Origin of the sequence: Polaromonas potterensis (assembly GCF_033446725.1) — a bacterium.
In the GTDB taxonomy this organism is placed as follows: domain Bacteria; phylum Pseudomonadota; class Gammaproteobacteria; order Burkholderiales; family Burkholderiaceae_C; genus Polaromonas.
The window spans coordinates 1-55,948 of the sequence record NZ_JAWQLX010000001.1 but is presented as its reverse complement, the minus strand read 5'-3'; the positions used below and the strand labels follow the sequence as shown (position 1 = coordinate 55,948).

General features: G+C 63.0%; 54 protein-coding genes (1 of these 54 cut by a window edge). 35 read left to right on the top strand and 19 right to left on the bottom strand.

The genetic code is table 11. The features are described 5' to 3' along the window. The 3 genes in view from gatB to gatC are tightly spaced (at most 49 nt apart) and all read right to left on the bottom strand, a layout consistent with a single transcriptional unit that may run on beyond the window. Positions 1–599 carry the beginning of an Asp-tRNA(Asn)/Glu-tRNA(Gln) amidotransferase subunit GatB gene (gene gatB, locus R6254_RS00270; RefSeq protein WP_318404325.1) on the bottom strand. The gene continues 862 nt to the left of window position 1, outside the view, so 599 of the gene's 1,461 nt are visible here — the first part of the coding sequence; its start codon is at positions 597–599; the stop codon falls past the left edge of the window. A 49-nt stretch (positions 600–648) separates the two neighbouring features. After that, positions 649–2,160, bottom strand: a complete 1,512-nt coding sequence (gene gatA, locus R6254_RS00265; RefSeq protein WP_318403597.1) for an Asp-tRNA(Asn)/Glu-tRNA(Gln) amidotransferase subunit GatA — start codon at positions 2,158–2,160, stop codon at positions 649–651. Beyond that, positions 2,160–2,459, bottom strand: coding sequence for an Asp-tRNA(Asn)/Glu-tRNA(Gln) amidotransferase subunit GatC (gene gatC, locus R6254_RS00260; protein ID WP_318403596.1), 300 nt, complete (start codon positions 2,457–2,459; stop codon positions 2,160–2,162). The genes gatA and gatC overlap by 1 nt, the downstream gene beginning before the upstream one ends. Before the next feature lie 263 nt (positions 2,460–2,722). Between gatC and R6254_RS00255 the strand changes: the two genes are divergently transcribed. The 4 genes from R6254_RS00255 (at position 2,723) to mrdA (ending at position 7,573) form a co-directional block, all read left to right on the top strand. Further along, a complete protein-coding gene (locus R6254_RS00255; protein ID WP_318403595.1) occupies positions 2,723–3,766 on the top strand; it encodes a rod shape-determining protein in 1,044 nt (347 codons plus the stop codon). Positions 3,767–3,844: 78 nt separating this feature from the next. Next, on the top strand, positions 3,845–4,765 hold the full coding sequence (mreC, locus tag R6254_RS00250; RefSeq protein WP_318403594.1) for a rod shape-determining protein MreC: 921 nt from the start codon (positions 3,845–3,847) through the stop codon (positions 4,763–4,765). Further along, positions 4,762–5,280, top strand: coding sequence for a rod shape-determining protein MreD (mreD, locus tag R6254_RS00245; RefSeq protein WP_318403593.1), 519 nt, complete (start codon positions 4,762–4,764; stop codon positions 5,278–5,280). The genes mreC and mreD overlap by 4 nt, the downstream gene beginning before the upstream one ends. Positions 5,281–5,464: 184 nt before the next feature. Next, on the top strand, positions 5,465–7,573 hold the full coding sequence (mrdA, locus tag R6254_RS00240; RefSeq protein ID WP_318403592.1) for a penicillin-binding protein 2: 2,109 nt from the start codon (positions 5,465–5,467) through the stop codon (positions 7,571–7,573). 42 nt (positions 7,574–7,615) lie between these two features. Here the strand turns inward: mrdA and R6254_RS00235 are convergent, their stop codons facing one another. Next, a complete protein-coding gene (locus R6254_RS00235) occupies positions 7,616–8,374 on the bottom strand; it encodes a sulfite exporter TauE/SafE family protein (protein WP_318403591.1) in 759 nt (252 codons plus the stop codon). A 460-nt stretch (positions 8,375–8,834) separates the two neighbouring features. On the opposite strand from R6254_RS00235, the gene R6254_RS00230 reads away from it, so the two are divergent. From R6254_RS00230 to R6254_RS00220, 3 genes are all read left to right on the top strand, one after another. Further along, the gene (locus R6254_RS00230; protein WP_489685523.1) at positions 8,835–10,169 is read left to right on the top strand and encodes an ammonium transporter; all 1,335 of its coding nucleotides are present in this window, start codon (positions 8,835–8,837) and stop codon (positions 10,167–10,169) included. 14 nt (positions 10,170–10,183) lie between these two features. Next, positions 10,184–10,642: a hypothetical protein gene (locus R6254_RS00225; protein WP_318404365.1), complete on the top strand. Its 459-nt coding sequence runs from the start codon at positions 10,184–10,186 to the stop codon at positions 10,640–10,642. Positions 10,643–10,849: 207 nt separating this feature from the next. Beyond that, positions 10,850–11,671: a phosphate/phosphite/phosphonate ABC transporter substrate-binding protein gene (locus tag R6254_RS00220; RefSeq protein WP_318403590.1), complete on the top strand. Its 822-nt coding sequence runs from the start codon at positions 10,850–10,852 to the stop codon at positions 11,669–11,671. Positions 11,672–11,701: 30 nt separating this feature from the next. Here R6254_RS00220 and R6254_RS00215 read toward each other — a convergent pair whose 3' ends face one another. The 7 genes from R6254_RS00215 to R6254_RS00185 form a co-directional block, all read right to left on the bottom strand. Then, complete coding sequence (locus R6254_RS00215) at positions 11,702–13,441, bottom strand: GMC family oxidoreductase (RefSeq protein ID WP_318403589.1); 1,740 nt, start codon at positions 13,439–13,441, stop codon at positions 11,702–11,704. A gap of 234 nt (positions 13,442–13,675) precedes the next feature. After that, entirely contained in the window at positions 13,676–15,208 is a 1,533-nt protein-coding gene (locus tag R6254_RS00210) for a CoA-acylating methylmalonate-semialdehyde dehydrogenase (protein WP_318403588.1), read from the bottom strand. Positions 15,209–15,505: 297 nt separating this feature from the next. Continuing rightward, positions 15,506–16,357 (bottom strand): class I fructose-bisphosphate aldolase, encoded by an 852-nt coding sequence (locus tag R6254_RS00205; protein WP_318403587.1) that lies wholly within the window; start codon positions 16,355–16,357, stop codon positions 15,506–15,508. Positions 16,358–16,395: 38 nt separating this feature from the next. Then, positions 16,396–17,376 (bottom strand): aldo/keto reductase, encoded by a 981-nt coding sequence (locus tag R6254_RS00200; protein ID WP_318403586.1) that lies wholly within the window; start codon positions 17,374–17,376, stop codon positions 16,396–16,398. Further along, positions 17,373–18,398, bottom strand: a complete 1,026-nt coding sequence (locus R6254_RS00195) for an ABC transporter permease (protein ID WP_318403585.1) — start codon at positions 18,396–18,398, stop codon at positions 17,373–17,375. Before R6254_RS00195 ends, R6254_RS00200 begins: the two co-directional genes overlap by 4 nt. Further along, positions 18,395–19,906 carry a sugar ABC transporter ATP-binding protein gene (locus R6254_RS00190; protein WP_318404322.1) on the bottom strand — a complete coding sequence of 504 codons (1,512 nt, stop codon included), beginning with the start codon at positions 19,904–19,906 and terminating at the stop codon, positions 18,395–18,397. The genes R6254_RS00195 and R6254_RS00190 overlap by 4 nt, the downstream gene beginning before the upstream one ends. A 5-nt stretch (positions 19,907–19,911) precedes the next feature. Next, positions 19,912–20,967: a substrate-binding domain-containing protein gene (locus R6254_RS00185; protein WP_318403584.1), complete on the bottom strand. Its 1,056-nt coding sequence runs from the start codon at positions 20,965–20,967 to the stop codon at positions 19,912–19,914. A gap of 180 nt (positions 20,968–21,147) precedes the next feature. On the opposite strand from R6254_RS00185, the gene R6254_RS00180 reads away from it, so the two are divergent. The 8 genes from R6254_RS00180 (at position 21,148) to R6254_RS00145 (ending at position 29,685) form a co-directional block, all read left to right on the top strand. Further along, positions 21,148–22,635 carry an FGGY family carbohydrate kinase gene (locus tag R6254_RS00180; protein ID WP_318403583.1) on the top strand — a complete coding sequence of 496 codons (1,488 nt, stop codon included), beginning with the start codon at positions 21,148–21,150 and terminating at the stop codon, positions 22,633–22,635. Further along, positions 22,632–24,416 carry a glycerol-3-phosphate dehydrogenase/oxidase gene (locus R6254_RS00175; RefSeq protein WP_318403582.1) on the top strand — a complete coding sequence of 595 codons (1,785 nt, stop codon included), beginning with the start codon at positions 22,632–22,634 and terminating at the stop codon, positions 24,414–24,416. Before R6254_RS00180 ends, R6254_RS00175 begins: the two co-directional genes overlap by 4 nt. Next, positions 24,400–25,155 carry a GntR family transcriptional regulator gene (locus R6254_RS00170; protein WP_318403581.1) on the top strand — a complete coding sequence of 252 codons (756 nt, stop codon included), beginning with the start codon at positions 24,400–24,402 and terminating at the stop codon, positions 25,153–25,155. Before R6254_RS00175 ends, R6254_RS00170 begins: the two co-directional genes overlap by 17 nt. Before the next feature lie 285 nt (positions 25,156–25,440). Further along, positions 25,441–26,595, top strand: coding sequence for an MlaE family ABC transporter permease (locus tag R6254_RS00165; RefSeq protein WP_318403580.1), 1,155 nt, complete (start codon positions 25,441–25,443; stop codon positions 26,593–26,595). Beyond that, on the top strand, positions 26,592–27,395 hold the full coding sequence (locus R6254_RS00160; protein ID WP_318403579.1) for an ABC transporter ATP-binding protein: 804 nt from the start codon (positions 26,592–26,594) through the stop codon (positions 27,393–27,395). Before R6254_RS00165 ends, R6254_RS00160 begins: the two co-directional genes overlap by 4 nt. An 18-nt stretch (positions 27,396–27,413) precedes the next feature. After that, positions 27,414–28,370, top strand: a complete 957-nt coding sequence (locus tag R6254_RS00155) for an MlaD family protein (RefSeq protein ID WP_318403578.1) — start codon at positions 27,414–27,416, stop codon at positions 28,368–28,370. Then, positions 28,367–29,062 carry an ABC-type transport auxiliary lipoprotein family protein gene (locus R6254_RS00150; RefSeq protein ID WP_318403577.1) on the top strand — a complete coding sequence of 232 codons (696 nt, stop codon included), beginning with the start codon at positions 28,367–28,369 and terminating at the stop codon, positions 29,060–29,062. Before R6254_RS00155 ends, R6254_RS00150 begins: the two co-directional genes overlap by 4 nt. Further along, a complete protein-coding gene (locus R6254_RS00145) occupies positions 29,041–29,685 on the top strand; it encodes a Crp/Fnr family transcriptional regulator (protein ID WP_318403576.1) in 645 nt (214 codons plus the stop codon). The genes R6254_RS00150 and R6254_RS00145 overlap by 22 nt, the downstream gene beginning before the upstream one ends. Before the next feature lie 39 nt (positions 29,686–29,724). Here the strand turns inward: R6254_RS00145 and R6254_RS00140 are convergent, their stop codons facing one another. Both R6254_RS00140 and R6254_RS00135 read right to left on the bottom strand, forming a co-directional pair. Further along, a complete protein-coding gene (locus R6254_RS00140) occupies positions 29,725–30,435 on the bottom strand; it encodes a GntR family transcriptional regulator (protein ID WP_318403575.1) in 711 nt (236 codons plus the stop codon). 128 nt (positions 30,436–30,563) lie between these two features. Then, the gene (locus R6254_RS00135) at positions 30,564–31,289 is read right to left on the bottom strand and encodes a maleate cis-trans isomerase family protein (protein ID WP_318403574.1); all 726 of its coding nucleotides are present in this window, start codon (positions 31,287–31,289) and stop codon (positions 30,564–30,566) included. 300 nt (positions 31,290–31,589) lie between these two features. Here R6254_RS00135 and hydA point away from each other — a divergent pair, with 300 nt between their 5' ends. From hydA to R6254_RS00100, 7 genes are all read left to right on the top strand, one after another. After that, positions 31,590–33,023 carry a dihydropyrimidinase gene (gene hydA, locus R6254_RS00130; protein WP_318403573.1) on the top strand — a complete coding sequence of 478 codons (1,434 nt, stop codon included), beginning with the start codon at positions 31,590–31,592 and terminating at the stop codon, positions 33,021–33,023. Then, complete coding sequence (locus tag R6254_RS00125; protein WP_318403572.1) at positions 33,020–33,766, top strand: aspartate/glutamate racemase family protein; 747 nt, start codon at positions 33,020–33,022, stop codon at positions 33,764–33,766. The genes hydA and R6254_RS00125 overlap by 4 nt, the downstream gene beginning before the upstream one ends. A gap of 84 nt (positions 33,767–33,850) precedes the next feature. Further along, positions 33,851–34,906: a TRAP transporter substrate-binding protein gene (locus R6254_RS00120; RefSeq protein ID WP_318403571.1), complete on the top strand. Its 1,056-nt coding sequence runs from the start codon at positions 33,851–33,853 to the stop codon at positions 34,904–34,906. Then, positions 34,903–35,568: a TRAP transporter small permease subunit gene (locus R6254_RS00115; RefSeq protein ID WP_318403570.1), complete on the top strand. Its 666-nt coding sequence runs from the start codon at positions 34,903–34,905 to the stop codon at positions 35,566–35,568. The genes R6254_RS00120 and R6254_RS00115 overlap by 4 nt, the downstream gene beginning before the upstream one ends. Beyond that, positions 35,565–36,857 carry a TRAP transporter large permease gene (locus tag R6254_RS00110; RefSeq protein WP_318403569.1) on the top strand — a complete coding sequence of 431 codons (1,293 nt, stop codon included), beginning with the start codon at positions 35,565–35,567 and terminating at the stop codon, positions 36,855–36,857. Before R6254_RS00115 ends, R6254_RS00110 begins: the two co-directional genes overlap by 4 nt. A gap of 10 nt (positions 36,858–36,867) precedes the next feature. Next, positions 36,868–38,298 carry an amidase gene (locus R6254_RS00105; RefSeq protein ID WP_318403568.1) on the top strand — a complete coding sequence of 477 codons (1,431 nt, stop codon included), beginning with the start codon at positions 36,868–36,870 and terminating at the stop codon, positions 38,296–38,298. Between the two features lie 24 nt (positions 38,299–38,322). After that, the gene (locus tag R6254_RS00100; protein WP_318403567.1) at positions 38,323–39,300 is read left to right on the top strand and encodes a Bug family tripartite tricarboxylate transporter substrate binding protein; all 978 of its coding nucleotides are present in this window, start codon (positions 38,323–38,325) and stop codon (positions 39,298–39,300) included. Positions 39,301–39,341: 41 nt separating this feature from the next. On the opposite strand, the gene R6254_RS00095 is transcribed toward R6254_RS00100, so the two are convergent. The 3 genes from R6254_RS00095 to R6254_RS00085 form a co-directional block, all read right to left on the bottom strand. After that, the gene (locus R6254_RS00095) at positions 39,342–40,118 is read right to left on the bottom strand and encodes a 2-keto-4-pentenoate hydratase (RefSeq protein ID WP_318403566.1); all 777 of its coding nucleotides are present in this window, start codon (positions 40,116–40,118) and stop codon (positions 39,342–39,344) included. Positions 40,119–40,278: 160 nt separating this feature from the next. Then, positions 40,279–40,911, bottom strand: coding sequence for a MarC family protein (locus R6254_RS00090; protein WP_318403565.1), 633 nt, complete (start codon positions 40,909–40,911; stop codon positions 40,279–40,281). A gap of 165 nt (positions 40,912–41,076) precedes the next feature. Then, on the bottom strand, positions 41,077–41,823 hold the full coding sequence (locus R6254_RS00085) for an SDR family oxidoreductase (protein WP_318403564.1): 747 nt from the start codon (positions 41,821–41,823) through the stop codon (positions 41,077–41,079). 137 nt (positions 41,824–41,960) lie between these two features. On the opposite strand from R6254_RS00085, the gene R6254_RS00080 reads away from it, so the two are divergent. The 4 genes from R6254_RS00080 to R6254_RS00065 all read left to right on the top strand — a co-directional run bounded on the left by R6254_RS00080 (position 41,961) and on the right by R6254_RS00065 (position 44,973). After that, positions 41,961–42,566, top strand: coding sequence for a 2-hydroxychromene-2-carboxylate isomerase (locus tag R6254_RS00080; protein WP_318403563.1), 606 nt, complete (start codon positions 41,961–41,963; stop codon positions 42,564–42,566). Positions 42,567–42,612: 46 nt separating this feature from the next. Beyond that, positions 42,613–43,302: a dienelactone hydrolase family protein gene (locus R6254_RS00075; protein ID WP_318403562.1), complete on the top strand. Its 690-nt coding sequence runs from the start codon at positions 42,613–42,615 to the stop codon at positions 43,300–43,302. Positions 43,303–43,304: 2 nt separating this feature from the next. Beyond that, positions 43,305–44,222 carry an amidohydrolase family protein gene (locus R6254_RS00070; protein WP_318403561.1) on the top strand — a complete coding sequence of 306 codons (918 nt, stop codon included), beginning with the start codon at positions 43,305–43,307 and terminating at the stop codon, positions 44,220–44,222. Between the two features lie 100 nt (positions 44,223–44,322). Beyond that, complete coding sequence (locus R6254_RS00065; RefSeq protein ID WP_318403560.1) at positions 44,323–44,973, top strand: glutathione S-transferase family protein; 651 nt, start codon at positions 44,323–44,325, stop codon at positions 44,971–44,973. A gap of 22 nt (positions 44,974–44,995) precedes the next feature. Here R6254_RS00065 and R6254_RS00060 read toward each other — a convergent pair whose 3' ends face one another. The 3 genes from R6254_RS00060 to hemB all read right to left on the bottom strand — a co-directional run bounded on the left by R6254_RS00060 (position 44,996) and on the right by hemB (position 47,818). After that, complete coding sequence (locus R6254_RS00060; RefSeq protein ID WP_318404320.1) at positions 44,996–45,562, bottom strand: DUF2799 domain-containing protein; 567 nt, start codon at positions 45,560–45,562, stop codon at positions 44,996–44,998. A gap of 26 nt (positions 45,563–45,588) precedes the next feature. Next, complete coding sequence (locus R6254_RS00055; RefSeq protein WP_318403559.1) at positions 45,589–46,704, bottom strand: magnesium transporter CorA family protein; 1,116 nt, start codon at positions 46,702–46,704, stop codon at positions 45,589–45,591. Between the two features lie 106 nt (positions 46,705–46,810). Further along, the gene (hemB, locus tag R6254_RS00050; protein WP_318403558.1) at positions 46,811–47,818 is read right to left on the bottom strand and encodes a porphobilinogen synthase; all 1,008 of its coding nucleotides are present in this window, start codon (positions 47,816–47,818) and stop codon (positions 46,811–46,813) included. 279 nt (positions 47,819–48,097) lie between these two features. Here hemB and R6254_RS00045 point away from each other — a divergent pair, with 279 nt between their 5' ends. The 9 genes from R6254_RS00045 to R6254_RS00005 all read left to right on the top strand — a co-directional run. Further along, positions 48,098–48,526: a CopD family protein gene (locus R6254_RS00045; RefSeq protein ID WP_318403557.1), complete on the top strand. Its 429-nt coding sequence runs from the start codon at positions 48,098–48,100 to the stop codon at positions 48,524–48,526. Between the two features lie 171 nt (positions 48,527–48,697). Continuing rightward, positions 48,698–49,765: a VanZ family protein gene (locus tag R6254_RS00040; protein WP_318404319.1), complete on the top strand. Its 1,068-nt coding sequence runs from the start codon at positions 48,698–48,700 to the stop codon at positions 49,763–49,765. 9 nt (positions 49,766–49,774) lie between these two features. Further along, on the top strand, positions 49,775–50,137 hold the full coding sequence (locus tag R6254_RS00035) for a (2Fe-2S) ferredoxin domain-containing protein (protein ID WP_318403556.1): 363 nt from the start codon (positions 49,775–49,777) through the stop codon (positions 50,135–50,137). Between the two features lie 118 nt (positions 50,138–50,255). Next, entirely contained in the window at positions 50,256–50,876 is a 621-nt protein-coding gene (locus R6254_RS00030) for an alpha/beta hydrolase (protein ID WP_318403555.1), read from the top strand. A 61-nt stretch (positions 50,877–50,937) separates the two neighbouring features. Then, on the top strand, positions 50,938–52,137 hold the full coding sequence (locus R6254_RS00025) for a D-alanyl-D-alanine carboxypeptidase family protein (RefSeq protein WP_318403554.1): 1,200 nt from the start codon (positions 50,938–50,940) through the stop codon (positions 52,135–52,137). A gap of 191 nt (positions 52,138–52,328) precedes the next feature. Then, positions 52,329–52,706 (top strand): 30S ribosomal protein S12, encoded by a 378-nt coding sequence (gene rpsL / locus R6254_RS00020; RefSeq protein ID WP_293595927.1) that lies wholly within the window; start codon positions 52,329–52,331, stop codon positions 52,704–52,706. Positions 52,707–52,906: 200 nt separating this feature from the next. After that, the gene (gene rpsG / locus R6254_RS00015) at positions 52,907–53,380 is read left to right on the top strand and encodes a 30S ribosomal protein S7 (protein ID WP_188710046.1); all 474 of its coding nucleotides are present in this window, start codon (positions 52,907–52,909) and stop codon (positions 53,378–53,380) included. Between the two features lie 200 nt (positions 53,381–53,580). After that, on the top strand, positions 53,581–55,683 hold the full coding sequence (gene fusA, locus R6254_RS00010) for an elongation factor G (protein ID WP_318403553.1): 2,103 nt from the start codon (positions 53,581–53,583) through the stop codon (positions 55,681–55,683). 146 nt (positions 55,684–55,829) lie between these two features. Continuing rightward, a partial coding sequence (locus R6254_RS00005) for a GTP-binding protein (protein WP_318404318.1) occupies positions 55,830–55,948 on the top strand: 119 nt, incomplete at its 3' end.

Sequence of the window (55,948 nt, the reverse complement as noted above, 5' to 3'; positions counted from 1 at the left end):
CCTTCCTGCATGTTGCCGTCGCAGATGCCCACCCAGGTGACGATTTTGTGCAGTTCCCTGGCATAGGCCACGGCCTCGGCCGAGGAACGCATGTCGGGTTCGGTGACGATCTCCAGCAGCGGTGTGCCGGCGCGATTCAGGTCAATGCCGCTCATGCCGATGAAATCTTCATGCAGCGATTTGCCGGCGTCTTCTTCGAGGTGGGCACGCACCAATCGCACCGATTTTTTTTCATCACCAAGGAAAAATTCCACCGTGCCGCCCTGCACAACCGGAATCTCGAACTGGCTGATCTGGTAACCCTTGGGCAGATCAGGATAGAAATAATTCTTGCGCGCAAACACACTGCTTTCGGCAATGTGGGCGTTGACCGCCAGGCCGAACTCGATGGCGCGTTGCACGGCGCCCTTGTTCATCACCGGCAGCGCGCCGGGCAAGGCAAAGTCCACCGCCGAGGCCTGCGTGTTGGGCTCGGCGCCAAAGGCCGTGGAGGCGCGGCTGAAAATTTTCGATTGCGTGGTGAGTTGCGTGTGGGTCTCGAAGCCGATGATGACTTCATAACCCTGCACGAGTGGCCCGGTGGGCCGGCCGACCTGCATTTCTGCAAAGGAGTTCACGGGAGTTTGTGTCTGGCTCATTTCAAATCACTCAAATGCCTTGGGGTTTGCGCTGATGCCAGTCTGTCGCCAGCTGGAACTGGTGTGCGGTGCCCAGCAGCTGCGCTTCCTTGAAGTAATTGCCTATCAGTTGCAGGCCGACCGGCATGCCGTGCGCGCCGAAGCCTGCCGGCACGCTCATGCCGGGCAGGCCGGCCAGGCTGCTGGACAGCGTGTAGATGTCGGCCAGGTAGTTGGCCACCGGGTCATCGGATTTTTCACCGATCTTCCAGGCCACGGTGGGCGACACGGGGCCGGCAATGATGTCGCACTGGGCAAAGGCTTTCTGGAAATCCTCGGCGATCAGGCGGCGGATTTTTTGCGCTTTCAGGTAATACGCGTCGTAATAACCGTGCGACAACACATAGGTGCCGATCATGATGCGGCGTGTGACCTCGTCGCCGAAACCTTCGGAGCGCGACTTTTTGTACATGTCGTTGAGGTCGCTGTAATTCGCTGCGCGGTGGCCATAACGCACACCGTCAAAACGACTCAGGTTGCTGCTGGCCTCGGCCGGCGCAATCACGTAATACACCGGGATCGACAGCTCGGTCAGCGGCAGGGTCACGTCCACCAGCGTGGCGCCGAGTTTTTCAAACTCGGCCAGCGCGCCGCGCACGGCCTTGAGCACGTCGGCGGAGCAGCCGGCGCCAAAAAACTGGGCGGGCAGCCCAATTCTCAAGCCTTTTAGGGGTGCAGCCCCCGTCCCCTGGGCGCTGGCAGCTATTAAATCCGTAGCGTAGTCGGTGACGGGCAGGTCCAGCGAGGTGGAGTCGCGGTCCAGGTCCGGGCCGGCCATGCTGGACAGCAGCAGGGCGCAGTCGAGGGCGCTGCGTGCCATCGGGCCGGCCTGGTCCAGGCTGGAGGCAAAAGCCACCATGCCGTAACGCGAGCAGCGGCCATAGGTCGGCTTGATGCCGGTGATGCCGGTTAGCGAGGCGGGCTGGCGGATCGAGCCACCGGTGTCGGTGCCGGTCGCGGCAGGCACCAGGCGCGCCGCCACGGCCGCAGCCGAACCACCCGACGAGCCGCCGGGAATGCGGCTTAAGTCCCAGGGGTTGTGTACCGGCTTGTAGGCGCTGTTGTCGTTGCCCGAACCCATGGCGAACTCGTCGCAATTGAGTTTGCCCAGGGTCACCATGCCGGCGCCGCCTGTCGCCACGCCGAGTTTGCTGACCACGGTGGCGTCAAACGGGCTGCGGTAGTTTTCCAGCATTTTCGAGCCGGCGGTGGTCACGAAATCGCGCGTGACAAACACGTCCTTGTGCGCCAGCGGCACACCCAGCAAGGGCGTGCGTTCGCCGGCGGCCAGGCGGATATCGGCGGCTTTGGCCTGCGCCAGCGAGACCTCCGGGCTGGTCGCCAGGAACGCGCCCAGGCTGTCCTGTTGCGCGATACGTGTGAGGAAATGTTGCGCCACTTCGACGCTGGAAACGTCGCGGGCGGCCAGTTTGGCGGCCAGTTGCGCGACGCCGAGGTCGTGCAGATCGGTGTCGTTGCTCATTATTCGATCACCTTGGGCACGAGGAACAGGCCGCGTTCGACGGCGGGCGCGCTGACCTGGCTGATGTCGCGCTGGTTCGGCGCGCTCACGATGTCGTCGCGCAGGCGCAGGGCGACCTGGCCGAGCACGGCCGCGGGGTGGGCCAGGGGCTCCACGCCGTCGGTGTTGACCGCGTCCATTTGTGCCACCAGGGCGAAAAATCCGTTGAGCTGACCAAGCGTGTGCTCGGTTTCGTCGGGACGCAGCTCAAGCCTCGCCAGGTTGGCGACGCGTGTGATGTCTTGAGATGTCAATGCCATAGGGGGTAAAACTGCAGCTGAAACCAGGTGTAAAGGTGAAATAATGAGCCAGATGCCAGCCTGTGATTCACAGGGGATGCGTTATTATCCCGCCTTTGGTGTGAAATCAGGGTTGGATGCACGCTTTAGGCGTTATTTACGCTCTGGAATCAAGGTGTTAGCCCATTTTCTCATCCCATTTGTGACCTTTCGCTGATCAATCATAAAAGGCGATGGAGCAACGAAGTTTGTTCCATGCCCAAAACCAGAACCGGATTCCAACCATGTTTGAAACATTTCGTCGGTATTTTTCCACCGACCTGGCCATCGACCTCGGTACCGCCAACACTCTGATTTTTGTCCGCGACCGCGGCATTGTGCTGGACGAACCCTCGGTCGTCGCCATTCGCCACGAAGGCGGCCCGCAAGGCAAAAAAAGCATACAGGCCGTGGGCAGTGAAGCCAAGGCCATGTTGGGCAAGGTGCCCGGCAACATAGAAGCCATCCGTCCGATGAAAGACGGTGTGATCGCCGACTTCACTGTCACCGAGCAAATGCTCAAGCAGTTCATCAAAATGGTGCATCCGCGCAGCTTCTTCAAGCCCAGCCCGCGCATCATCATTTGTGTGCCCTGCGGCTCGACCCAGGTCGAGCGCCGCGCCATCCGTGAAAGCGCCCTGGGCGCCGGCGCCAGCGACGTTTACCTGATCGAAGAACCGATGGCCGCAGCCATCGGTGCCGGCTTGCCGGTGTCTGAGGCCAGCGGCTCCATGGTGGTCGACATCGGCGGCGGCACCACCGAGGTCGGTGTGATCTCGCTGGGCGGCATGGTTTACAAAGGCAGCGTGCGTGTAGGCGGCGACCGTTTTGACGAAGCCATCATCAGCTACATCCGCCGCAACTACGGCATGTTGATCGGCGAGCCGACGGCCGAGGCCATCAAGAAAAACATCGGTTCGGCCTTTCCCGGCTCCGAGGTCAAGGAGATGGAAGTCAAGGGCCGCAACCTGTCCGAAGGTGTGCCGCGCAGCTTCACGATTTCCAGCAACGAAATCCTGGAAGCCCTGACCGACCCGCTGAACAACATCGTCAGCGCCGTGAAAACCGCGCTCGAACACACGCCGCCTGAACTGGGTGCCGACATTGCCGACCGCGGCATGATGTTGACCGGTGGCGGCGCGCTGCTGCGCGATCTGGACCGCCTGCTGGCCGAAGAAACCGGCCTGCCGGTGCTGGTGGCGGAAGACCCGCTGACCTGTGTGGTGCGCGGCTGCGGTATCGCGCTGGAGCGCATGGACCGTCTGGGCTCGATTTTCACCTCGGAATAAGACACGCCGGGCGCGCATGACGGCAGGCACTGTTGTTCATCACAGTGCTGGCGCCGACGGCAAGTTTGACAGCACACCATGCCCTTAGGAACCCTAGACAGAACGCCGCCCCCCTTTTTCAAGCAGGGGCCGTCGGCCTTGTCCAAGCTGATGTTTTTCAGCGCATTGGCGCTGTTTTTGATGGTGGCCGACATGCGTTTTCGCGTCGTCCAGCCGATACGCGCCGCCATGGCGATGGTGCTGTATCCGGTGCAGTGGCTGGCTTTGCAGCCGGTGCGTGCGGTGCAAAACAGCAGCGACTATTTCACTGCGCTCAGCCAGGCCAAAACCAGCGAAGAAGAGGTCCGGAAAAAGCTCGCCCTGCAGTCGCTGCGGGCCGGCCAGGTCGAACAGCTGGCGCTGGAAAACACACGCCTGCGCAAGCTGCTGGACCTGCGTGAACAAAAGGCCATCGACGGCCTGGCGGCCGAGGTCTTGTACGACGCGCCCGATCCCTACACCCGCAAAATCATCGTCGACAAAGGCCTGGCGCATGGCGTCGAGCTGGCGTCGCCGGTGGTGGACGAGTCCGGCGTGTTGGGCCAGGTCACGCGGGTGCATGCGCTGGTCAGTGAAGTGACGCTGGTGATTGACCGCGAGCTGGCCATTCCGGTGCTCAATACCCGCACCGGTGCGCGCAGCGTGGCGTATGGCGAGCCGACGGTGTCCGGTGGCAGCTTGGAGTTGCGTTTCATGGGCAGCAATTCGGACGTGCAGCAGGGCGACCTGTTGACCACCAGCGGCGTGGACGGCGTCTACCCGCCTGGCCTGCCGGTCGCTAAAATTGAGCGCATCGAACGCCGCGCCGAATCGGCTTTTGCCAGGATTTATTGCACGCCGCAAGCGCTGGTCGCCAGCGCTCTCCACGTCATGGTGATCAAACCGGGCGCGGCCCACATTCCGCAGCGGCCAACCGACGGCCCCGCTCCCGGTCCGCTCAAAAAAGGAGGCAGCAAGTGATCATGCGCACGGGCCAGCAGCTGCTGCTGCCGGCCAACCCGGTGTTTATCTGGACCAGCCTGATCGTGGCCTTGCTGCTGGACATGTTGCCCCTGGGACGTGTGCCCTGGATGCCGGATTTTCTGGCGCTGGTGCTGGTGTTCTGGAATGTGCACCAGCCGCAGCGTGTGGGTATTGGCCTGGCCTTCATGTTCGGCCTGGGCATGGATGTGCACCAGTCGGCCTTGCTGGGGCAACACGCGCTGTCATATACCGCTTTGAGTTTTTGCGCGACCATGATTCACCGTCGGCTGTTGTGGTTCACCGTGCCTTCGCAGGCGCTGCAGGTGCTGCCGCTGTTTGCGGCGGCGCACGGTGTGGAAATCATCATTCGGATGATAGGCGGCGGTATTTTTCCGGGCTGGACCTTGTTGCTGGCACCGGTGGGCGAAGCCCTGTTGTGGCCGATGGTCAGCGTGATGTTGCTGGCACCGCAGCGCCGGGCGCCGAATCCGGATCAAAACAGGCCACTCTAGATGGCCCCCACGCTTTTCACTTCGTGTAATGCGCTGCCCCCCGAGGGGGCCGCTGCGCCTGCGGTCTGGCAAAGCCAGTCCCGCGGCCCTGGCTGGTCTGTATGGCTCGCTTCGCATCGCCTCTGTCTCCTTGGGAAACGTTCGGCTTGCGGGCACTTTGCCTCGGCTGTAGAGTCGGACAGCCATGACTGAACTGCGCAACGTCGAAGCCGATCTTTCGCGCTTTCGCATGCGTGTGCTGGCCGCCAGCCTGGTGGTGCTGTTCGCCTTCCTTCTGGTGGCCTCCCGGCTGGTTTACCTGCAGGTGGTCCGTCATGAGGACCTCAATGGGCAGGCTGAAAGCAACCGCACCGCGGTGGTTCCCATCGTCCCCAACCGCGGCCTGATCCTGGACCGCAACGGGGTGGTGCTGGCGACCAACTATTCGGCCTACACGCTGGAAATCACACCGTCCAAGGTGCGCGACCTGGAGGAAACCATTGAAGCGCTGGGTCACTTGGTGGATATCCAGCCGCGCGACAAACGTCGCTTCAAAAAGCTGCGCGAAGAGTCCAAAAGTTTTGAGTCGTTGCCCATACGTACCCGTCTGAGCGATGAAGAGGTAGCCCGTTTCGCCGCGCAACGTTTTCGTTTTCCCGGGGTGGACATCAAGGCGCGCCTATTTCGCAACTACCCGTATGGCGAGCTGGCCAGCCACGTGGTGGGTTACATCGGGCGTATCAACCAAGCCGAAAAAGAGCGCATAGAAGACAACAACGAAGAGGGCAACTACCGCGGCACCGACTACATCGGCAAGCTCGGGGTGGAGCAGGCTTTCGAGCGGCAGCTGCACGGCACCACCGGCGTCGAGCAGATGGAAACCTCGGCGGGCGGGCGTGCCGTGCGCAGGCTGGCCAGCAACCCGGCCACACCTGGCAATACCGTCAGGCTGTCGCTGGACATAGGCCTGCAAAAGCTGGTGGAAGACATGTTTGGCACACGGCGCGGCGCGCTGGTGGCGATGGACCCGCAAACCGGCGAGGTGCTGGCTTTTGTCAGCAAGCCGACTTTTGACCCCAACCTGTTCGTCGACGGCATCGACCAAGAGAGCTGGCAGGCCCTGAATGAATCCATAGACAAGCCGCTGCTGAACCGGGCGCTGCGCGGCACCTATCCGCCGGGCTCAACCTACAAGCCCTTCATGGCCATGGCCGCCCTGCAGACCGGCACCCGTTCGGCCACCACGCTGATCAATGACCCTCTCTTCTATATGTTCGGTGGCCGCCGCTTTGGCAGCCCGGCGGGCGAGCGCGGCGGCGTCATGGACATGAACCGCGCCATCGTCGAGTCCAGCAATGTGTACTTCTATTCGCTGGCCAACGAAATGGGCGTGGAAACCATGCACGACTTCATGGCGCCGCTGGGTTTTGGACAGATCACCGGCATCGACATCAACGGCGAGGTACGCGGTGTGCTGCCCAACCAGGCCTGGAAACGCAGCTATTTCAAACGCCCCGAACAGCAGAAATGGTTTGCCGGGGAAACCATCTCGCTGGGCATTGGCCAGGGTTACAACAGCTTCACCATGCTGCAGCTGGCGCAGGCGACCGCCGCGCTGGCCAACAACGGCATCAAGCACAAGCCCAGGCTGGTGATGGCGACGCAGGACACCGTGACCGGCCAGCTGCATCCGCTGCCCGCCGATCAGCCGGTCGATCTGGGCTACAAACCCGAGAACGTGGCCATTGTGCGCAAGGCCCTGGTGAGCGTGACGCAAGGGGGCACGGCGACCCGGGTGTTTGCCGGCGCAGGTTATGCCAGCGGCGGTAAAACCGGCACGGCGCAGGCGGTGAGCATGGGCCAGAAAGACAAATACAACAAAGCCAAGATGGAAGAGCACCAGCGCGACCACGCGGTCTACATGGCGTTCGCACCCGCGGACAAGCCCAGGATTGCGCTGGCGGTGATCGTGGAAAACGCCGGCTGGGGCGCCGGGGCGGCCGCACCAATCGCGCGGCGGGCGTTTGATTACGTGCTGATGGGCCAGTACCCCAGCGAGGATGATCTGGCAGCGGTGCAACAAGGGCTGGCCGCAGCCCCCATAGGCAAGCCGCGCCAGGTGGCCGACATGATGGCGCAGCTGGTGGCGGGCAGCGGCGGCGCAACGGCACAGGCCAAGGCCGATGCGGCGAGCGCAGTTCCGCCGGCCAAGGCGGAAAAACCGCTGAAACCCGTCCAACCAGCCCAGGCCCTGGTCAGCGACCAAGCCGTCAGCAAGCCGCTGGCAGCCCCGCTCAACGCCGGCCCCAACTAAGGCGCGTTCCGGGCGCTCCCTGGCGGCCTTTTCCGTTTCCCGCTATTTCAAAAACGCATCAAAGCCGGTTTTCAGGATCAGCAGGCTGACCACACCGATAAACACGATGCGTACAAAACCCGCGCCGTGTTTCAGTGCCAGGCGTGTGCCCAGCAGGCTGCCGACCACATTGGCAACAGCCATGGTCAGCGCGAAATGCCACCAGACATGGCCCTTGTAGGCAAACAGGCCCAGCGCGGCCAGGTTGGTGGCGGTGTTGAGCAGTTTGGCCGAGGCCGAGGCATTCAAAAAGTCGTAGCCCAGCCAGCGCACAAACAGGAAGACAAAAAAACTGCCGGTGCCAGGGCCAAAAAATCCGTCGTAAAACCCCAGTACCAGACCGATGCAACAGGCCGCGGCGGTTTCGGCGTGGCCGCTAAAACGTGGTGTGTGCTGGCGGCCCAGTTCCTTTTTCACCAGGGTGTAGAGCAAGACTGCCAGCAGGATAAACGGCAGGGCCTTGCGCAAAAAGCCAGGATCGATGAGGGTCACCAGCCAGGCTCCGCCCAGCGAACCGACAAAGCCTGCGGCCGCTGCCGGCAGCAGGGCCGACCAGCGCATGTCCACCCGGCGGGCGTACTGGGCGGTCGCGACCGCTGTGCCCCAGATTGACGCGCCCTTGTTGACGCCGAATAAGGTGGCTGGATGGGTGGTGGGAAAAACCGCAAACAAGGCCGGCACCAAAATCAGCCCGCCGCCCCCCACGATGGCGTCCACAAAACCCGCCAGCAGCGAGGCAACCGTCACGATCAGCAATTCCATGGGGGCGATTGTCGCATCGGGCTTGCCCGGAACCGGCGACACTGCTTGGGCGCACGCCGCAGGGCGCTATTCGGGATGCAGAGGCGAAAAAAAAGCGCCGGGCATGCCGGCGCTTTATAAAAAAACATCTCGTAGGATGCCGATATTGTTCTAGTTGCTTGTGTTTGTCTCCTCGGCCCTCTGCGAGCCCGGGGGCTCGTCTGCAGGTCCACCAATGTAGACCGTGCACCCGGTTTGTGCATCGGGATTTTCCCTCGTTCTGGCAAATACATGGTCGGCCTCACCGGCTCACGCCGGAACGGGCTGGCATGACTTATGCCTGTTGTGAGTCCTTGTTGAGTCAGGCCGCACAAAAACGGGAATCACTATGCAAACCAGGCGTGTTGTCACATGGGGTGTGGGTCTTTGGCTGTGTTTTGCCGCCTGTCAGGCCGGTGCACAGCCACAGGCTGGGCCTGGGGTGGCCGATGAGGCTCCTGTCACGGTGCCCGCCGGGGTGGTCGCGTTACCGGCCGTGCCTGCAACGCCTGCACCGCCCTTGACCCGGCCCGGCCTGGTCGGGGCCGACACCCTCAGTGCGGCAGACACGGCCTGGATGATGACCTCGACCGCCTTGGTGCTTTTGATGACCTTGCCGGGGATTGCCCTGTTTTACGGCGGCATGGTGCGCAAGAAAAACGTGCTCAACAGCATGGCCTGCGTGGTGGCGATTTGTGCGGTGGTCAGCTTGTTGTGGTTTGCCGTGGCTTATTCCCTGGCCTTCACGCCTGGCAGCGGTGCGTGGGGTCACTACATAGGCGGTAGCGAGCGGCTCTGGTTCGCCGGGCTGGACTACATCAAGGACACGCAAAAGGTGGCGGTCAGCCATATTGCGCCGAATATTCCCGAGTCGGTGTATGCCATGTTTCAGCTCACGTTTGCCATCATCACGGCCGCCCTGGTGGTCGGCGCCTTTGTCGAGCGCATGCGTTTTTCCGCGATGTTGTGTTTCATCAGCCTGTGGACGCTGTTGGTGTATGCCCCGATCGCCCATTGGGTCTGGGAGCCCAGCGGCTGGCTGGCCCAGTTGGGTGCGCTGGATTTTGCCGGCGGTGCTGTGGTGCATATCAATGCCGGCGTGGCCGGGCTGGTGTGTGCGTATGCGCTCGGGCCGCGCACCGGTTATGGCCGTGAGGCCTTCACCCCTTTCAACCTCGGTTTGACTATGGCTGGCGCCGGCCTGTTGTGGGTGGGCTGGTTTGGGTTCAACGCGGGTTCGGCGGTGGCTGCGGATGGGCGTGCCGGCCTGGCGATGGCGGTCACACATATTGCCGCCGCGGCCGGTGCCTTGTCGTGGATGGTCGCCGAGTGGCTGGTGCGCGGCCGTCCGACCCTGCTCGGCCTGTGTTCCGGCCTGGTCGCCGGTCTGGTGGCCATCACACCGGCGGCGGGTTTTGTCTCGCCCCGCGCGGCGCTGGCCATCGGGCTGGTGGCCGGCATGGCCTGTTATTGGGGCGCCACCGGGCTCAAGCGCCTGTTACATGCCGACGATTCCCTGGATGTGTTCGGCGTGCACGGGGTGGGCGGCATTGTGGGGTCCTTGCTGACCGGTGTGTTCGCCAGCAAAACCATTTCAGGCGTGGAGGGCAGCGTGTGGACCCAGGCCCTGGCGGTCGGGGCGGTGTTGTTTTACAGCCTGCTCATGACGGCACTGGTGTTGTGGCTCACCTCGCTGTTTTTCAGCCTGCGTGTCAGTGAAAGCGCGGAGTCCGATGGCCTGGACATCGCCCAGCATGCCGAGCGCATGGGCACCTGATGGACGGGGGCGCCATGTCTTCCACTGAAAAAATTGCCATTGCCGCTCACCTGCATGTGCTGCTGCGCCGCAAAACAGGGCGTGTGACCGACACCGAATGGATGGCCGGCAACGCGGCCTATGCCGCCGAGATTGTTCGTTTCGCACGTGAAAAAGCCGACCAAGACGGGCATGTCGACCTTGGTGTCTGGGCCGACAGGCTGGAAGAAATCATGGCGCTCACCGACACGAAACACCGGGTACCACTGGCGAAGGTGGTGGCTGATGCCGTCAAGGCGCGTACCTCTGCCGCATCGGCGCCGCCGGTGGTGGACTCGCAGCGTGCACGATCAGTCGATACCGAGGAAGAGATTTATCCTGCATCGGGGTTTATCGAATCCAGCTTTGGCGCCCTCTTTGGCGACAACGAAGCCCAGCGCCCACGTGAGCGCCGCGACCCCGACGCGCCACGTTATGTGAAAGGCCTGCGCTGACCGTGGGTGCGCTTTCCCCGTGGCTCGTACATTTCGTTACCTGCATACTCCAGGCGCCCGCCCGAGCTTCAGCCCAACATTCCCCAGTCTTTCCTTGTCGCCGCCAAGGATGAGTTGTTCGCCGTTGTAGCAGGAGGTAACAAATTGTTGGCAGTTGGGGGCTGTGCGGGCGCTAGCATAGCGCCCTTGGAACATGGAAGAGGACTTATGAAACGGATGTTGATCACATTGACGCTGGCCCTGGCAGGTATTTGGGCCGGCCCGCTACACGCCCAGGCGCGGCAACTGGTGCTGGGCATCAGCGAAGGCACGTCGGGCGGACTGGACCACGCGCAGGTGATGACCAAATACCAGGGGCTGGCTGAAATTATTGGCCGGGCCGCGAAGGCCAAGGTCAGCGTGGTTTTCGCGCGTGAATTCAAGCAACTGGAAGACGGCATGCAGACCGGCCGTTTTGACTTCGTGATGGCCAGGCCCAGCGACTACCCCGCACGCGGGATGCGCGACTATGGCTACAGCTATATCGCGAGCACCCAACCCGACGGGCAATGCCTGATCATTGTGCCCAAGGGTTCTACCTTGAAGTCCCTCGACGACATCAAGGGCAAACGCATCGCACTGCCCGAAAAGATCGCCTACATGTCGCGTTTTTGCGCGGCCGAGCTCCGGGACAAGGGCATTCTCATCGAGAAGGAAAACGTGCAGTTTGTGCGTGAGCAGGCCGCCGTCGGCTTTTATCTCAGCAACAAGTTTGCGGATGTAGGCGGCGTGGCCTCGTATTCAGGCGTCGCCAAAAAATGGGAAAAAGAGGGCAACCGCATCTTGCACAAAAGTGTGGCCCAACCCTACTTTCCGCTGGTCGCGCACAAACGGATCAAGCCAGAGCAGATCAAGGCCATCCAGGCCGAACTGCTGGCCATGTCCAACAACGAGGTCGGCAAAGAAGTGTTGCAACGCATTGGTGTCGAGCAGTTCGACACCAGTTCCGAGTCACGCATGCGCGACTTGCTGACGTGGCTCAAGGTCTAGCCTGAAACGGCCTGGCCACACGACCGGTGGCTAAACGCCGTCGCGTATCCACTCTGCGGCTTTTTCTGCAATCATCAGGGTCGGTGAGTTGGTGTTGCCGCTGGTGATCAGCGGCATCACGCCGGCATCCACCACACGCAGACCCGCGATACCCCGCACCCGCAGGTGTGAATCCACCACCGCCATCGGGTCGTGGGCCTGGCCCATTTTGGTGGTGCCCACCGGGTGGAAGATGGTGGTGGCGATATCGCCGGCCAGCCGCGCCAGTTCCTCGTCGCTTTGAAACTGCACACCCGGCCGGAATTCTTCGGGCTGGTAGCCGGCCAGTGCGCTCTGGCTGACGATGCGGCGCGTCACGCGCAGCGAGTCGGCGGCGACCTGCCGGTCTTGCTGTGTGCTCAGGTAGTTGGGCGCAATCGCCGGTGCGTCTGCAAACCGGCCGGACTTGATCTGGACCGAGCCCCGGCTGGTCGGGTTGAGGTTGCAGACGCTGGCCGTGAAGGCGTTGAAGCTGTGCAACGGCTGGCCAAACGCATCGAGTGACAGCGGCTGCACGTGGTACTCGATGTTGGGGTAGGGCTGGTCGGGTGAGCTGCGCGTGAAGGCCCCCAGTTGCGACGGCGCCATGCTCATGGGACCGGTTTGTTTGAACGCATATTCCAGGCCTATCTTTGCCTTGCCCCAGAGCGACGCGCCCAGGGTGTTCAGCGTGAAGTTTTTCGCCGCGTCCTGCTGGACCTTGTAGACCGAACGAATCTGCAGGTGGTCCTGCAGGTTGGCGCCCACGCCAGGCAGGTCCTGAATCACTGCAATGCCGTGTTGCTGCAGCAGTGTCGCCGGGCCTATGCCCGAGAGCTGCAGAATTTGCGGTGAACCTATGCTGCCGGCGCTGAGAATGACTTCGCCGATGAAGCCGGCCTCGTTGGTTACCGTGGCCTGGACCTTCTCGTCACCGGTCCAGACCTCGACACCGGTGCAGCGCTGGCTGCCGTCGTCCTGGCGCTCGATGATGAGTTTGCTGACCTGTGCGCTGGTCCACATCTCGAAGTTGGGACGGCCAAAACAGGTGGGCCGTAAAAAGGCCTTGGCCGTGTTCCAGCGCCAGCCGGCTTTCTGGTTCACCTCGAAATAACCGACACCCTCGTTGTCACCACCGTTGAAATCTTCGGTGGCCGGAATGCCGGCTTGTTGCGCCGCCGCGGAAAATGCATCGAGGATGTCCCAGCGCAGGCGCTGTTTTTCAATGCGCCATTCGCCGCCCATCTTGCGCGCCATGCCCTGGGCGCCCGCATGCTGGCTTTTGTGGCCGTGCAGGCGCCGGAAGTTTTCGTTGACCTTGGCTTCGGTCTGGCCTTTGGGGATGTCGAGTTTGTAGTGGTCTTCGTGTTTGCGAAACGCCGGCAAGACCTGGTCCCAGCGCCAGCTGTCGTCGCCGGTGAGTTGCGCCCACTGGTCGTAGTCGCGGGCCTGGCCGCGCATGTAAATCATGCCGTTGATGCTGGAGCAGCCGCCCAGCGTTTTGCCGCGCGGATACAGCAGGCTGCGGCCATTCAGGCCGGCATCGGGCTCGGTGCTGTAAAGCCAGTCGGTGCGCGGGTTGCCTATGCAATACAGGTAACCAACCGGGATGTGAATCCAGTGGTAGTCGTCCTTGCGGCCGGCTTCAATCAGCAAGATACGTTTGGAGGCGTCAGCACTCAGGCGGTTGGCCAGCAGGCAACCGGCCGTGCCACCCCCGACGATGATGTAGTCAAAGACGTTGTCGTTCATGCTTCGTTGTCTCGTATTTTTCTTGTGCTGTTTTCAAAGATGGCTTCTACCGCGATTCAACCCGAGTGCGCGCAGTGCCATCGCGGAACCGGCTCCGCCGGGCCGCAGGTGGCGCCCCCTGGGCTGGGGGCTGAGGGCCGCGGCTCCAAGCCTGCCTGCGCAGGCTTGGACGGCTCCGAAGAGGCATCGCTTCTGGCGGCGACACCGGGCAGTCGAAGGCCGCTTCGGGGGGGATCATTTCGCTGTCGGCATCACAAACTCGGCGCCCTTGCCAATGCTTTCCGGCCAGCGCTGCATGATGGATTTTTGCTTGGTGTAAAAACGCACACCTTCTTCGCCATAAGCATGCATGTCGCCGAACAGGCTTTTCTTCCAGCCACCAAAGCCGTGCCAGGCCATGGGCACCGGAATTGGCACGTTGATGCCGACCATGCCGACCTGGATGCGGCGTGAAAATTCGCGCGCCACATGGCCGTCACGCGTGAAGCAACTCACGCCGTTGCCGAACTCGTGGGCGTTGATCAGTTCCACCGCTTCGGCAAAATCCTTGACCCGCACACAGCCCAGCACCGGGCCGAAAATTTCTTCCTTGTAGATACGCATCTCGGGCGTCACATGGTCAAACAAGGTGCCGCCCATCCAGAAGCCCTTGTCGCAGCCGGCACCGGCCTGGGCGCCTGTGAAGTTGCGGCCATCAACCAGCAGCTTGGCGCCTTCGGTCACGCCGGTGTCGATGTAGCCGGTGATACGACTGTGCGCTGCGGCCGTCACAATCGGGCCCATTTCGGCATCGAGTTCGACACCGTTTTTGATGACCAGGGTTTGGGCGCGGGCTTGCAACATGGGAATCAATTTTTCCGCCACGTTGCCGACCAGCACCGCGACCGAAATCGCCATGCAGCGTTCGCCGGCCGAGCCATAACCCGCGCCTATCAAGGCATCCACCGCCTGCTCCAAGTCGGCATCGGGCATGACCACCATGTGGTTTTTCGCGCCGCCCAGGGCCTGCACACGTTTGCCGTGGTGCGCGCCGGTTTCGTAGATGTAGTTGGCAATCGGCGTGGAGCCGACAAAAGAAATCGCCTTCACGTCGGGGTGCACCAGCAAGGCATCGACGGCGTCCTTGTCGCCCTGCACCACATTGAAGACGCCGTCGGGCAGGCCGGCTTGCTGAAGCAGCTCGGCGATCAGCAGGCTGGGGCTGGGGTCGATCGGGCTGGGCTTGAGGATGAAACAGTTGCCGGCGGCAATCGCCACCGGGAACATCCACATCGGCACCATCACCGGGAAGTTGAAGGGGGTGATGCCGGCCACCACGCCCAAGGGCTGGCGCAAGGTCCAGTTGTCGATGCCGGTGCTGACCTGGTCGGTGAAGTCGCCCTTGAGCAGTTGTGGAATGCCACAGGCAAATTCCACGATATCTATGCCGCGTGAAACCTCGCCCTGGGCGTCGGTGAACACCTTGCCGTGTTCGGCGGTGATCAGATGGGCGAGTTTGTCCTTGTGCAGATTGAGCAGCTCGAGGAACTTGAACATGACGCGCGCGCGGCGCAGTGGCGGCGTGTCGGCCCAGGCCGGGAAGGCGGCTTGGGCGGCAGCCACGGCGGTCGCCACCTCGGTCGCGTTGGCCAGTGCCACGCGGCCGGTGATGGCGCCACTGGCCGGGTTGAAGACGTCTTGCGCGCGGCCGGAGTTGCCGGCCACGCTACGTCCGTTGATGGCATGGCCAATCGCCTGCACGGCGGATGTCAGGGGGGGGCGGCTCATATCATTCATTGTCAGACTCCAAGGGTGAGTGCCGAGATTATCGGATGGCGGCAGTGGCTGGCCGGCGGGTTTCCCCGGACACGCCGCAGCATGGGCTCAGTCTGCCGATTAAAGACCTGCAAGCTGCCATGGGGCTGACAAGCGGTCACAGGCTGCAACACCTGTTTTTTTGCATAAAATTGGCCTCTAGCCCATATGGGACGGGCGCAAGATGCTATTGATTTGATAGAGAAAACTTCTTCCTCATGTCTCTGAATCGATTCGCAAAGCTCGCGCGCAGGCATTCCGGCCGCCGCCTCAGGTTGTGCCGCCCGATTCGTAGATACCCCAGGCCGCTTCGGCGCTGGCGCTGTGGTGGATCATGGCCATCAGCGCACTGACCACCGCCGACGGATTCGCGTGCTGGTACACATTGCGGCCGTAGACCATGCCGACGGCCCCTTGGTCCAGCAACACGCGCGAGCGCGCGAACACCTGCTGCAGGTCTTCACGTCCGCCGCCGCGTACCAGCACGGGACAGCGTGCGGCCTGCACCACGTGGTGAAAATCAGCCGGGTCGCTGGTCGGGTCGGCCTTGACAATGTCGGCGCCCATCTCGCGCGCCAGGCGCACCAGCGTGACTATCTTCTCGGTGTCGCCGTCGACCATGTAGCGGCTGCCCGGCGTGGGCGACTGCATCACCAGCGGCTCAATCATCAGCGGCATGCCGTAGCGGTCGCAGTCGGCGCGTACACGTGCGATGTTGCTCACACATTGACGGAACAGCTCGGGCTCGTTGGGCAACATGAACAGATTGACGACCACACAGGCTGCGTCGCGCTGCACGGCCGGCAGCACCGGGTCGTGTTCGTTTTGCAACACGGCCCACATCACGCGGTGTGCGGTGGCGTTGTAGGGGTTGCCCATGTCCAGGCGCATCACCAGCGCGGGTTTGTTGCGGCCCGGGCGGTCCTGCAGCAGGTCGGCCTGGCCGTAGTTGAGCTGGATGGCATCGGGTGCGGCGGCCACAAGTTTGTCCATCACCTGCGGCATGTCTTCCAGCCCACTCAGGAACGAGGGTTCGTTGCACACGCCGTGGTCGAGTGCGATGTCCAGGCAGCGGCCCTGGTTCAGCAGTCGGTTCAGGCGCGCGTCTTTGTTCATAGCCATGGGAAATAACTCTTTCTTGCAAAAATGGGAATGAAACTTCAGGCCAGTGCGCTCAGGTGTTGCGTGGCCGCGGCATCGATCAGGTCCAGCTCGTCGCTTTGCAGGTCAATGGCGCCGGCGCCGGCGTTGTCGATGGCCTGCTGCGACGTGCGTGCGCCGCACAAGGCCACCGACACCGTGCCGCGGTCTATGGTCCAGGCGATCATCAGCTGGCCGAACGAACAGCCCCGGCGCTCGCGCAAGGGTTCCAGTTCCTGGAAAAATGCCTTGAGCTTGGCCCGATTGGGCGCGCTGAAACGAGGGTCTGTCGCGCGCTGGTCGTCACCTGGAAACTGGCGTTCGGGCGCGATAGGGCCGGCGAGCAAGCCCTGGCCCAGCGATGAATAACCCAGCACCGCGACGTGGTTGGCGATGCTCAGTGGGCCCAGCGCCGCCTCGATCTCGCGGTCGAGCAGGCTGTAACGCTCCTGGATCGCGTCGACTGGTCCGTAACGCAAATACTCCGCAAGTGTCTCGGGGCTGGCGTTGCTGATGCCAATGGCGCGAATTTTTCCCTGCGACTTGAGGTCGAGCAAGGTGCCCATGGTTTCCGCCACCGGTGTCGTCTCGTCCTGCCAGTGGGTGATGTAGAGATCGATGTAGTCGGTCTGCAGTCTTTGCAGGCTTTGCTCGACCTCGTGGAGGATGGATTCGCGGCCTAGGTGGCGGTACACGGGATGGCCGTCTTCCTCGAAGAAATGTGTGCCCTGCTGCGTGTGCCAGACCAGCCCGCACTTGGTCGCAATGACCGCTTCGTGCCGCCGCCCCTTGAGCGCAGTTCCTACCAGTTCTTCGGCACGGCCCAAACCATAGGCGGGTGCCGTGTCGATCAGGTTGACGCCCGAATCCAGCGAAGCCTGGATGGCCGAGACCGCGGCCGCGTCGTCGCCACCGCCCCACATCCAGCCGCCCATGGCCCAGGTGCCCAGGCCGATGGCCGAGCATGGGATATTTGATGCGCCCAGTGTTGTTGTTTTCATCGTGTTTTCTTTCTCGTGTTCAATAAATGGTCGATGGTCACGGCCGCGAGCAAGATCAGGCCTTTGATCACATCCTGCCAGTAAGGCGACACGTCAAGCAGGATCAGCGAGCTGGTCACCACCGACAGCAAGGCCAGGCCCAGCACCGCGCCCAGCACCGTGCCGGAGCCGCCCTTGAGGCTGGCGCCGCCTATCACCGCGGCGGCGATGACGTTGAGCTCCATGCCCATGCCGAAGGTTGGCGTGGCGGCACCGAAACGCGCCGTGTAGATCACGCCGGCCAGACCGGCCGAAGCCGAGCACAACACGGTGACCCAGAACTTCACGCGGCCCACACGAATGCCCGAATACAAGGCGGCCTTCTCGTTGCTGCCGGTGTAGAACACGCGGCGCAGCAGCGTAGCGCGGCGCAGCACGAAGTCGCTGACCACCACAATTGCCAGAAAAATCAGGATCACCGCCGGAATGCCGAACAGCGTGCCCTGGCCGATGAACTTGAACTCGGCCGGCAGCGAGAACAGCGACTGCGGCGTGCCCTGGGTCAGCGCCAGGCACAGCCCGCGCACAATCACCATGAAGGCCAGCGAGGCGATGAAGTGGTTCAGCCCGATGCGTGTGACGCAGCCACCAATCATGGCTCCTATCAAGGCGCACGCGGCGATGGCGATCAGCCCGGCGGTCCACGGGTCCAGGCCCATGAGGAAAAGTTTGCCCGTGACGACCATCGCGAAACACACGACCGAGCCCACCGACAGGTCGATGCCGCCGACGATCAGCAGGATGGTCATGCCGACCACCACGATGCCTTCGATGGAGAAGGACAGCAGCATGGCGCGCACGTTGTCCCAGGTCAGGAAGTAGGGCGAGGCGAAACTCATGGCCACGCACAGCACCGCGATGATGAGCAAGAGGCCCATTTCGCGCATGCTGGTCAGTTGGTTGCTGGGCTTCATGGGGCCGCTTGGCTGCCGTGGCGACATGCCCGCAGTGGCGCCCGCGTCGAGTTGTGCCGGGTAGTTCATGCTGTTTCCTGTTCGCAAAGTCCCGAGGCCAGCCGCAGCAGCGCCTCTTCCGTCATGTCGTCGTTTTGCACTTCGCCGGCGAGCCGGCCGTCGCGGATCACCAGCGCGCGGTCGCATAGCCCGATGATTTCGGGCAGTTCCGAGGAGATCACCACCACGCCCACGCCCTGGTTCGCGAGTTCGCGCAGGATGTGGTGAATCTCCGACTTGGCGCCCACATCGACCCCGCGCGTGGGTTCGTCCATCAGCAGCACCGAGGGGTTGGTGGCCAGCAGCTTGGCGATGGCCACCTTTTGCTGGTTACCGCCCGAGAGGCTGGACACCTCGATATCGACGCCATCGGATTTCAGTTTCAACTGGGCGCCGAGTTCTGTGGCCAGCCGGTGTTCGGCCGAACGCTGCAGCAGGCCGAAGCGTGAGCTGACACGCTTGAGCGCCATGGCTGCGATGTTCTGCGCGATCGGCAAGTCCAGAAAAACGCCGGCCTCCTTGCGATCTTCGCTGAGGTAGGCGATGCCTTCGCGCAACGCGTCGCTGTACTTGTGTATCGTGAGCGCCTTGCCGCGCAGGCGCACCGTGCCGCGTGTGGCGGGGCGCAGGCCACACACGGTCTCGGCGAGTTCGCTGCGTCCGGCCCCCATGAGTCCGGCAATGCCGAGGATCTCACCACGCTTGAGCGTGAAGGAGATGCCGTGCACACGTTCGCCATCGGCGATGTCGCTGACTTCGAGCACCGGCTCGGAAGATGGGGGCGCGGCCTGCTTGGGCGGGTAGTAGTTGCCCAGGTCGCGTCCGACCATGCGGCGCACCAGCTCGTCGGCGTTGATGTCGGCGAGCGGGCCGCAATGCACGTTGCGACCGTCGCGCAGCACGGTGACACGGTCGCCATGCGCAAAAATTTCAGCCATGCGGTGGCTGATGTAGATGATGCCTATGCCCTGCGCCTTGAGGTCGTGCAGCACCTTGAAAAGCGCCACCGATTCCTTGTCGGTCAGCGCAGCCGTCGGCTCGTCGAGGATCAACACCTTGCAGTCCAGCGTGAGTGCCTTGGCAATCTCGATGAGCTGCTGGCTGGAGATGCTCAGATCGCTCACACGCGCCGCGGGGTCTATGTCCTGCCCCAACCGCTGCAGCACTTTTGCGGCGCGCTGGTTGAGGCTGGCGTAGTTCATCCACAGATGTTTGCCGGCGTTGATCTCCGGCATGAAGATGTTCTCGGCCACGCTGGCGTCGCCGCACAGGGCGATCTCCTGGTGCACGAGGCCTATGCCCAGGCGCATCGCGCGCGCCGGGCCGTCGATGAGCACCTGGCGGCCGTTGAGCCAAATTTCGCCCTCGTCCGGCTGGTGGATGCCATCGATGATGTTCATCAGCGTGGACTTGCCCGCGCCGTTCTCGCCGCACAAGGCGTGGATTTCGCCGGCGTGCAGCGAGAAGTCCACGCCCGAGAGCGCACGGGAAGCGCCGAAGCGCTTGCTGATGCCACGCAGTTCGAGCCATGGACGCACAACACTCACTCCCGGATTCCCTTGGTGCCGCGGCGCGTGAGGTACTTGTCCCAGTAGAAGTCGTCGGCGTTGGCTTTGCTGACCACGGCCAGGCCATTGTCCAGGAAGGGCACGGCCATCGGGTTGGTGCCGTTGCGTTTGGCGTCGTTCATCGGGTCGATGAGGCCGGGGTTCTTGGCCAGGAACAACATCATCATGCCCATGTAGCCTTGCATGCCCTGGTTCGGGTTGATCGCGCCGAACACGTCGCCCGACTTGATCATGTCGAGGATTTTGGCGTTGACGTCGCAGCACATCACCTTGATGTTTTTCTTGGTTTCCACCTTGGCCTGCGCCGCGCCCAGCGCCGAGTTGGCTTCAGGCATGAACAGCGCGCCCAGGTTGGGGTTGGCCTGCGCCATGCTCAGCACCGCCTGGTAAGCCTTGTTCGCATCCTGATTGCTGGCGGCGCGGCCGACCAGCTTCATGCCCGGGTGTTTGGTTTTCATGCGGTTCACAAAGGCCGCGATGCGGCGATCGTGGTTGTCCTGGCCGGGGTTTTCCAGCACGGCGTATTCGCCCTTGCCGCCCAGCGAGGCGGCGATGGCGTCGGCCGCCTGTGTGCCTTCGCGGTCGTTGTCCGAGGTGATGAAAGACGTGCGCTTGGAGTTCGGTGAGTCGGCCGCGAAGGTGACGACCGGGATGCCCATCGCCGCCGCGCGGGCGATCGGTTCGATGAAGGGATCGGGGTTCATCGGGTGCAACAAAATGCCGGCCGGCTTGCGTGCCAGTTCCTGCTCGAACGAGGCCAGTTGTTTGTTGACGTCGTACTCCGGTGTGCCGGTGTAGCGCGTCTTCACGCCCAGCGTGCGGCCTAGCTGCTTCATCATTTCGTAGACCGGAAACCAGTACTCCACGCCCGAGACCATCACGTTCATCACGTAGACGTCGCTGGTATTGCCGCGCAGGCCAGCCCCTGCGCCGGTGGCCGCAGGGGCTGCGGCTTGCTGTTGCGCGAACGCGCTGGCACCGGCCAGGCCGATACCGGCGGCGGCTGCGGACTTCAGGAAATTACGCCTCATTATTTGTCTCCTAGTTTTTCGCGGACTGAGTACGCGATGCTGTTGGTCGAAGCAGAGCTGAGAACTTTTTTGCCATCACAGTTGTCATGACAAGTAGAATGTAATTGAAGACCATTTTTCGAGGTAATTAGGATAAACACTAGTGGTGATGAAAATTTTCTTCGCCGAAGATGTCATAACATGATCTCCAAACTATTGATAGGTATAGACATGGGGTCCAGCAGCCTGAAGGCGCTGGCCCTAGACGCCGGAAGTGGCCGCACGGTCGCCTTGTCCCGCATGGCCTTGCCGCACAAGCGGCTGCCCGCGGGCGGGTGCGAGGTGGACGCCTCGGCGATCCGTGCCGCGCTGAGCCACGTGTTGCGCGACGTCGCTCACCAGCTCGGCCCGCGCACGGCCGAGGTTCGTGCCATGGCCTGTACCGGTCACGGCGCCGGCCTCTACGCGCTCGATGCCCAAAACCAACTTGTAGGCGGCCGCGCTGTTGCATCCACCGACCAGCGCGCCGACGCCCGTGCGCGCGCCCTGGCGGCGAGCCACGGCGCGCGCCTGTTCGAGGAGGTGGGTTGCAGCCCTTGGCCCGGGCAGCCGACCGTGATCGCGGCCGAGTTGCTGCAGGCCGGTGTGTTGCAGCGCGGCGAGTTGTGCCGTCTGCTGTTTGCCAAGGACTACCTCGGCTTTCTGCTGACTGGCGAGATCGCCACCGATGCCAGCGATGCCAGCACCGCCGGCCTGTTGTCGCTGGCCACCGGTCGTTGGTCGCAGACAGGCTTCGAGGTGTCAGGCATCGCGGATCTCGGTCCGCAGGTTTTCGGTCCCATCGTGCCAAGCGGCACCGTGATCGGCAAGCTGCAGCCCACAGAAGCGGCGCTGTGCGGTTTGCCTGCGGGCATTCCCGTCGCGATGGGCGCCATTGACCTGCTGGCGTCCATGACGGCCATTGGCGCCGAAGGGCGCGGACGCGCGGTGTCGGTGTTCGGCACCTGGTGTGTGAATGCGGTGATCGGGCCGGTGATCACACCCAAGCCGGCGGTTGCCGCCATCGTGAATTTTGGCCTTGCGAACAAGCGGCTCTACATGGAGAACAGCCCCTCCTCGATGGCCAACATCGCCTGGCTGGCCGGCGTGTTGGGACTGCCCGATGCACGTGCCGTGGTCGACCTGGCGATGTCGGTGCCGCTGGGCGCCGGCGGCCTGCGCTTTCTGCCTTTTGTCAACGGTGGCGGCGGTGTGACGGCTGGCTTCGTCGGCCTCAAGAGCCATCACACACGCGGCGACATGGCGCGCGCCGTGGTGGATGCCACGGCGGCGCTGCACGCGCGGCACACCGCGCGGCTTGCGGCCTGCGGCCTGCCGGTTGCGGCATCGACCGTGCTGGGCGGCGGTGCCAGCGATATGCGGCTGGTGAGACTGCTCGCGGCCTTTCTTGGTCATCCGGTCGAACGTTGCGCCGATGACGAGACCGGCGCGCGTGGCGCCGCGATCTACGCGGCCATGTCGCAGGACCTCGACCACGCAGCAGAGGGCAGCGCCTTGCTCGCGCCCTGCGACACCGTGGAGCCCGATGCGCGCGACGCACAGGTCCATACCGATTTCAAGGCCGGTTTCAACGAACTGATAGACACGATGTGCCCGGTGTTTTCTCATTTGGCGGGGCGCGCGGCATGAGTGCCTGGCAACGACCTTTTGTGCGTCCCGCGTCATTGGCGGGCCGTCATTTTTCGACCGTGATCGTCGGTGCCGGTATCAACGGCGTCGGCGTGTTTCGCGACCTGTCGCTGCAAGGTGTGGACTGCCTGATCGTCGACAAGGGCGACTTCGGTGCCGGCGCCAGCAGCGCGCCCTCGCGCATGATCCACGGCGGCCTGCGTTACCTGGAGAGCGGCAGCTTTTCGCTCGTGGCGGAAGCCACGCGTGAGCGCAATCTGCTGCTGCGTAATGCGCCGCACCTGGTACGACCGCTCAAGACCGTGGTGCCGCTGTCGAGTTTTTTTGGCGGACTGCTGAGCAGCGCCCTCAAATTTTTCGGTAAAACACCGCCCCAACGCAGCAGGGGGCTGCTTGCGGTCGCCCTCGGTTTGCGACTCTACGATGTGCTGGGACGCCGCCAGCGCGTGATGCCCGGGCATCGGATCGAACGTGTGCCAGCCAGGGACCGCCAGTTGTTCCGCCCGGCGGTACGCTGGACCGCCACCTTCTTCGATGCCTGGATCAGCCATCCGGAGTGGCTCATGCTCGAGCTGATGGATGACGCTTGCCGCGACCAGCCGCGCTCCACGGCGGCCAACTACTGCAAGGTCATGGGCTGCGCGGGAAAAACGCTCACGCTGCGCGACGAGATCACCGGCGAACTGGTGTGCGTCACCGCCGACACCGTGGTCAACGCCACCGGCGCCTGGCTAGACCTCAGCGCGGCCCTGCTGGGCGGCTCGGGCGCACGTATCATGGGCACCAAGGGCTCACACCTGGTGCTGGACCACCCGGCCCTGCGCGATGCGCTCGAAGGCCGCATGGCTTATTTCGAAGCGCTGGATGGCCGGGTGTGTATCGTTTATCCCTTCCTGGGCCGCGTGCTGGTGGGTTCTACCGACATCCCGGTTGACGACCCGGATCAGATCGTGACCGATCCCGCTGAGGTCGACTACCTGCTGGACGTGTTACGCGAGGTCTTTCCGGCCATGGTTTTCGGTCGCGACAACGTGGTCTACACCTATGTCGGCGTGCGTCCGCTCGCGCGTTCGGAGGCCGACAAGCCGGGACAGATTTCGCGCGACCATTCGGTGGTGATTGATCCGCCGAATGCGACGCGCGACATTTCCATCGTCGGCCTGGTCGGCGGCAAGTGGACAACTTTCCGTTCGCTGGCGGAAGAGGCCAGCACCGAGGTGTTGCAGCAGCTAGGGCGCGCCCGCAAGGCTTCGACCGAATTGTTGCCCATAGGCGGCGGTGCAGGCTTGCCGGGCGATGCGCCGGCAAGCGAGCGTTTCATCGCGCAGATGATGGCGGCCTCCGGCGTGGGCCACGCGCGTGCGCAGCGTCTGCTGGGGCGTTATGGCGCCAAGGCCTTGCCGCTGGTGCAGCGCTTGATGGCTGCGGGCGACGTACCACTGCAGCACGCGCCCGATTATTCGGCCGCTGAACTGTCCTACCTGTGCCTGGAAACCGGCGTGATTCATCTCGCCGACCTCGTCATCCGCAGGACATTGCTCGCGATTCGCGGCCAGGTCACCGATGCCGCCCTCGCCGAGATCGTCGAGATCGCCGCCGCGGCCCTGGGCTGGGACGCGGCGCGGCAGCGCCAGGAACTGCATACCTGCGCAACGACCCTGCGCGAGCGGCATGGCGTTCGCCTCAGCCCTGTGCCGGCGTCAGTGGCTGAATCTCCTTTCGATGCATCATCGATGATCCGTTCGGCCCTTGGCCAGTCCTCATATGAACCATCCAACTGATACTTTGTCTCTTCTCGACCGCAACTCCTCCTTGCCCCTGTGGGCCCAGTTTCGGGATGCGATTCGACTCCAGATCCTGCAGGGCGCCTTGCCGGTTGGTGCCAAGCTGCCCTCCGAAGCCGAGCTTGGCGAGCAGTTCGGCATTTCACGTATCGTCGTGCGGGAGGCGTTGGCCGATCTGGTTCGTAATGGCCTGATCTACAAGATCAAGGGGCGCGGCGCTTTCGTATCGGCGCGCGAGCGCGACGAGGATTTTGTCTCGACCGTGCTGGGTTTTTCCGATGAAATGGAACGCAAGGGGCGCTCGGTTCGCACGCAGATCCTGACCCAGGAATTACGCGCGCCCAACGAACTTGAAGCCCGTTCGCTGGGCCTGACGGATGGCGCGTTGGTCGTGTCGCTCAAGCGGTTGCGCAGCGTCGATGGCGAGCTGCGGCTGCTCGTCGAAACGGCCGTGCCGGCCGACCTTGCGCCTGGCCTGCACCGCACGCGGCTGGAAGATCGATCGCTGTATGACGTCTTGCGGCGGCAGTACGGGCTTCGTCTGGTGCGCGCCGAGCGCTGGATTGATGCGGTTTTGTCCGACGGACCCACCAGCGAGCTGCTCAAGCTGGCACAGCCGACACCGCTGCTGCGCATCGAATCGATTGCTTATGGTGCCAACGGTAGGCCGGTGGAGTACTACCGCGCCTTGCACCGCTGCGAATCAAGCCGCCTGCACGTGCAGACGACCATCTGAAGAGACCCCGCCGCCCCGGCGTAGGCGGGTCCTTGGTCACAAGCGGTGTCAAGGCGCCATGCGCGCGTGCCGCTGGCGTCCCGAGTTATTTTGATGTTCTGCCGCATTCGCCAGCGAACATCCCTCCTTTGTAGGACGGGGCGAGGGCGCTTTACAGCCAAATGACGGTAGCCGTGATGGCGCCGGCTGTATTACCATGCATTCAGACCGGCGTTCCGTGCGCATCTGCATGTGGGCTGCTGCCCCTGTCGCCGAATCATCCCAAGTCCTTGCACGATTAAACACATGCCATCACCGGAGGAAGCCGTTGCCAACGAATCGGCGCCGCATATCGACCAGCACGATACACCGGAGGGTGCGTGTTATGTGGTGTTGGGTCTGTGGACCGCGGCCGAACTGACAGCCAGGCCGGTGTGGGCGGCTTTGACCGCGCGGCTGCAGGCCCTGCATTCCACCGGCTCGGGCGCGGTGTCATGGGATTTGCGCGGCATCACCCTGCTGGACCACTTGGGCGCACAGGTCTTGTGGAACCACTGGGGCCGGCAATGGCCTGAAAAAATAGAGATCCTGCCAGCGCAACGTGCCGTGTTGGAGCGGGTCGCGCAGTTCAGTGTGGAGCGGCCGGCGGTCCCGGCCGTGGGCTTTAAACAGGCTTTCCTGAAGCTGGGCGAAGGTGTGTTGGAGCTGCTCGGTCATGGGGCGGACCTGCTCGCGCTGATAGGTCGCCTGCTGCTGAACCTGATCAAACTTGCGAAAAATCCACGCGAAGGGCCTTGGCGTGACCTGTCAGGCCATCTGTACCACATAGGCGCCACCGCCTTGCCGATCACCGCCCTGGTCGGTTTTTTGATTGGTGTGGTGCTGGCCTACCTGATCTCGCAACAACTCAAGCAGTTTGGCGCCGACGCCTTCATTGTCAACATCCTGGGCATTTCGCTGATCCGCGAACTCGGGCCGGTGCTGGCTGCCATCCTGATTGCCGGGCGTTCCGGCTCGGCCATCACCGCGCAGATCGGCGTGATGCGGGTGACCGAAGAACTCGATGCGATGCGTGTCATGGGCATTGCCCACAGCTACCGGCTGGTCATGCCGCGCGCGCTGGCGCTGGCGATTGTGATGCCGCTGATCAGCGTCTGGACCACGTTGGCCGCGCTGGTGGGCGGCATGTTGGCCGCCGACCTGGCGATGGGTGTCACGCCGTCTTTTTTCATCAATAGCTTGCCCGCCGCAGTGGATGCCGCCAACCTCACGCTGGCCACCGCCAAGTCGGTGGTTTTTGGTGTGCTGATTGCGCTGATCGGTTGCCATTTCGGTCTGCGTGTCAAACCCAACACCGAAAGCCTGGGCCAGGGCACCACGGCCTCGGTGGTCACCTCGATCACCGTTGTGATTTTGGTGGATGCGCTGTTCGCGGTGCTGTTCAAGGGCATTGGTATATGAACGAGCCGCTTCCTGATGCCGCCATCGTTGACATCCGCGGACTCTCCACGGTGTTCACCAACGGCGACAAACAAGCCGTCATCCACAAGGACCTGGACCTGCGCATCCAGGCCGGCGAATTCTTGTCGCTGGTCGGCGGCTCGGGCACCGGCAAAACCGTGTTGCTGCGGCAAATCCTGGGACTCGAACATCCGGCGCAGGGCGAGATCACAGTGCTGGGCAAACCGGCGGCCGAACTCGGCAAAAAAGGTGCGGCCAGCCGGGTCGGCATGTTGTTCCAGCAGGGGGCTTTGTTCTCGGCCTTCACGGTGCTGGAAAACATTGCCTTCCCCTTGCGTGAACTCAAGACCTTGCCCAGCGCGCTGATTTATGAAGCCGCGATGGTCAAACTGCAGATGGTCGGGCTGGCCCCCGAACATGCGGGCAAGATGCCCAGCGATTTATCCGGCGGCATGGTCAAACGGGTGTCGCTGGCGCGCGCCCTGATCATGGACCCGCCGCTGCTGCTGCTGGACGAACCGACCGCCGGGCTGGACCCGGACAGCTCCGACAGTTTTTGCGCCTTGCTGCGCTCGTTGCACCGCGACATGGCGCTCACGGTGGTGATGGTCACGCACGACCTGGACACCTTGTTCGAGCTGAGCACACGGATTGCCGTGCTGGCCGAGCAGAAAGTCATTGTCAGCGGCCCGCCCAAAGACGTGATCGCTTTTTCGCATCCTTTTATTCGCAATTTTTTCCTGGGTGAACGCGGCCAGCGGGCGATGCAGCTGCTGCGTGAATATCCTTTTACGGTCTAGATTTTCAGGAGTCCCGAGATGGAAAACAAAGCCCATGCCATGGCCGCCGGCGCTTTTGTGCTGGCGGTGGCTGCCCTGCTGGCGGTGCTGGCCGTCTGGCTGACCCGCGACAGCGGCACACGCCACCTGTTTGAAATGTCCACCCGCGAAACCCTCTCCGGCCTGCAGCCGCAGGCGCAGGTGCGTTTTCGCGGCGTGCCGGTCGGCAAGGTCGAGTTCATTGGGTTTGACCACAAGATCAAGGGCAATGTGCTGGTGCGTATCTCGGTCGATAAAGGCACGCCGCTGACCAAAACCACGGTGGCCAGCGTCAGCTCGCAAGGTGTCACTGGGCTGGGTTTTATCCAGCTCGAAGACGATGGCCCCGCGACCACAGCGCTGCTGGTGCCCAATGACGACGACCCGCCGCGGATACCCCTCAAGCCCGGCCAGCTGGACCAGATGCTGGACAAAGCCGAGGTGATCCTGGGTCAGGTCGCAGCGGCCGGCACCCAGCTCAACAAGCTGCTGGCCAACGACAACCAGCAGGCCTTGATGACCACGGTCCAGCAGTTTGGCCAGGCCGCCGACAGCCTCAACAAGCTGGCCCTGCAGCTGGAGCCGGTCGTGGCCTCCATGCCCCAGCTCAGCCAGGAAGCCAGCACCACCATGAAGTCGCTGAAAACCGCCGCCAACGATGTGTCCAAAACCGCCACCGCAGTGACCGCCACGGCGGATCGCCTCAACGCCAAGGGCGGTCCCCTCGACAAGGTCAGCGAAGGCGGCGCGGCCCTGGCGGCCACGGTGGAAACCTTTAGCGCGGCGACCTTGCCGCGCCTGGGCGAGGTAGCAGAGGAAACCGCCCGCGCCATGCGCCAGCTCAGGCGCACCGTCAACGCGGTGGACGACAACCCGCAGTCGCTGATTTTTGGCAACGGCCCGCCCACGCCCGGCCCGGGCGAGGCCGGCTTCACCGCTCCCGGAGGAAAACCATGAGCCCCCTATTTGCTATAAATAGCGTAGCTGCTTGCGACCGTCCCTTAAGGGCTGGAGGCCGATTTGGCTTGGTGGTGTTGGTTGCGCTGCTGCTGGGCGCCTGTTCCGCCTTGCCCGACAAGCCGGTGCGCGCGGCCTTGTATGACTTTGGCCCCGGCCCCTTGACCACGCCGCTCATGACGCGGCAGGCCCCGCTGCCACCGCTGGCGCTGGCCGACGTGGGGACGCCAGGCGGGGCGCTGGACAACCAGGCGGTGTTGTACCGGCTGGCCTATGCCGATGCGCAGCAGTTGCGGCCTTATTCGCAGGCGCGCTGGAGCATGCCGCCAGCGCAGCTGCTGCGCCAGCGGCTGCGCGAGGCACTCAGCCGCCAGCGCGCCGTGCTCACCGCCGGTGAGGGGCCGGCCCTGAACCGCCGCGCCCACCCGGACGTCTTGCCCCGGGTGCTGCAACTGGAGCTGGAAGAGTTCAGCCAGCTGTTCGACACGCCTACCAGCAGCGTCGGTCTGGTCCGGCTGCGTGCCACGCTGGTGGAATACACCCCGGCCGGCGAAAAACTGCTGGCCCAGCGCAACATCACGGTGCAGCGCCCGGCGCCCAGCAGCGACGCGGCTGGCGGCGTGCGTGCGTTGACTGCCGCAAGTGACGCCGCAATTGAGGAGATAGCCACATGGCTGCAGCAAGTGCCCTGAACCCCGGCGCCGCGCCGTCCCAGGGCGGGCATGCGCCGCTGGGCGATGCCCGGGACCAGGCCGCACACGCTGCGGCCATGCAACTGGAAGAAGAGCTGCGCCAGGCCGGGCTGGAGTTGTTGGGTTGCTGCCAGCACATGTCCGGGCGTGGGCCGGGCGTGCTGCAACATTCACCCCTGCTGGAAGACTTCACGCCGGAAGAGCTCGACACCCTGGGCGAGGCCATGTTGCTGATCCGGGCCCAGCCCGGCCAGGTCTTGATCCGCGAGGGCGACAAAAGCGACTGGATGTTGTTGCTGCTCAGCGGCACCGTCGATGTGAGCAAGGCCACACCGCCGCGCGCGCATGATCCCGTGACGCAGGACCACAGTTCGCGGCTGGGCGTGGTGATCGAAGGCACCTCCCTGGGCGAGATGTCCATGTTCGACAGTGATGTGCGTTACGCCAGCTGCACGGCGATTGACACGGTGGAAGCCGCGGTGTTGGGCCGCGCCGCGATCGGACAACTGATACGCCGCCACCCCGGCGTGGGCGCCAAGCTGGTGGTGAAGATCACCCAGCTGCTGGCCCAGCGCCTGCGCAACACCAGCAACCAGCTGGTCAGGTTGCTGCAACAGCCCTGAAGCGCCGCGCGCCGTCCTGGCCGCGCTGCGTGTTCGGCCTCAGGACCCGAACACGGCTTCCAGGTCCACCTCTTCGGTCGAGCTGTCGAGCTTGAGGCTGCTTTCGATGTGGTTCAGATGTTCCAGGATCAACTGTTCGGCGCGTGCGCTGTCGCGTTTTGCAATCGCATCAATGATGTTGCAGTGCTCGTCCGCGCGGCAGCTGGAAGCGGTGGGTGCGTCGTACAGAATGATGATCAGGCAGGTCAGCGTCGACAACTCGCGGATGCTGCGTGCCAGGGCCGCGTTGCCGGCCAGCACGCCCAGCAACTGGTGAAACTCGCCGGAAAGACGCACCACCGCACGTTTGTCATCGCGCCGCCGAGCGTCCAGTTCGAGCTCCTGGTGTTGACGCAGGCGTGCGACTTTTTCGGAGGTCAAGGTGTGGATCAGGCGGCGCAGCAGCGCCGGCTCGATCAGCCGGCGCGCCTCAAACACATCGATGGCTTGTTCGGGCGAGGGTTTGGCGACAAAGGCGCCGCGCTGCGGGTACAGGTCGACGATCTGCTCATGCGCCAGGCGTGCCAACACTTCGCGTACCCGTGCCCGGCTCACGCCGAAGATTGTGGCCAGGCGGTCTTCGCCGAGCTTGGTGCCCGGGTGCAGCCGGTGTTCGACGATGGCGCCGTAAATGCGTTCGTAGATGTCGTCGTTCGCTGTTTCACGTTCAAGACGAACCTCAGGGGGAGTTTTTCGCGCGCTGCGGGTCATGGTGGACGGGTGAAGGTGGGGCGATGGGTCGACACAAGCCGGCACAACTGCCAGAGGTTCGGCACGCGTGTCCCTGGCCACGCGGGGCAGCGCCATCTTACCAAGGGGTTTATTGGGCATGGCGTGTTTCAGCGCCAGCCGTACAACTGGCCCCAGCCGCGAACCGCTGCCGGATCCACCCCGGCGGCGCGCAACATGCCCCACACCGTGGTGCTCACGGTATCCAGCAGCGGGATGCCCAGGTCGGCCTCCACGGCCTCGCTCAGTCCCGCCGCGTGCAGGTTGGTGCAGAACGTGGTGATGGCCTGCGGGCGCGCTGTGGCGACCTCGCTCATCAGGGTGCGCAAGGTGTCAGGCGGGACCAGCGCAAAGTCATGGTTGACGCAGATGCCCAGGTGGCGCTCGGCCACGATCTCAATGCCCAGGGTGCGGTAGTTGTCGACGATGCGCTGCTGCACGTCCGTGGTGTAAGGCGTGACCAGGGCCAGCCGGGTGATGCCGCGCAGCGCCAGCAACTCGTTGAGCGCCAGCACGGCCGTGGTGGCCGGGATGCCGGTGCGTTCACGGATACGTTCACACAGGCGCTGGTCGGCCTCGAAGCCCAGCCAGCCGGAGGAGGTTCCGCTCCAGCCAATCACGTCGACCTTGGCATCGGCCAGCAGGTCGGCGGCCGCCAGGATTTTGCTGTCGTCAAACTGCCCCAGGGCCTGGGCCTGCAGGGAAATCTCCGTCACCTTGAACCGCGAGAAGTGCGCGCTCACGCCGGGCAGGCCGGCGGCGATGGCGCTGGTCAGCGGCTCCAGGGCGGTATTGGAAGAAGGTGTCAACACACCCAGGCGGACGGGCTGGATCATGGCGGGCTCCTGATAGAGGGTGGCTCACAAGAATAAGGCATGGACGCACTTTTCGGCGCGGACTTTTAAATATTTGTCGGCATAAGTGTAAACACTATTGTTGACATTTTGTCGCTGGCAGATATTAAGCACCACACCGGAGGCTGGCGTCACACGCAGGCCCGGAATTTGCAAAGAGCTTCCTATTCTTGAGATGACTATGACGACGCACCAAAACAAAATCGTAAATGAATTGTTGACAACAATGTTTGCACTAAAGATGACACTGATTCGCCAAGATGGTGCGCACGAGGCCGCTGTATGAGCCCGGCAGTATTTGATCTTGTCATCAGAAATGCACGTGTTGCCACCGCCAGCGACAGCTACGACGCCGACATCGGTGTGACCGACGGGCGAATTGTCCAACTGGGGACGGCGCTGGGCCGCGGTGCAAGGGAAATCGACGCCGCCGGCCGCGTGGTCACGCCCGGCGGTGTGGACGCCCATTGCCACCTGGACCAGCCCATGCCGCCGCCCCTACGCATGGCCGATGATTTTGACACCGGCACACGTGCGGCGGCTTGCGGCGGCACCACCACCGTGATCCCGTTCGCCGCACAAGAGAAGGGCCAGTCGCTGCGCGCCGCGGTGGCCGACTACCACCAGCGGGCCCAGGGCCGCGCGCATGTCGACTACGCCTTTCACCTGATCGTCAGTGACCCGACGCCGGAAGTCCTGAACGTGGAGCTGCCGGCGCTGATCGCCGAGGGTTACACCTCGTTCAAGATTTACATGACCTACGACGACTTGAAACTGGATGACGGCCAGATTCTCGACGTGCTGGATGTGGCGCGCCAGCATGGTGCCATGGCCATGGTGCATGCGGAAAATGCCGATTGCATCGAATGGTTGACCAAACGGCTGGAAGCCGCAGGCCGCACCGCGCCGCGTTATCACGCCCATGCGCGGCCCATGCTGGTGGAGCGGGAAGCGACACACCGTGTCATCGCCTTGTCGCAACTGGTGGATGTGCCCATCCTGATCGTGCATGTTTCCGGCCGTGAAGCGGTGGAGCAGATCCGCCAGGCGCGTGGCATGGGGCTGCAGGTGTTTGCCGAAACCTGCCCGCAATACCTGTTCCTGACCGCCGAGGATTTGGGGCTGGACGACAGCTACCACGGTGCACGTTGTATTTGCAGCCCACCGCCGCGCGACAAGGCCAACCAGGAGGTGATCTGGAATGGCCTCAATGACGGCTTGTTCACCTTGTTCTCCTCCGACCACGCCCCGTTCAACTACGACGGCACCGAGGGCAAGCAACCCGGTGGCGAAGAGGTCTCCTTCCGCCATATTCCAAACGGCCTGGCCGGCATTGAGACACGGATGGCGCTGCTGTATTCGGAAGGGGTGCTGGGTGGGCGCATCACGCTCGAAAAATTCGTGGAGCTGACCGCGACCAACCCGGCCAAAGCCTACGGCCTGCATCCGCGCAAGGGCAGCATCTCCATCGGGGCCGATGCCGACCTGGTGATCTGGGACGAACGCGAGTTTGTCTTGCACAACACGCAGCTGCACCATGCGGTGGACCACACGCCCTACGAAGGCATGCGCTTGAAGGCCTGGCCCGGCCTCACCTTGTCACGCGGCGAGGTGGTCTGGGACGGCCGCGAATTCCTCGGCCGCGCCGGGCGAGGTCTGTTCCTGGCCTGTGGTGCTCCCTCGCTGCTGCCGCGTCGATCCGAAAGGCCAGCATGAAACTCTTGCTCATCAATCCGAATATCTCGGACAGCGTGTCCGAATTAATCCGCAGCGAAGCGCAACGCAGCGCCTCGGCTGGCACGGAGATCGAAGTGTTGACAGCCCCTTTTGGTGTGGCTTATATCGAAACACGTTTCGAGGCCTTGATAGGCGCTTACGCGGCGGCCCAACTGGCCGCGGAACACCATCAGCGTTTTGACGCGGTAGTGGTGGCGGCCTTTGGCGACCCCGGGCTCACCGGCCTGCGCGAAGCCTTGCCGCTGCCGGTGACCGGGCTGACCGAGGCCGCGCTGGCCAGTGCCTGCCTGCTGGGCAACCGCATTTCCATCATCGCGATTTCGCAACGCATCCAGGCCTGGTACCGCGAGGTGGTCGAGTCTTATGGCCTGGGCTCGCGCCTGGCCAGCATTCGTGCGCTGGACCGGCCCCTGGCCAGCATCGGCCAGGTGCAGGACGAGCACGCCCAGGCCTTGAAGGCGCTGGCCGAACGTGCGGTCGACGAAGACGGTGCCGACGTCATCGTGCTGGCCGGCGCGCCGCTGGCTGGCCTGGCGCGTTCGCTCCGGGGCCAGTTGCCGGTGCCCGTGGTGGACGGCGTCTCCAGCGCCGTGCGCCATGCCGAGACCCTGGCCGCGCTGCAGCCGGGCATGGCGCTGCGCGGCAGTTTTGCCCCGCCACCAATCAAGCCGAATCGCGGTTTGCCGCCCGCCATCGCTCGGCTGCTGGACCGCAGCGCTTAAACCTGATGCGTCCCGTCAACGCCACGAACTTATTCCCGCCGCCCTTTCCATCCACCTGCACTTTTCAATCGACTGGAGTTTGTCATGTCATACCCTCCCTGCTTCAAGACTTTTGCCGTCGTGGCCGGCCTTGCCGCGACCCTGGCCTTGCCCGCTTATGCCCAGGACAGACTCAAGTTCAAGGCCATCGGCCAGCCGCTGGCCACCGGCCTGATCCAGAAGAACAAGGAGCAACCCTTCTTCGAGAACTTCGCGGCGCGCACCGGGCTGCCGATCGACGTGGACTACAAGCCGATCGACACGCTGGGCATCAAGGACACCGAGCAGTTGCGGGTGATGAAGACCGGCCTGTTCGACCTGGTGTCGCTGCGGGTTTCGCAGAACTCGCGCGACGAGCCGACGCTGCTGGGTCTCGATTTGGTGGGCGCCAGCCCCGACTACGCCACCAGCCGCAAGGTGGGCAAGGCTTATTTCCAGACCGTCGACGAGCGGCTGCAAAAGCAGTTCGGCGTCAAGCTGCTGGGCGTTTGGCCCTTCGGCCCGCAAATTCTCATGTGCTCCAAGCCCATCGAAAAACTGGCCGATGTGAAAGGACTGAAGGTCCGGGTCTATGACCAGAACCTGGCCAAGTTCATTGAAATGCTGGGTGGCACGCCCGTGCCGCTGTCCTTCCCGGAAACCCACCAGTCCTTGTCGCTGGGTGTGGTCGACTGCGCCATCACCGGCCCGAGTTCGGCCAACTCGGCCGGCTGGCCCGAAGTGACGACGCACCAGCTGGCCATCGGCTTCCAGATGGCGCTGAATGGCTACGCCATCACGCTCAAGGCCTGGAAGCAGCTCAAGCCAGACCAGCAGGTCAAGCTGCAGGCCGCCTTTGACACCCTGGGCGACGATATCTGGACGTATTCGGAAGAACTGTTCCAGGATGCGCTGAACTGCAATGCCGGCAAGGACCCCTGCACCACCGGCAAGAAGTTCAAGCTGAAAAGTGTGGCGGTCTCTCAGAGCGATCGCGACCTGATCCGCGGTGCAGTCGGCAAGGTTTCGCTGCCGCTCTGGGCTGAGGTGTGCGACAAGACCAACCCGACCTGCTCGCAGAAATGGAAGGCCACCGTCGGCCCGATTGTGGGGATCAAATGAGCCCGGCCGCGCCTTTTGATCCGTCCGTGCCGCTAACGCCGGCGGCAGCCGGGGCGGCGCCCGCGAGCGCGGCGACCTCGCTGAAAGATCGCATCGAAACCGTGCTGGCCATGGTGTTTGGCGGCATCTTCATCGCGTTTGCCTTTGTTGTCTCCACCGAGACCATCTGTCGCAAGCTGTTCAACTTCTCGCTGCAAGGGGCGGATGAGCTGGGCGGCTATGCGCTGGCGGTGGGCTCGACCATCGCCTTCAGCCTGGCGCTGATGGGCCGCTGCCACATCCGCGTTGACGTCTTCCACGAGCGCTTTTCGCGGCGCTGGCAGGCGCTGCTGAACTGGCTGTCCATTGCCTCGCTGGCCTTGTTCGGCCTGTTCATCGTCTACGTGGCCTTCAAGGTGCTGGCCGACACGCTGTCCTACGGCAGCACGGCGCAAACGCCCTGGGCGACCCCGCTGATCTGGCCGCAGTCGGTCTGGTACGTGGGCCTGGTCACCTTTGCGCTGGTTGCCAGCGGCTACGCGATTCGCGCCAGCCGCCTGCTGCTGGGCGGGCAGATCGACAGCCTGCTAAAGGACTTCGGCCCCAAGAGCGCCAAGGAAGAGTTGAAAGAAGAACTGGACGATTTAACGCAGCGCCAGGCCACACCGGGAGCACCCTCATGAACGTGATGATCATTTCCCTCGCCTTTATGGCCATGCTGGCCTTGATGCTGGTCGGCCTGCCCATCGCCGTGTCCATGGCACTGGTGGGTATCGTGGGCGGCATGGCCGCCTATGGCATCCCTTTCATGGACACCATCGCGCCGGTGGTCTGGGGCGTGCAGAACGAGAACCTCCTGACCTGCATTCCGCTGTTCATCCTGCTGGGCGAGTTGCTGCTGCGCTCGGGCATTGCCGACCGCATGTACATCGCGCTGTCGGCCTGGCTGGGCCGGTTGCCGGGCGGGTTGCTGCACACCAACATCGGCAGCTGCGCGCTGTTTGCAGCGACCTCGGGCTCCTCGGTGGCCACCGCCGCCACCGTGGGCACGGTGGCCCTGCCGTCGCTGCAAAAGCGCGGCTACCCCATGCGCGCTTCACTCGGCTCGCTGGCGGCCGGCGGCACCCTGGGCATCCTGATCCCGCCCAGCGTCAACATGATCGTCTACGGCTCCTTGACCAACACCTCCATCGGCAAGCTGTTCATCGCCGGTATCATCCCCGGCATTCTGCTGACGCTGTGTTTCATGGCGTGGATCGCCCTGTCGTCGGTGTTCAGCGGAAAGGTCATGCGCGAGGAAAAAGTGCCGCTGGCCGAGCGCATCCGTGTGTTGCGCTACCTGGTGCCGCCGGCCGTGGTCTTCGGCATCGTCATGGGCAGCCTGTACTTCGGCATCGCCACCACCACCGAAAGCGCCGCGCTGGGCGTGCTCGCCGCGCTGTTTTTCGTCTGGCAGTCGGGCAAGCTGAACATGGAATTGCTGCGCACCTGCTTTATCTCTTCGGCGCGGGTCAGCGGCATGATTCTGCTGATCATGGTGGCGGCCTTCATCCTGAACCTGACCATCAGCCTGACCGGCGTGGCGGAAAGCATGACCAAATGGGTGGCCGGGCTGGGTCTGTCGGCCACCGGGCTGATCCTGGCGCTGATCGTGTTTTACCTGATCCTGGGCATGTTCATGGATGTGTTGTCGATGCAGGTGGCGACCATCCCGATCACCTTCCCCATCGCCACGGCGCTGGGCGTGGACCCGATCTGGTTTGGCATTTTCATCGTGCTGATGTGTGAACTGGGGCTGATCACGCCACCTGTGGGCATGAACCTGTTCGTGGTGCATGGCATCCGGCCCGACAAGGGCGGCATTGAAGACGCGATCTGGGGCGCGCTGCCTTATGCCGCCATCATGATTTTGTTCACCTTGTTGATCATGCTGGTGCCGCAAATCGTGACCTGGCTGCCGGGTCACATGTGAGGTCCATGCCATGACGGAATCTACTGAACTCTGGCGCCTGTCGGCCGTGGAACTGCAGCGCCGCTATCGCGAGTGCTCGCTGACACCCCTGACGGTGGCGCAGGCCTGCCTGGCGCGGCTGGAGGCCGTGAACCCGCAACTGAACGCGGTGGTGGCGCGGCGCGACGCCTGTTTCCTGGCGGAAGCCCAGGCCGCCACGGCTCGGTATGCCAGCGGCCAGCCTCTATCGGCGCTCGACGGCATCCCGCTGACGGTCAAGGACAGCCTGTTCACCGCCGACCTGCCCACGACCTGGGGCACGCCGGGCTTGCGGTCTTACCAGAGTCAGCACGACGAGTTGGCGGTGGCGCGTGCGCGTGCGGCCGGGGCCCTCATCATCGGCAAGACCAACGTGCCCGAGTTTGCGCTGGAGGGTTACACGGCCAACCCCTTGTTTGGGGTCACCCGCAATCCCTGGGATGTGCGGCTCACCCCGGGTGGTTCCAGTGGTGGCGCCGTGGCCGCAGTAGCCAGCGGCATCGCACCGCTGGCAATTGGCCAGGACGGCGGTGGGTCGATACGCCGGCCGGCCGCACATGCCGGGCTGGTGGGCCTCAAACCCACACTGAGTGCCGTGCCACGCGAACATGTGTTGCCCAGCCTCTTGCTGGACTTTGAAGTGATAGGTCCACTGGCACGCAACGTGGCCGATGCCCGGCTGCTGTTTGAGGTTATGCGTGGTCCTTCGCCCGTGGACCGTTCTTCCCTCGCGGCGGCGCACGCTGCGGCGCAGCCACAAGGGACGGGCCCGCTGCGTATTCTTTACGTGGAGCGATTGGGCAAGGCCCCGCTGGACCCGCAAGTGGCGGTCAGTGTGGGCCGCGCGGTGGGCCAGATGGCTGCGCTGGGTCACCAGGTTGACGTGGGTGCGCTGCCGCTGGACCTGGACTTTTTCAGCGAGGCCTGGCCCCAGGTCGGCCAGATCGGCCTGGCGCGGATGTTCGAAGCCAACCCGGCCTGGGAAGCGCAGGCGTCGCAGAAATACCGCGATATGGCCGAGAGCGGCCGGCGCCTGCCCGCGGCCAGACTCTGGCAAATCCTGACCCATGTCGCACAACTGCGGCGCGACGTTGCGGCCTTGTTCGCCGGGGTGGATGTCATTGTGATGCCGGCCGTGGCCGCCTTGCCCTGGGCGGCGGAACAGGCTTACCCCACCCACATCGACGGTCAGGAGGTGGGCCCGCGCGGTCACGCCATCTACACCGGCTGGGTCAACGCCGCCGGCTTGCCCGGCTTGGCGCTGCCTTGCCAGCCCTCGCGTGAAGGATTGCCGATCGGCATGCAACTCATAGGCGCCTACGGGGCGGACGAGTTGCTGCTGGACCTCGGCGCCGCCTACGAAGCGGTTGCCCCCTGGGCCGGGCGCTGGCCCGCGCTCGCCAACTCTCCATCATCAAATTAAACTTAATTCCGAAAAATCATCATCATGCAAAGACGTCATTTCATCCAGACCGCGGGCGCCAGTGCGGCCGTGTTGGGCGCACCCAGCTTGTTCGCGCAGAGCTGGCCCAGCGGCCCGATCCGCCTTGTGGTCGGTTTCCCGCCGGGCGGCGGCGCCGATGCGCTGGCCCGTGTGGTTGCGCAAAAACTCGGTGTGTTGTGGAACCAGCCGGTGGTCATCGAAAACAAGGCCGGGGCCTCCAGCACACTGGCTGCCGAATACGTGGCGCAGCAGCCCAGCGACGGCAGCACCTTGCTGCTGAGCACCATCAACAGCCACGCGCTGGCACCGGCCGTGATGCCCAAGCTGCGTTACAACGCCGTGAGCGACTTCGTGCCCGTGGCCTTGCTGGGCCTGACGCCCAATCTGCTGATTGCCGCGCCCACGCAAAGTGCCAAAACCGTGAAGGACATCGTGGCCCTGTGCAAGGCGCAGCCAGGCAAGATCACCTTCGGTTCTGCCGGCCCGGGCACGGCCCAGCATTTCGCGCTGGAGCTGTTCAAGCTGCGCGCCAAGATCGATGCCCTGCACGTGCCTTACAAAGGCAGCGCACCTTTGCTGACCGACCTGATTGGCGGGCAGATCCATTACAGCTTCGAGACCATGGCGGCCGCCACGCCGCATGTGACGAGTGGCCGGGTGATTGCTATTGCGCAAACACGCGGCAAACGTGTCAAGGCTTACCCCAACGTACCGACCATGCAGGAGCAGGGTTTCGACAAGTTCGAAACCATGAACTGGTACGGCATCTCCGGCCCGGGCAAACTGCTGCCGGCCATCGCCCGCAAGATGAACCAGGATATCAACACCGTGCTGGCCATGGCCGATGTGCAGGAGAAGTTCGACACCTTTGGCGTCGAAGATGGCGGCGGCTCGATGGAGAAGTACGCGCAGCTGGTGCAGTCCGAGCTGAGCAAATGGGCCAAGGTGGCCAAGGAAGCCAACGTCACGGTTAACGGGTAACGGTTAAAGGCTGAGCGCGACGCCGGTGCGGCGCGCGTGTCTCAGGCCGCGAAGGTCACGCGCGTTTCACCGATACCGTCGAAGCTGGCCACCACCGTGTCACCCGCTTGCGCATGCAGGATGCCGCACCAGGTGCCGGTGGTCACCACGCTGCCGGCCGGCAGCACCTGGCCACCACGTGTGGCGTGGCGCAGCCAGGCGGACAACACATAGGCCGGGTCACCCATGGAATGCGCGCCGCGAAAGACCTGGGTCGGCGCATCGGCGATTGTTACCCGGCACACCTGGGTCGACCAGTCATGCGCCGCCTCAAACGGCACCCAGTCGCCCAGGACCAGCGCGCCATGCGATTGCAGGTCGGCCAGCTTGAGCAGCGCCGGGGCTCCCAGGCCCTGTACCCAGCGCGAATCCACAATCTCGATGGACACCGTCATGGCGTCCATCAGGCGGCAGGCGCTGTCACGGTCCAGTCCTGCGGCGCGTTCCGTATCCACGTCCACCGCCAGGCGCAAGGCAATCTCGGCCTCGATGCCGCGCATCGCAAACGGCCAGCTACTGATCGCCGGGCTGCGCCAGATGCCGTCGGGCGGCAGCGGCGCATGGGTGGCCACGGCCTCACGCGAAGGCCCGCCGGACTTCCAGTGGCGCGGTGTGTGTTGTTTGAACCACTGCAGGCGATCCGCCACACCTTGCTGCACCGCATAAGCCTGACCCTCGCTGCTCACGGGCTGGAGGGCAGGGGTGTGATCGACGGGACGCTGCTGAAGACGTGCCTGAACCAGTGCCTCGATGGTCGACTGGAGAGCGGTTGCGGTCATGACGGGGTGTCCTTTGGTTGGCGTTGGGTAGGCTTCGATTTTCGATGCCGGCCTGGGCGCGAACAAGCCTTCTTTGCGTCAGGGTTGTCGTGACCCGGACCTACACAATGGTGTTGAGGCGCCCCGGTGCGGGTCTTGCGCATCACCACGCTGATGCCGATCAGCGGCCCAAAATGGGGAACAGCTTGAGCAGCCCGCCGGTCATCACCTCGATCGCCAGCGCCGCCAGGATCAGGCCCATCAGCCGGGTCATGACGTTGATGCCGGTTTTGCCCAGCACACGCGCAATCGGGTCGGCCAGTGCAAAACACAGCGCCGTCGCCAGGCCGATCACCACACCGTAACCGACCAGCAGGCCGAGCTGGAAAATACTCTGGGCTTTTTCGGCGTAAATCACCACGGTGGACATGGTGGCCGGGCCGGTGAGCAAGGGGATGGTCAGCGGTACCACTGCGATGCTGGCACCCATCGCCGCTTTCTCCGCGCCGTCCTCCAGTTCATTGGTCTGGATTTTGGCTTCGGCGGGCTGGGCGTTGAGCATGTTCATGGAACTGATCAGCAGCAACATGCCGCCGCCCACCTGGAAGCTGGCCAGCGAAATATTGAAAAATTCCAGAATGCGCAGGCCGAGCAGGGCGCTGGTGGCGATCACAACAAAGGCGCTGAAGGAGGCGGTGATGATGGTGCGCCGCCGCTGCTCCAGCGAAAAACCGCGCGTGTAATGAATGAAAAACGGCACGATGGCCAGTGGGTTGACGATGGCCAGCAGGGTGACCAGAGGTTTGAAATCCATCACGGCCTTTTTTTATATGAGTCAGCAATTTCCCGTTCGAGCCACATTCCGGTTGAGCTGCCGCACCTGCCAGCCGGGGCTGCGGAACCGGCTTTGCCGGGCCGCAGGCGCAGCGCCCCCTCGGGGGGCAGCGACGTACACGCAGTGACGAGCGTGGGGGCCACGTTACCTGCCCCCCGTGATGTCGAGTAGGGCGCCGGTCGTGTAGCTAGATTCCGGCCCCAGCAGCCAGACAATGCTTTGCGCCACTTCTTCGGCCGTGCCGGGGCGCAACATCGGGATCTGTGGCGCCAGCTCGTGGGCGCGGTCGGGCAGGCCGCCCGAGGCGTGGATCTCGGTGTCTATGATGCCGGGGCGCACGGCGTTGACGCGTATGCCTTCGCCCGCCACCTCCTTGGCCAAGCCCACGGTGAACACATCCACCGCACCTTTGGCCGCCGCGTAGTCCACATACTGGGCGGGTGCGCCCAGCCTGGCGGCCACGCTGGAGACATTGACAATCGCGCCGCCTGTACCGCCGTAACGCGTGCTCATGCGTTTGACCGCTTCGCGCGCGCAGACCATGGTGCCTATCACATTGATGTCGAACATGCGTTTGAGGCGCGCCACACTCATGCCATCGACACGTTGGGTCCGGTCCACCACACCGGCGTTGTTGACCAGCGCAGTCAGGCGGCCGAATTTGGCATCGACTTTTTCAAACATCGCCAACACCTGGGCTTCGACGGCCACGTCGGCCTGCACGGTGATGGCGTTGCCGCCGCTCTGACGAATCTGGCGCACAACTTCGTCGGCGGCCAGGGAGTTGGCGCTGTAGTTGACGGCAACCGCATAACCCTGGCGCGCCGCCAGCAAGGCCGTGGCCGCGCCTATGCCGCGTGAACCCCCGGTGATCAAAACAACCTTGGACAAAACCAGTCTCCAGCAAAAAAAGGCCATCCCGGTTACAACCGGGTGGATAGACGCAGCCGGATGCCGCAACAGGCTTCCGGATTAAAGTAGCAAATCAATGTACATCAATCGGCCCCTGCGCCGAACAGGAGACACCCTTGAGCGCGACCATCAGCTATTACTTCACCCCGCAAAGCCCATGGACCTACCTGGGCCACCAACGTTTGCTCGAGATCGCCCAGGCCGCCGGCGCGACTGTGCGGGTGCTGCCCATTGACCTGGGCGGCCAGGTGTTCCCGATCTCCGGCGGTTTGCCGCTGGCCAAACGTGCACCGCAACGCCAGGCCTACCGCCTGGTGGAATTGCGGCGTTATAGCGAATACCTGAACGCCCCGCTCAACATCAAACCCACGTATTTTCCTGTGGCTGGCGACGATGCCTCGCGCCTGATCATTGCGGTTGACATGCACGACGGCGCTGCTGCCGCCCTGCGTGTCGCCGGTGCGGTGTTTGCGGCGGTCTGGGCGCAACAGCGCAACATCGCCGACGACAAAGTGCTGGCAGCGCTGCTGGATGAATGTGGCCTGAACGCCGCGCGGCTGGAGCAGTCGCACAGCCCGGTCGTGCAGCAGCGTTACGAGGCCAACACCCAGGAGGCAATCGACGCCGGGGTGTTTGGTGCGCCCAGTTATGTGATCGACGGGGAGATTTTCTGGGGCCAGGACAGGCTCGATTTTGTGGAACGAAAACTCGGGACGGCGTAAATTCAACACCGGCTTTATTTCAAACGGAACAAGGAGATCAAACATCATGGGTAAATTCATGGACCTCACCGCGGCAGACGGCGTTGTTTTCCCAGCCTACGTGGCCGAACCGGCCGGCAAGGCCCGAGGCGCCGTGGTGGTGGTACAGGAGATCTTCGGCGTCAATTCACACATACGCGCGGTGGCCGACGGTTATGCGGCCGCCGGTTACCTGGCGGTGGCGCCGGCCACGTTTCATCGCGTGCAGGTCGGGGTGGACATGGGTTACACCGAGGCCGACATGAACGCCGGTTTTGCGCTGAAAACCAAGGTCGAAGCCCTGCCGCCGCCGGGTGTGATGCAGGATATCCAGGCCGCCATCAACCATGCGGCGCAAAGCAGCGGCGGCAAGGTTGGCATCGTCGGTTATTGCTGGGGCGGCCTGCTGACTTGGCGTGCCGCCTGCACCTTGTCTGGTTTGTCCGCAGCCGCGCCGTATTACGGTGGCGGCATGACGGTGGGTGACGAACCCGCCAGGCAGCCCGCCTGCCCGGTGATGGTTCACTTCGGCGACCAGGACCACTGGATTCCGCTGGACACCATCGAAGCTTTCAAGAAAGCCCAGCCGGGTGTGCAGGTGTTTGTCTACGCGGCGAACCATGGCTTTAACTGCGACCAGCGCGGCGCCTACAACGAAGCCGCCGCCCAACTGGCCAAAGAACGCACGCTGGCGTTTTTCGCTCAACATCTGGGCTGACCATGGTGCGCAGCCAGGGATGCAAGCCTTTTAGGCCTCTAGCCCATATCTGGCGGGCGCAAGCAGCTATTGTTTTGGTAGCGACTTCGGCTTGGGCGCAGGCCGCCGACTACAGCGGCCCCTTGTTCGATGCACATCTGCATTACAACGTTGAGGCCTGGAACGGCAGTGCCGGCCCCCATTCGCCGGCTGACGTGCTGGCGCGTATGCAGCGCAACGGCGTCAAGGCCATTGTTGCCAACTCGCGGCCCAACGACGGCACCCAGGCGCTGGCGGCGAGTCCGCTGACACGTCAGGCGGGGGTGACGGTGGTGCCGTTTATCCGGCTCTACCGCAATCGCGCCGATTACGACAACTGGTTTCGCGACGAAACGATTTACGACATGGTGCAGGCCGAGTTTGCGCGCGGCGTGACCGGCGCACAGGCCGGACCGTACAAAGGCATTGGTGAATTCCATCTGTACGACAGCGCCAATGCCAACGGGGCTGTCGCCAAAAAGCTGATGCAGTTTGCCGAGAAAAACAAGCTGGCCATCCTCGCGCATGTGGACGACGTGGCCATCGACCTGCTGATGGCGCATGCGCCCCAGGCCAGGCTGATCTGGGCCCACACCGGCATCAGCGGTGTGCCGGTGACACGTGTCGACCAGCTGTTGGCCCGTTACCCAACCCTGATGGGTGAGTTGTCTTACCGGCCTGGGCTGACCTGTGACACGGGCAAGTTATGTGGGGAGTGGCGCACGCTGCTGCTCAAGTACCCGGAGCGTTTCATGATTGGCTCCGACACCTGGGTCAACCAGCGCTGGTTGTATTACGACGAACTCATGCAGGGCTACCGCGCCTGGCTGGGCGACTTGCCGCCCGCGGTGGCGCGCAAGATTGCCTGGGACAATGCGGCCTTGCAGTTTGGTGTGCCATGAAGATGAAGATAAAGACGGCAATTTTCCGCCGGGCCGCCCCAAGGAAAATTAGCCCCCCCGGGGGGCAGGGAGCTACACGCAGTGAGCGAGCGTGGGGGCCATGATGCAGCTGCATTACTACCCCAGTACCGCCTCGATGGCGCCGCACATCCTGCTTGAAGAACTCGGCATCACGTATCGCCGCGTGTTGGTGGACCGCACACAGGACGCGCACAAAACGCCGGCCTATTTGCGGCTCAACCCCAACGGCCTGATCCCGGTGCTGACCGATGGCGAGCTGGTGTTGTATGAAACCGCCGCGATCTGCCTGCATTTGTGCGATACCCACGCCGATGCGGCACTGGCACCGCCGCTGGGTACGGCCGAACGTGCGCATTTCTACAAATGGCTGATGTGGTTGACCAACACCTTGCAGGCCTCGCTGATCACCTACTTTTATCCCGAGCGCTGGGTGGCGCCTGGCAACAGCGCCGGTGCGGCCGAAGTCAAGGCACAAGCCGAAGCCCGAATTGGCGGCCTGCTGGACCAACTGGATGCCGAACTGGCGCGCCACGGCGGCCCCTGGTTCATGGGCCAGACCTACAGCGCGCTGGATGCCTATGTGTTGATGTTGTGTCGCTGGACGCGTCACTTCCCCTCACCCGCGGCGCGCACCCGGCCGCAGCTCGGGCCGTACCTGCAGCGCGTCTTGGCGCGGCCCGCCGTGTTGCGGGTGTTGGCGGCCGAGGAGCTGGTGCCGCCTTTTGTCTAGACGCGGCCGGGCAGGCGCGCTTTCAATAAGGGTTTTGCCGGCGTAAATCGCGGGTCAAACGGTCCAGCCTGTTGTCGGCGGAACGCATGTCGTCGCGGGCCTCGTCCATGCGTCTGTCCGAACGCGAAAGTTGTTCGCGCAGGCTTCTGCGGCGCTCGTCGCTGGTTTTGGCATCGCGCAACTCGGACTGCATGTTTTCCTGCTCGCGTTGCAAACGCACCAGGGTTTTGCGGGTGTCCTGCTGGCGGTAGGCGGCGTCATGGAACAGCCGGAAGTTGGCGTCGACAGGCGCCGGGCATACATGGCCGTAGCTGCGGCCGGCGAGGCCTTCGGTGATGGCGTTGTCCAGGCGGCAATAACTCTGCAGGCCCTGGTCGCGGCCAGCGCGGTAGGTGGCGACATCGACCCGCAGGCCGGCTTTGCTGCAGGATTCGTAATAGTCGGCGCTGCGATCGGCCCGGCCCCGGCTGCCGTCTTGCAGACCCAACTGGCGCCAGTCCGCGGTGGCGCATTCGGCGGGGCTCAAACTTTCGCAACCAGCCAGCAGGGCGGGGAGCAGCAACAACAGATAACGCGGGGACCAGCTCATCAAGGCGCTTTCAGAAAAGGGTAAGACTAGCGGCCGGTGCGGGCCAGATAACGTTTGCGCCAGAACACGGTCACGACGACGACCACCACCACCACCATGACGCCAAAGGTCCACCAAAAGCCGGTGGCCGAATGGATGGCGGGCAGGAACTCGAAGTTCATGCCGAAGAAGCCGGTGATGAAGTTCAGCGGCAAAAACACAGCGGTCAGCGCGGTCAGCGTGCGCATGATGTCGTTGGTGCGGTTGCTTTGTGCGTTGAAATGCATTTGCACCGCGGTTTCGGCGTTTTGCTCCATACGCCGCACATGGTGGACCACGCGTTCTATGTGTTCCAGCACGTCGCGCGAACGGATTTTGAGCAACTCGCGTTCACGTTTGAGAGCTGGCGTTTCGCCTTCGGGCCAGGTCTCAATCGAATCGATCCAGTCCTGCACGGCCGAGCGCTGGTCTTCGCAGATTTCGTCCAGGTGGTGCATGGCCAGCCGCGCGTCCAGCACCGAATTCCAGTTGGTAAACCGTGTCTTAGGCTTGAGCAGCTCGGACTGCCAGTGGTCCAGCTGGCGTGTGAGTTCGCGCCGCAGTTCCAGGTAGCCGTCCACCATGTGGTTGACGATGCGCAACATCAGGTCGGCCGGGCTGGCCGGCAGCTTGACGCCGCTGCCGCGCGCTTCGGTGCTGGTGGCGTTGAGCAGCTTCTGGGCATAAGCGTCGCGCACGGCGCAGTCGGTCGGGTGCACGGTCAGCAAGACCCGGTCAAACACCGCAAAACCCACGGGGCTGGTGTCTATGCGTTTGAGCACGGGCGGCCCGCTGCGTTTCATGCGTTGGTGCAGCGGCTCGCCGGGCTGGCTGAGGTCGGTTTCGGTCTGGCCGGTGGCCAGCCGGCGAAATACCAGAATGTCGTATTGCGAGGTGTAGTCGTAATGCGAGGGCAACTGGTTGTTCAGCAGGTCGGACACATGCAGGTCCACCAGTTGCGTGCCGCACAGGGTTTGCAGGCTGGCCTGGATCTGCGCCTGCAGCACCTCGAACTCGCGCCGCGCACAGGCGATCCAGACAAAACCCTGCGCCGGCAGCTGGGTTGGCAGGTCCGCGGATTCGCTCACGCCCTGGCTGGCGGCGCTGATGTTGAAAACACGCATGGCGGTTTTACCCCTGTTTATGAGTCAAATCGGGCCCTGGCCCATATTAGGTGGTCGCAACCAGCTATTGTTTTGATAGTAAGCGCGTGCCCGCGGTTTGACCAGTTCAGACCTGGCGCAGCTTGCGGGCGGCTTCGATCGCAAAGTAGGTCAAGACCCCATCGGCGCCGGCGCGTTTGAAGGCCAGCAGGCTTTCCAGCATCACCGCGTCGTGGTCCAGCCAGCCGTTTTGCGCCGCCGCCTTGAGCATGGCGTATTCGCCGCTGACCTGGTAGGCAAAGGTCGGCACGCCGAACTCGTCTTTCACGCGGCGCACCACGTCCAGGTAAGGCATGCCGGGTTTGACCATCACCATGTCCGCGCCTTCGGCGATGTCCAGGGCAACTTCGCGCAAGGCTTCGTCGCTGTTGCCCGGGTCCATCTGGTAGGTCTTTTTGTCGCTCTTGCCGAGGTTGGCGGCGGAACCCACGGCATCGCGGAAAGGGCCGTAAAACGCGCTGGCGTATTTGGCGCTGTAGGCCATGATGCGGGTGTGGATCAGCTTGCGCGACTCCAGGGCCTGGCGGATGGCGCCTATGCGGCCGTCCATCATGTCGCTGGGGGCAACAATGTCGACGCCGGCTTCGGCCTGAACCAGCGCCTGGCCGACCAGCATGTCTATGGTCTCGTCGTTGAGGATGTAGCCGTTGTCGTCCGGCAGGCCGTCCTGGCCGTGGCTGGTGAAGGGGTCCAGCGCCACGTCGGTCATCACGCCGAGTTCGGGGAAACGTTTTTTCAGCTCACGCACCACACGCGGCACCAAGCCGTCCGGGTTCAGCGCTTCTTCGCCGTCATAGGTTTTGAGCGAGGCATCAATCACCGGAAACAAGGCCATGACGGGAATGCCCAGTTGCACACACTCTTCGGCCACCGGCAGCAACAAGTCCAGGCTCAGGCGTTCCACGCCGGGCATGGACGGCACGGCCTCGCGGCGTTGCTGGCCTTCGGTGACAAACACCGGGTAAATCAGGTCGTGTGGACTCAGGGCGTTTTCACGCACCAGGTTGCGCGTGAAACTGTCGCGGCGCAGGCGGCGGGGCCGGCTGGCGGGGTAGGGGGCATAAGCAGTCGTCATGGGCAAATTTTGCCATGGCCCCTGATTTGTGGGGCGCGCCAACGTGCGGACAAAAAAATGCCCGGTTGACGCAAGGTCAGCCGGGCCTGGAAGCCTTTTTGCTGTGACACCTAAAGGCACCCGCTCAGGGAGGAAAAGCGGGATGCTGCCACCAAAAGGTAACAACACTCGGCAAGTGTAGCCAAGCCTGGCGGGTGTGACAAGCACCGGCCGGCAAGCGGTCTGCAGGGGCTTGTGGCGCTGGCCGCTCCCGGCAGGCCTGCGGGCTACACTCGCACCATGCTTTGGGTCAAATCACTTCACATTGTTTTTGTCGCCAGCTGGTTTGCTGGCTTGTTGTATTTGCCGCGTATTTTTGTGAACCTGGCCATGGTGCCGCCGGAAAGCGTCGCCGAAGAGGCGCGCCTGATCCTGATGGCGCGCAAGCTCCAGCGCTTCACCACCCTGCTGGCGGTGCCGGCGCTGGTGTTGGGCCTGTGGTTGTACCTGGGTTACGGCATAGGTCGCGGCCCAGGCAACGGCTGGATGCACGCCAAGCTCGCCGTGGTGGTGCTGGCCATCGGTTACCACCACGCCTGCGGTCGCCTGCTGGCCAAATTTGTTGCCAAGCGCAACACCCGCAGCCATGTCTGGTTGCGCTGGTTCAACGAAGTGCCGGTGGTACTTTTGCTGGCCGCGGTCATCCTGGTGGTGGTCAAGCCCTTCTAATCACATACAAGAGCCAGAGTGCATCCCCCGAATTCACCAGCAGACGCGGGCGAACCGGCTTCGCCGGGCGCCACGCGTCGTCCCCTGCAAGGGGAGGCAGAAGGACACGTAGCGCAGCGCAGTGAGGATGTCAGGGGTGTGCGAGCAGCCAGTTGGCCGCTGGCGCTGGCCATGGTTTGCCTGATTGTTTATGCCAGCCTCTATCCTTTTGCCGACTGGCGCAACCAGGGTATTTCGCCGCTGACTTTTCTGACTGCGCCCCTGCCGCGGTACTGGACCGGCTTTGACGTGGGCATCAACCTCGCCGGTTACGCGCCGCTGGGCTTTTTGCTGGCGCTGTCGGCGCGCAGCGGCCGCCTCCGCTGGACCATCAGTGTGGCGGTGTTGGGCGCCGGGGCCTTGTCGCTGACCATGGAAACCTTGCAGAGTTACCTGCCCTCGCGTGTGCCCTCCAATGTGGACTTTGTGCTCAACACGGCCGGTGCCTGGCTGGGCGCCTGCAGCGCCTGGCTGATGGAAAAAGCCGGCGCCCTGGCGCGCTGGAACCGTGTGCGCTCGCGCTGGTTTGTCGGGGAATCCCGCGGTGCGCTGGTGCTGCTGGCCTTGTGGCCGGTGGCATTGCTGTTTCCGGCCGCGGTGCCGCTGGGGCTGGGCCAGGTGATCGAGCGTCTGGAATTTGCGCTGGCCGAAGCCCTGGCCGACACTCCGTTTCTGGAGTGGCTGCCGGTGCGCGACATCGAGCTGCAGCCGCTGGTGCCCGGCGCCGAAGTGCTGTGTGTGGCGCTGGGCGCGCTGATTCCCTGTCTGCTGGGTTATTGCGTGTTACGCACGCTGGCGCAACGCGCGGTGTTTCTGCTGCTGACACTGGCCGTTGGTCTGGGGCTGACGGCCTTGTCCGCCGCCCTCAGTTATGGCCCCGAACATGCCTGGGTCTGGCTGGACTTGCCGGTGCAGGTGGGTGTGGGGCTGGGCGGTGCGCTGGCCTTGCTGCTGCTGCCTTTGCCGCGCCGGGTCAGCGCCGCCTTGCTGCTGGTGGCCTTGTGTGTGCACCTGTCGCTGTTGAACCAGGCGCCGGCCGGCCCGTATTTTGCCGAGACCCTGCAAATCTGGGAGCAGGGGCGTTTTGTCCGTTTCAACGGCCTGGTGCAGTGGCTGGGTTGGTTGTGGCCGTATGCCGTGCTGGTTTATGGGCTGGTGTATTTGTCCTCTCGAACCATGCCCACATCCACAGAAAAGTAAAATCGGGCCATGACCCCAAGCCGTACTGCAGACCTGACCCCGCCGGACTCTTATTACCAGCGGCACATCTTTTTTTGTCTGAACCAGCGTGACAGCGCGGAAGACAGCTGTGCCAACCACCGCGCCCAGGAAGGTTTTGACCGCTGCAAGGCGCAGGTCAAGGCCGCCGGCCTGGCTGGACCTGGCCAGGTGCGCGTCAACAAGGCCGGTTGCCTGGACCGCTGTGCGGCCGGGCCGGTGGCCGTGGTGTATCCCGAGGCGGTCTGGTACACCTATGTGGACAGCCACGATATTGATGAAATTGTCGAGTCACACCTGAAGAACGGCCAGGTGGTCGAGCGCCTGCTGGTGCCCGCACACCTGGGGCGTTGATTCCGCGTCCACCCGTCGCAGGTCGAAAGATCAGTGTGTTTTATGCCTCTGGCCCTTTGTGGTCGGGCGCAAGAAGCTATTGTTTTTGTAGCGTTTCTCACCCAGCAAAGGTCGCCCCTTGAACGCCCATACTGAAAGAAGCAGTTTTCCCGGCCCGGCCGGTGCCATCGAGATGGCGCTGGATGCCCCGACCGGCCCCTCGCGCGGCGTGGCTGTCATCGCCCACCCGCATCCGCTGTTCGGCGGCACCCTGGACAACAAGGTGGTGCAGACGCTGGCACGCGCGTTTACCCAGAGCGGCTGGACCGCCGTGCGCTTCAATTTCCGCGGGGTGGGCGCCAGCGGCGGCGTGCATGACGAGGGCCGTGGCGAGATCGACGACATGCTGGCCGTGGTGCAGCAGGTGGCGCCCGAAGGCGCGCTGGCGCTGGCCGGTTTTTCCTTTGGTGCGTTTGTGACCTCGCATGTGTTCACACGGTTGTCGGCCGCGCGCCCGATAAACCGGCTGGTGCTGGTCGGCACCGCCGCCAGCCGTTTCACGGTGGCGACCATCCCCGAGGCCGCGCACGAACAGACGCTGGTGATCCACGGCGAGCAGGACGACACCGTGCCGCTGCAGGCGGTGCTGGACTGGGCGCGCCCGGGGGCACTCCCTGTTACGGTTGTCCCGGGGGGCAGTCATTTCTTTCATGGACAATTGCCGCTGCTGAAAACACTTGTGGTGCGCCACTTGCGATGACTTCTCCTGCTCTTTTCTGTCTGTCTTTTTCCGCTTTTCCACTTCCAGGTTCTATTTCCCCATGCATCGTTTTTTGACAGCTTTCCGCGGCCTGGCCGCTTCGCTGGCCCTTGTGTCTTTCGTCGCCGTTTCGCCAGCGGCTCATGCCCAGATGCCGCAGCCGCCCGAAGTGGCGGCTCGCTCTTATCTGCTGCTGGACATCACGGCCAACCAGATCCTGGCGGCCAAGGACATTGACTCCCCGGTCGAGCCGGCCTCGCTGACCAAGCTGATGACCGAGTACCTGGTGTTTGATGCGCTCAAATCCAAAAAAATCGATCTCAAGCAAACTTTCGGCGTCAGCGAGCGGGCCTGGAAAATGCCGGGCTCCCGCATGTTCATCGACCCGAAAATGAAGGTGCCCGTGGAAGACCTGATCAAGGGCATGATTGTGCAGTCGGGCAATGACGCCACCATGGCGCTGGCCGAAGGGGTGGGCGGCACCGCCGAGAACTTTGTCAGGCTCATGAACGAGCAGGCCAAGGCGCTGGGCATGAACGCCACCAGTTACAAAAACCCCGAAGGCCTGACCGAACCCGGTCACACCACCACCGCGCGCGACCTGAGCATTCTTTCTACCCGCTTGATGCAGGATTTTCCTGATTACATGGGGTTTTCTGCGATCAAGAAGTACCGTTACCCGGGCACGCCTGCGGCCAACGACACCAACCGCAACACCTTGCTGTTTCGCGATCCCACAGTGGACGGCCTGAAAACCGGCCATACCAACGCGGCCGGCTACTGCATGATTGCCACCGCCCAGCGCGACTTCCCCAACCTCGGTGCCGCCGGCGCCCCGGGTGGCCGGCGCCTGCTGGCGATTGTGCTCGGCACCTCCAGCGACAGCGCCCGTGCCAACGAATCGCAAAAACTGCTGAATTGGGGTTACACCGCCTTCGAGGCCGTCAAGCTGTTTGACGCCGGGCAGGCCGTGGCTTCGCCCAGTGTCTGGAAAGGGAAATCCAGCACCGTCAAGCTGGGCCGTCCGCAGGCCATCGTGATCGCCGTCGCGGCCGGCAGCTCGGCCAAGGTCCAGACCCAGGTGGCCCGGCCGGATCCGCTGGTGGCGCCTTTTGCCAAGGGTCAGGCCCTGGGCACACTGAAAGTCACCCTGGGTGGTGGCCAGACCGTGGTTGATGTTCCTCTGGTGGCGCTGGAAGCGGTCGAAGAGGCCGGTATCCTGGGTCGCGCCTGGGACGCGGTCCGGCTCTGGATCAAATAAGCCCGTTGTGTACGGCCTGCGGGCCGGACGGGCTGGTTTGGGGGCGGCCACCTATCGGTCAGATTTGCAGGTCGGCCCCCGAACTGCTACACTCGAGGGCTTTTCCGGAATTTCCGGGGAGATTCACGTTTTCACGTAAATATTCACGTATTTAGTCAAGTCAGATATCAGACGTTTAGGGACGTTTTTACATGCCAACCATTAATCAGCTAGTGCGTCAGGGGCGCGAGGTCGAAAAGATCAAGTCCAAGAGTCCTGCCATGCAGAACTCGCCCCAGCGGCGCGGTGTGTGCACCCGTGTGTACACCACCACCCCCAAGAAGCCCAACTCCGCTCTGCGTAAAGTCGCCAAAGTGCGCCTGACCAACGGATTTGAAATCATTTCCTACATCGGCGGCGAAGGCCACAACCTGCAGGAACACAGCGTCGTGCTGGTTCGCGGCGGTCGTGTCAAGGATTTGCCCGGTGTGCGTTACCACATCGTTCGTGGATCGCTCGATTTGCAAGGCGTGAAAGACCGCAAGCAGTCGCGTTCCAAGTACGGTGCGAAGAAGCCAAAGGCCAAATAAGCCAAGCCGGCTCGGGTTGTATGGCCCGCGCCAGAAGAGGTTGTCATGACGTCTTCAAAAACAGGTGCTTAACCCATCAGGCAGATGTGTTGAGCGAAGTGACCCAAGTGCAAATAGTTGTGCCGGTCGAGTAAGTGAGGGTTTGCTAACTCTCGCGGTGCTGCCAGAAGCAGTGCCAACTGAAGCAAAGAGGTGAAAAAATGCCACGTCGTCGCGAAGTCCCTAAACGTGAAATTCTTCCTGATCCTAAATACGGCAATGTTGACCTTGCCAAATTTATGAACGTGATCATGCAAGGCGGCAAAAAAGCCGTCGCAGAGCGCATCATTTATGGCGCGCTCGACTTTATCGAGAAAAAGAATCCAGGCAAAGACCCGCTGGAAGCTTTCCACATGGCCATCGGCAACATCAAGCCCATGGTTGAAGTGAAATCCCGTCGCGTTGGTGGTGCCAACTACCAGGTGCCGGTTGAAGTGCGTCCTGTCCGTCGTATGGCTTTGGCCATGCGCTGGTTGAAAGAAGCCGCCAAAAAGCGCGGTGAGAAGTCCATGTCCCTGCGTTTGGCCAATGAGCTGATGGAAGCGACCGAAGGTCGTGGCGGTGCCATGAAAAAGCGTGACGAAGTTCACCGCATGGCCGAAGCCAACAAGGCGTTCAGCCACTTCCGCTTCTAATCATCGATTGCAGTGTTGACTGCGTTGATTTGACGGGTTGCCGACCGGTCTGCAAGGTGTTCAAACCTTGATTCCTGGCGGTTCAACCCCAACTTCTGCCGGCTCGGTGCCAAAAGCGCCCAGCCGGCAGACGCGTAGAAAAACCAGAGAGATATCTTGGCAACGAGTCTTTGTTCGTAACATCGAACTGAAAGTAATTTATGTCCCGCGCTACCCCCATTAAAAACTACCGCAATATTGGTATTTCCGCGCACATCGACGCTGGCAAAACCACCACCACCGAGCGGATCCTTTTTTACACCGGCGTTAGCCACAAGATTGGTGAAGTGCATGATGGCGCTGCCACCATGGACTGGATGGAGCAGGAGCAGGAGCGTGGCATCACGATCACTTCCGCTGCGACCACCTGCTTCTGGAAAGGCATGGACAAGTCCTTCCCCGAGCACCGCATCAACATCATTGACACCCCTGGCCACGTTGACTTCACGATTGAAGTCGAGCGTTCCATGCGCGTGCTGGATGGCGCTTGCATGGTTTACTGCGCAGTGGGTGGCGTTCAGCCCCAGTCCGAGACCGTCTGGCGTCAGGCCAACAAATACAAGGTGCCACGTCTGGCCTTTGTGAACAAGATGGACCGCACCGGCGCCAACTTCTTCAAAGTGGTTGAGGGCATGAAGCTGCGCCTGAAGGCCAACCCTGTTCCCATGGTCATCCCTATTGGCGCTGAAGAAAACTTCACCGGCGTGGTCGATCTGATCATGATGAAAGCCATCATCTGGGATGAAGCTTCGCAAGGCATGAAGTTCGAGTACCGTGAAATTCCAGCTGAATTGCTGGAGTTGGCCAAGGAATGGCGCGAGAAGATGGTCGAGGCTGCCGCCGAGGCCAACGAAGAGCTCATGAACAAATACCTCGAAGAGGGTGATCTGAGCGAAGAAGAGATCAAGTTCGGCATTCGCACGCGTACCATCGCCAGCGAAATCCAGCCGATGTACTGCGGTTCTGCCTTCAAGAACAAGGGTGTGCAGCGTATGCTGGACGCCGTGATTGATTTCATGCCGTCGCCTATCGATATTCCGCCTGTCAAAGGTACGGATGACGATGAAGCGCCTGTGACCCGCAAAGCCGACGACACAGAGAAATTTGCGGCACTGGCATTCAAGCTGATGACCGATCCGTTTGTGGGTCAGCTCACCTTCGTGCGCGTTTATTCCGGCGTGCTGAAAAAAGGCGACACCGTTTACAACCCGATCAAGGGCAAAAAAGAACGTATTGGCCGTATCGTGCAGATGCACGCCAATGAACGCCTGGAAGTCAGCGAAATCGTTGCCGGTGACATTGCTGCCTGCGTCGGTTTGAAAGACGTGACCACCGGCGAGACGCTGTGTGATCCCGATGCCATCATCATGCTGGAGCGCATGGTGTTCCCTGAGCCCGTGATTGCACAGGCCGTGGAACCCAAGACCAAGGCTGACCAGGAAAAAATGGGTATCGCATTGCAGCGTCTGGCCGCAGAAGATCCGTCTTTCCGCGTCAAAACCGACGAAGAGTCGGGCCAGACCATCATTGCCGGTATGGGCGAGTTGCATCTGGAAATTATTGTCGACCGCATGAAGCGCGAGTTCGGTGTGGAAGCCAACGTCGGCAAGCCGCAAGTGGCTTACCGCGAAACCATCCGCAAGACCATCGAAGATGCCGAAGGCAAGTTTGTGCGTCAGTCCGGTGGTAAAGGCCAATACGGTCACGTGGTGCTCAAGATTGAGCCCAATGAGCCGGGCAAGGGCATCGAATTTATCGACGCGATCAAGGGCGGTGTGGTTCCTCGCGAATACATCCCTGCGGTTGAAAAAGGCATCCACGAGGCTGTGACTTCGGGCGTGCTGGCCGGTTATCCGGTGGTGGACGTCAAGGTCACGCTGCATTTCGGTTCCTACCACGATGTGGACTCGAACGAAATGGCCTTCAAGATGGCTGCCATCTTTGGTTTCAAAGAAGGTTGCCGCAAGGCTGGCCCGGTGATTCTGGAGCCGATGATGTCCGTCGAGGTGGAAACACCAGAAGACTACGCGGGCAACGTGATGGGCGATTTGTCCTCACGCCGCGGCATGGTGCAGGGCATGGAAGACATGATTGGTGGCGGTAAAGCCATCAAGGCCGAAGTGCCATTGTCTGAAATGTTTGGCTACTCGACCACCTTGCGTTCCGCTACGCAAGGTCGTGCCACCTACTCGATGGAGTTCAAGCACTACTCGGAAGCCCCGCGTAACGTGTCGGAAGCCATCATGGCTGCGCGCGCCAAGTAAGTAAAAAAGAAGCCGGTTTCACAAGAGACCGGCTTCACCATTCCTTGTCTGCGATTGTGTGCCGCTTTGTACCCGTGCGAAGCGAATCAGCAACACAGTGCAGACGTTAAACCGTACACGGGCATGTTCTTTCTCTGGAGTTAAAAATGGCAAAAGGCAAATTTGAGCGGTCCAAACCGCACGTCAACGTCGGCACGATCGGCCACGTGGACCATGGCAAGACGACCCTGACGGCGGCCATCACCTCAGTGCTGGCAGCCAAGTT

What these genes read in the sequence shown, in the direction of transcription:
- gatA (WP_318403597.1), bottom strand. Translation starts at nt 2,160, where the DNA reads ATGAGCAACGACACCGATCTGCACGACCTCGGCGTCGCGCAACTGGCC.
- gatC (WP_318403596.1), bottom strand. Translation starts at nt 2,459, where the DNA reads ATGGCATTGACATCTCAAGACATCACACGCGTCGCCAACCTGGCGAGG.
- R6254_RS00255 (WP_318403595.1), top strand. Translation starts at nt 2,723, where the DNA reads ATGTTTGAAACATTTCGTCGGTATTTTTCCACCGACCTGGCCATCGAC.
- mreC (WP_318403594.1), top strand. Translation starts at nt 3,845, where the DNA reads ATGCCCTTAGGAACCCTAGACAGAACGCCGCCCCCCTTTTTCAAGCAG.
- mrdA (WP_318403592.1), top strand. Translation starts at nt 5,465, where the DNA reads ATGACTGAACTGCGCAACGTCGAAGCCGATCTTTCGCGCTTTCGCATG.
- R6254_RS00235 (WP_318403591.1), bottom strand. Translation starts at nt 8,374, where the DNA reads ATGGAATTGCTGATCGTGACGGTTGCCTCGCTGCTGGCGGGTTTTGTG.
- R6254_RS00225 (WP_318404365.1), top strand. Translation starts at nt 10,184, where the DNA reads ATGTCTTCCACTGAAAAAATTGCCATTGCCGCTCACCTGCATGTGCTG.
- R6254_RS00220 (WP_318403590.1), top strand. Translation starts at nt 10,850, where the DNA reads ATGAAACGGATGTTGATCACATTGACGCTGGCCCTGGCAGGTATTTGG.
- R6254_RS00215 (WP_318403589.1), bottom strand. Translation starts at nt 13,441, where the DNA reads ATGAACGACAACGTCTTTGACTACATCATCGTCGGGGGTGGCACGGCC.
- R6254_RS00210 (WP_318403588.1), bottom strand. Translation starts at nt 15,208, where the DNA reads ATGAGCCGCCCCCCCCTGACATCCGCCGTGCAGGCGATTGGCCATGCC.
- R6254_RS00205 (WP_318403587.1), bottom strand. Translation starts at nt 16,357, where the DNA reads ATGGCTATGAACAAAGACGCGCGCCTGAACCGACTGCTGAACCAGGGC.
- R6254_RS00200 (WP_318403586.1), bottom strand. Translation starts at nt 17,376, where the DNA reads ATGAAAACAACAACACTGGGCGCATCAAATATCCCATGCTCGGCCATC.
- R6254_RS00195 (WP_318403585.1), bottom strand. Translation starts at nt 18,398, where the DNA reads ATGAACTACCCGGCACAACTCGACGCGGGCGCCACTGCGGGCATGTCG.
- R6254_RS00185 (WP_318403584.1), bottom strand. Translation starts at nt 20,967, where the DNA reads ATGAGGCGTAATTTCCTGAAGTCCGCAGCCGCCGCCGGTATCGGCCTG.
- R6254_RS00180 (WP_318403583.1), top strand. Translation starts at nt 21,148, where the DNA reads ATGATCTCCAAACTATTGATAGGTATAGACATGGGGTCCAGCAGCCTG.
- R6254_RS00175 (WP_318403582.1), top strand. Translation starts at nt 22,632, where the DNA reads ATGAGTGCCTGGCAACGACCTTTTGTGCGTCCCGCGTCATTGGCGGGC.
- R6254_RS00170 (WP_318403581.1), top strand. Translation starts at nt 24,400, where the DNA reads ATGAACCATCCAACTGATACTTTGTCTCTTCTCGACCGCAACTCCTCC.
- R6254_RS00165 (WP_318403580.1), top strand. Translation starts at nt 25,441, where the DNA reads ATGCCATCACCGGAGGAAGCCGTTGCCAACGAATCGGCGCCGCATATC.
- R6254_RS00160 (WP_318403579.1), top strand. Translation starts at nt 26,592, where the DNA reads ATGAACGAGCCGCTTCCTGATGCCGCCATCGTTGACATCCGCGGACTC.
- R6254_RS00155 (WP_318403578.1), top strand. Translation starts at nt 27,414, where the DNA reads ATGGAAAACAAAGCCCATGCCATGGCCGCCGGCGCTTTTGTGCTGGCG.
- R6254_RS00150 (WP_318403577.1), top strand. Translation starts at nt 28,367, where the DNA reads ATGAGCCCCCTATTTGCTATAAATAGCGTAGCTGCTTGCGACCGTCCC.
- R6254_RS00145 (WP_318403576.1), top strand. Translation starts at nt 29,041, where the DNA reads ATGGCTGCAGCAAGTGCCCTGAACCCCGGCGCCGCGCCGTCCCAGGGC.
- R6254_RS00140 (WP_318403575.1), bottom strand. Translation starts at nt 30,435, where the DNA reads ATGACCCGCAGCGCGCGAAAAACTCCCCCTGAGGTTCGTCTTGAACGT.
- R6254_RS00135 (WP_318403574.1), bottom strand. Translation starts at nt 31,289, where the DNA reads ATGATCCAGCCCGTCCGCCTGGGTGTGTTGACACCTTCTTCCAATACC.
- hydA (WP_318403573.1), top strand. Translation starts at nt 31,590, where the DNA reads ATGAGCCCGGCAGTATTTGATCTTGTCATCAGAAATGCACGTGTTGCC.
- R6254_RS00125 (WP_318403572.1), top strand. Translation starts at nt 33,020, where the DNA reads ATGAAACTCTTGCTCATCAATCCGAATATCTCGGACAGCGTGTCCGAA.
- R6254_RS00120 (WP_318403571.1), top strand. Translation starts at nt 33,851, where the DNA reads ATGTCATACCCTCCCTGCTTCAAGACTTTTGCCGTCGTGGCCGGCCTT.
- R6254_RS00115 (WP_318403570.1), top strand. Translation starts at nt 34,903, where the DNA reads ATGAGCCCGGCCGCGCCTTTTGATCCGTCCGTGCCGCTAACGCCGGCG.
- R6254_RS00110 (WP_318403569.1), top strand. Translation starts at nt 35,565, where the DNA reads ATGAACGTGATGATCATTTCCCTCGCCTTTATGGCCATGCTGGCCTTG.
- R6254_RS00105 (WP_318403568.1), top strand. Translation starts at nt 36,868, where the DNA reads ATGACGGAATCTACTGAACTCTGGCGCCTGTCGGCCGTGGAACTGCAG.
- R6254_RS00100 (WP_318403567.1), top strand. Translation starts at nt 38,323, where the DNA reads ATGCAAAGACGTCATTTCATCCAGACCGCGGGCGCCAGTGCGGCCGTG.
- R6254_RS00095 (WP_318403566.1), bottom strand. Translation starts at nt 40,118, where the DNA reads ATGACCGCAACCGCTCTCCAGTCGACCATCGAGGCACTGGTTCAGGCA.
- R6254_RS00090 (WP_318403565.1), bottom strand. Translation starts at nt 40,911, where the DNA reads ATGGATTTCAAACCTCTGGTCACCCTGCTGGCCATCGTCAACCCACTG.
- R6254_RS00075 (WP_318403562.1), top strand. Translation starts at nt 42,613, where the DNA reads ATGGGTAAATTCATGGACCTCACCGCGGCAGACGGCGTTGTTTTCCCA.
- R6254_RS00070 (WP_318403561.1), top strand. Translation starts at nt 43,305, where the DNA reads ATGGTGCGCAGCCAGGGATGCAAGCCTTTTAGGCCTCTAGCCCATATC.
- R6254_RS00065 (WP_318403560.1), top strand. Translation starts at nt 44,323, where the DNA reads ATGATGCAGCTGCATTACTACCCCAGTACCGCCTCGATGGCGCCGCAC.
- R6254_RS00060 (WP_318404320.1), bottom strand. Translation starts at nt 45,562, where the DNA reads ATGAGCTGGTCCCCGCGTTATCTGTTGTTGCTGCTCCCCGCCCTGCTG.
- R6254_RS00055 (WP_318403559.1), bottom strand. Translation starts at nt 46,704, where the DNA reads ATGCGTGTTTTCAACATCAGCGCCGCCAGCCAGGGCGTGAGCGAATCC.
- hemB (WP_318403558.1), bottom strand. Translation starts at nt 47,818, where the DNA reads ATGACGACTGCTTATGCCCCCTACCCCGCCAGCCGGCCCCGCCGCCTG.
- R6254_RS00045 (WP_318403557.1), top strand. Translation starts at nt 48,098, where the DNA reads ATGCTTTGGGTCAAATCACTTCACATTGTTTTTGTCGCCAGCTGGTTT.
- R6254_RS00040 (WP_318404319.1), top strand. Translation starts at nt 48,698, where the DNA reads ATGGTTTGCCTGATTGTTTATGCCAGCCTCTATCCTTTTGCCGACTGG.
- R6254_RS00035 (WP_318403556.1), top strand. Translation starts at nt 49,775, where the DNA reads ATGACCCCAAGCCGTACTGCAGACCTGACCCCGCCGGACTCTTATTAC.
- R6254_RS00025 (WP_318403554.1), top strand. Translation starts at nt 50,938, where the DNA reads ATGCATCGTTTTTTGACAGCTTTCCGCGGCCTGGCCGCTTCGCTGGCC.
- rpsL (WP_293595927.1), top strand. Translation starts at nt 52,329, where the DNA reads ATGCCAACCATTAATCAGCTAGTGCGTCAGGGGCGCGAGGTCGAAAAG.
- rpsG (WP_188710046.1), top strand. Translation starts at nt 52,907, where the DNA reads ATGCCACGTCGTCGCGAAGTCCCTAAACGTGAAATTCTTCCTGATCCT.
- fusA (WP_318403553.1), top strand. Translation starts at nt 53,581, where the DNA reads ATGTCCCGCGCTACCCCCATTAAAAACTACCGCAATATTGGTATTTCC.